Source organism: Microvirga sp. ACRRW, from assembly GCF_022346925.1.
In the GTDB taxonomy this organism is placed as follows: Bacteria; Pseudomonadota; Alphaproteobacteria; order Rhizobiales; family Beijerinckiaceae; genus Microvirga.
Window position 1 is genome coordinate 171251 of sequence record NZ_JAKRNJ010000005.1, and the last position, 56983, is coordinate 228233.

At 62.3% G+C, this 56983-nt stretch carries 55 protein-coding genes (2 of these 55 cut by a window edge); 26 read left to right on the top strand and 29 right to left on the bottom strand.

The features are described from left to right. From MHY87_RS13640 to MHY87_RS13650, 3 genes are all read right to left on the bottom strand, one after another. Positions 1 to 720 carry the 5' portion of a murein L,D-transpeptidase gene (locus MHY87_RS13640; RefSeq protein ID WP_239352486.1) on the bottom strand. Its footprint begins 540 nt before the window's first position, so 720 of the gene's 1260 nt are visible here — the first part of the coding sequence; it begins with the start codon at positions 718 to 720; its stop codon lies off the left edge, out of view. A 285-nt stretch (positions 721 to 1005) separates the two neighbouring features. Continuing rightward, positions 1006 to 1464, bottom strand: a complete 459-nt coding sequence (locus tag MHY87_RS13645; RefSeq protein WP_239352487.1) for a DUF6163 family protein — start codon at positions 1462 to 1464, stop codon at positions 1006 to 1008. Further along, the gene (locus tag MHY87_RS13650; protein WP_239352488.1) at positions 1464 to 2516 is read right to left on the bottom strand and encodes an enoyl-CoA hydratase/isomerase family protein; all 1053 of its coding nucleotides are present in this window, start codon (positions 2514 to 2516) and stop codon (positions 1464 to 1466) included. The genes MHY87_RS13645 and MHY87_RS13650 overlap by 1 nt, the downstream gene beginning before the upstream one ends. Before the next feature lie 193 nt (positions 2517 to 2709). Here MHY87_RS13650 and hemB point away from each other — a divergent pair, with 193 nt between their 5' ends. The 5 genes from hemB to MHY87_RS13675 all read left to right on the top strand — a co-directional run bounded on the left by hemB (position 2710) and on the right by MHY87_RS13675 (position 7746). After that, positions 2710 to 3750, top strand: coding sequence for a porphobilinogen synthase (gene hemB / locus MHY87_RS13655; protein WP_239352489.1), 1041 nt, complete (start codon positions 2710 to 2712; stop codon positions 3748 to 3750). Positions 3751 to 3769: 19 nt separating this feature from the next. Further along, entirely contained in the window at positions 3770 to 5128 is a 1359-nt protein-coding gene (locus MHY87_RS13660) for a branched-chain amino acid ABC transporter permease (RefSeq protein WP_239352491.1), read from the top strand. Positions 5129 to 5156: 28 nt separating this feature from the next. After that, positions 5157 to 6398 (top strand): threonine ammonia-lyase, encoded by a 1242-nt coding sequence (locus MHY87_RS13665; protein ID WP_239352493.1) that lies wholly within the window; start codon positions 5157 to 5159, stop codon positions 6396 to 6398. A 12-nt stretch (positions 6399 to 6410) separates the two neighbouring features. Then, positions 6411 to 6896, top strand: coding sequence for an RDD family protein (locus MHY87_RS13670; RefSeq protein WP_239352495.1), 486 nt, complete (start codon positions 6411 to 6413; stop codon positions 6894 to 6896). A 103-nt stretch (positions 6897 to 6999) separates the two neighbouring features. Beyond that, complete coding sequence (locus MHY87_RS13675) at positions 7000 to 7746, top strand: arginyltransferase (protein WP_239352497.1); 747 nt, start codon at positions 7000 to 7002, stop codon at positions 7744 to 7746. Between the two features lie 86 nt (positions 7747 to 7832). Here MHY87_RS13675 and MHY87_RS13680 read toward each other — a convergent pair whose 3' ends face one another. From MHY87_RS13680 to MHY87_RS13700, 5 genes are all read right to left on the bottom strand, one after another. Beyond that, positions 7833 to 8534: a hypothetical protein gene (locus tag MHY87_RS13680; protein ID WP_239352499.1), complete on the bottom strand. Its 702-nt coding sequence runs from the start codon at positions 8532 to 8534 to the stop codon at positions 7833 to 7835. 259 nt (positions 8535 to 8793) lie between these two features. Then, positions 8794 to 9405 carry a glutathione S-transferase family protein gene (locus MHY87_RS13685; protein WP_239352501.1) on the bottom strand — a complete coding sequence of 204 codons (612 nt, stop codon included), beginning with the start codon at positions 9403 to 9405 and terminating at the stop codon, positions 8794 to 8796. Between the two features lie 2 nt (positions 9406 to 9407). Further along, a complete protein-coding gene (gene parC / locus MHY87_RS13690) occupies positions 9408 to 11654 on the bottom strand; it encodes a DNA topoisomerase IV subunit A (protein WP_239352502.1) in 2247 nt (748 codons plus the stop codon). 67 nt (positions 11655 to 11721) lie between these two features. After that, a complete protein-coding gene (gene recO / locus MHY87_RS13695; protein ID WP_239352503.1) occupies positions 11722 to 12453 on the bottom strand; it encodes a DNA repair protein RecO in 732 nt (243 codons plus the stop codon). A 285-nt stretch (positions 12454 to 12738) separates the two neighbouring features. Further along, positions 12739 to 13389: a hypothetical protein gene (locus MHY87_RS13700; protein WP_239352504.1), complete on the bottom strand. Its 651-nt coding sequence runs from the start codon at positions 13387 to 13389 to the stop codon at positions 12739 to 12741. Positions 13390 to 13526: 137 nt separating this feature from the next. On the opposite strand from MHY87_RS13700, the gene MHY87_RS13705 reads away from it, so the two are divergent. Beyond that, the gene (locus MHY87_RS13705; protein ID WP_239352505.1) at positions 13527 to 14444 is read left to right on the top strand and encodes an OmpA family protein; all 918 of its coding nucleotides are present in this window, start codon (positions 13527 to 13529) and stop codon (positions 14442 to 14444) included. 47 nt (positions 14445 to 14491) lie between these two features. Here the strand turns inward: MHY87_RS13705 and MHY87_RS13710 are convergent, their stop codons facing one another. The 6 genes from MHY87_RS13710 to MHY87_RS13735 all read right to left on the bottom strand — a co-directional run bounded on the left by MHY87_RS13710 (position 14492) and on the right by MHY87_RS13735 (position 18847). Next, the gene (locus MHY87_RS13710) at positions 14492 to 15094 is read right to left on the bottom strand and encodes a hypothetical protein (RefSeq protein WP_239352506.1); all 603 of its coding nucleotides are present in this window, start codon (positions 15092 to 15094) and stop codon (positions 14492 to 14494) included. A gap of 8 nt (positions 15095 to 15102) precedes the next feature. Next, a complete protein-coding gene (era, locus tag MHY87_RS13715; protein WP_239352507.1) occupies positions 15103 to 16017 on the bottom strand; it encodes a GTPase Era in 915 nt (304 codons plus the stop codon). Beyond that, positions 16004 to 16714 (bottom strand): ribonuclease III, encoded by a 711-nt coding sequence (gene rnc / locus MHY87_RS13720; RefSeq protein WP_239352508.1) that lies wholly within the window; start codon positions 16712 to 16714, stop codon positions 16004 to 16006. Before rnc ends, era begins: the two co-directional genes overlap by 14 nt. A 3-nt stretch (positions 16715 to 16717) precedes the next feature. Beyond that, positions 16718 to 17473: a signal peptidase I gene (gene lepB / locus MHY87_RS13725; RefSeq protein WP_239352729.1), complete on the bottom strand. Its 756-nt coding sequence runs from the start codon at positions 17471 to 17473 to the stop codon at positions 16718 to 16720. A gap of 184 nt (positions 17474 to 17657) precedes the next feature. Continuing rightward, positions 17658 to 18092: a holo-ACP synthase gene (gene acpS / locus MHY87_RS13730; RefSeq protein WP_239352509.1), complete on the bottom strand. Its 435-nt coding sequence runs from the start codon at positions 18090 to 18092 to the stop codon at positions 17658 to 17660. Further along, positions 18089 to 18847 carry a pyridoxine 5'-phosphate synthase gene (locus MHY87_RS13735; protein ID WP_239352511.1) on the bottom strand — a complete coding sequence of 253 codons (759 nt, stop codon included), beginning with the start codon at positions 18845 to 18847 and terminating at the stop codon, positions 18089 to 18091. The genes acpS and MHY87_RS13735 overlap by 4 nt, the downstream gene beginning before the upstream one ends. Positions 18848 to 19292: 445 nt before the next feature. On the opposite strand from MHY87_RS13735, the gene MHY87_RS13740 reads away from it, so the two are divergent. From MHY87_RS13740 to MHY87_RS13800, 13 genes are all read left to right on the top strand, one after another. Continuing rightward, positions 19293 to 19646, top strand: a complete 354-nt coding sequence (locus MHY87_RS13740; RefSeq protein ID WP_239352513.1) for a hypothetical protein — start codon at positions 19293 to 19295, stop codon at positions 19644 to 19646. A 546-nt stretch (positions 19647 to 20192) separates the two neighbouring features. Further along, on the top strand, positions 20193 to 20594 hold the full coding sequence (rpsF, locus tag MHY87_RS13745) for a 30S ribosomal protein S6 (RefSeq protein ID WP_239352515.1): 402 nt from the start codon (positions 20193 to 20195) through the stop codon (positions 20592 to 20594). A 2-nt stretch (positions 20595 to 20596) separates the two neighbouring features. Next, the gene (gene rpsR, locus MHY87_RS13750) at positions 20597 to 20857 is read left to right on the top strand and encodes a 30S ribosomal protein S18 (RefSeq protein WP_239352517.1); all 261 of its coding nucleotides are present in this window, start codon (positions 20597 to 20599) and stop codon (positions 20855 to 20857) included. A gap of 123 nt (positions 20858 to 20980) precedes the next feature. Then, a complete protein-coding gene (locus MHY87_RS13755) occupies positions 20981 to 21943 on the top strand; it encodes a DUF2232 domain-containing protein (protein WP_239352519.1) in 963 nt (320 codons plus the stop codon). A 25-nt stretch (positions 21944 to 21968) separates the two neighbouring features. Continuing rightward, positions 21969 to 22532: a 50S ribosomal protein L9 gene (rplI, locus tag MHY87_RS13760; RefSeq protein WP_239352520.1), complete on the top strand. Its 564-nt coding sequence runs from the start codon at positions 21969 to 21971 to the stop codon at positions 22530 to 22532. Positions 22533 to 22796: 264 nt separating this feature from the next. Then, positions 22797 to 24290 carry a replicative DNA helicase gene (locus MHY87_RS13765; RefSeq protein ID WP_239352522.1) on the top strand — a complete coding sequence of 498 codons (1494 nt, stop codon included), beginning with the start codon at positions 22797 to 22799 and terminating at the stop codon, positions 24288 to 24290. A gap of 44 nt (positions 24291 to 24334) precedes the next feature. Beyond that, a complete protein-coding gene (gene alr, locus MHY87_RS13770; RefSeq protein ID WP_239352730.1) occupies positions 24335 to 25450 on the top strand; it encodes an alanine racemase in 1116 nt (371 codons plus the stop codon). Beyond that, on the top strand, positions 25450 to 26850 hold the full coding sequence (gene radA / locus MHY87_RS13775) for a DNA repair protein RadA (RefSeq protein WP_239352524.1): 1401 nt from the start codon (positions 25450 to 25452) through the stop codon (positions 26848 to 26850). Before alr ends, radA begins: the two co-directional genes overlap by 1 nt. A 135-nt stretch (positions 26851 to 26985) precedes the next feature. Further along, complete coding sequence (locus MHY87_RS13780; RefSeq protein WP_239352526.1) at positions 26986 to 27873, top strand: calcium-binding protein; 888 nt, start codon at positions 26986 to 26988, stop codon at positions 27871 to 27873. Positions 27874 to 28068: 195 nt separating this feature from the next. Then, entirely contained in the window at positions 28069 to 28686 is a 618-nt protein-coding gene (locus tag MHY87_RS13785; protein WP_239352528.1) for a CvpA family protein, read from the top strand. Between the two features lie 226 nt (positions 28687 to 28912). Beyond that, positions 28913 to 30400 carry an amidophosphoribosyltransferase gene (gene purF, locus MHY87_RS13790; protein ID WP_239352529.1) on the top strand — a complete coding sequence of 496 codons (1488 nt, stop codon included), beginning with the start codon at positions 28913 to 28915 and terminating at the stop codon, positions 30398 to 30400. A 9-nt stretch (positions 30401 to 30409) separates the two neighbouring features. Continuing rightward, positions 30410 to 31153 carry an SDR family NAD(P)-dependent oxidoreductase gene (locus MHY87_RS13795; protein ID WP_239352530.1) on the top strand — a complete coding sequence of 248 codons (744 nt, stop codon included), beginning with the start codon at positions 30410 to 30412 and terminating at the stop codon, positions 31151 to 31153. A gap of 181 nt (positions 31154 to 31334) precedes the next feature. Then, positions 31335 to 34763, top strand: coding sequence for a DNA methyltransferase (locus MHY87_RS13800; protein ID WP_239352531.1), 3429 nt, complete (start codon positions 31335 to 31337; stop codon positions 34761 to 34763). A gap of 107 nt (positions 34764 to 34870) precedes the next feature. Here the strand turns inward: MHY87_RS13800 and der are convergent, their stop codons facing one another. The 3 genes from der to MHY87_RS13815 form a co-directional block, all read right to left on the bottom strand. Next, positions 34871 to 36217, bottom strand: coding sequence for a ribosome biogenesis GTPase Der (gene der / locus MHY87_RS13805; protein WP_239352532.1), 1347 nt, complete (start codon positions 36215 to 36217; stop codon positions 34871 to 34873). 18 nt (positions 36218 to 36235) lie between these two features. Continuing rightward, entirely contained in the window at positions 36236 to 36913 is a 678-nt protein-coding gene (locus tag MHY87_RS13810; RefSeq protein ID WP_239352534.1) for a tetratricopeptide repeat protein, read from the bottom strand. 81 nt (positions 36914 to 36994) lie between these two features. Then, positions 36995 to 37585 carry an NnrU family protein gene (locus tag MHY87_RS13815; RefSeq protein WP_239352535.1) on the bottom strand — a complete coding sequence of 197 codons (591 nt, stop codon included), beginning with the start codon at positions 37583 to 37585 and terminating at the stop codon, positions 36995 to 36997. Positions 37586 to 37851: 266 nt separating this feature from the next. Here MHY87_RS13815 and MHY87_RS13820 point away from each other — a divergent pair, with 266 nt between their 5' ends. The 3 genes from MHY87_RS13820 to MHY87_RS13830 all read left to right on the top strand — a co-directional run bounded on the left by MHY87_RS13820 (position 37852) and on the right by MHY87_RS13830 (position 40880). Continuing rightward, positions 37852 to 38475, top strand: coding sequence for a TRAP transporter small permease subunit (locus MHY87_RS13820; protein ID WP_239352537.1), 624 nt, complete (start codon positions 37852 to 37854; stop codon positions 38473 to 38475). 41 nt (positions 38476 to 38516) lie between these two features. Next, the gene (locus tag MHY87_RS13825; protein WP_239352541.1) at positions 38517 to 40412 is read left to right on the top strand and encodes a TRAP transporter large permease subunit; all 1896 of its coding nucleotides are present in this window, start codon (positions 38517 to 38519) and stop codon (positions 40410 to 40412) included. A gap of 132 nt (positions 40413 to 40544) precedes the next feature. Then, entirely contained in the window at positions 40545 to 40880 is a 336-nt protein-coding gene (locus MHY87_RS13830) for a hypothetical protein (RefSeq protein WP_239352544.1), read from the top strand. A gap of 42 nt (positions 40881 to 40922) precedes the next feature. Here the strand turns inward: MHY87_RS13830 and MHY87_RS13835 are convergent, their stop codons facing one another. The 4 genes from MHY87_RS13835 to MHY87_RS13850 form a co-directional block, all read right to left on the bottom strand. Continuing rightward, a complete protein-coding gene (locus tag MHY87_RS13835) occupies positions 40923 to 41675 on the bottom strand; it encodes a hypothetical protein (RefSeq protein ID WP_239352547.1) in 753 nt (250 codons plus the stop codon). 36 nt (positions 41676 to 41711) lie between these two features. After that, positions 41712 to 42059 (bottom strand): ArsC family reductase, encoded by a 348-nt coding sequence (locus MHY87_RS13840; RefSeq protein ID WP_239352550.1) that lies wholly within the window; start codon positions 42057 to 42059, stop codon positions 41712 to 41714. Positions 42060 to 42062: 3 nt separating this feature from the next. Then, positions 42063 to 43619, bottom strand: coding sequence for a glutamine-hydrolyzing GMP synthase (guaA, locus tag MHY87_RS13845; RefSeq protein WP_239352553.1), 1557 nt, complete (start codon positions 43617 to 43619; stop codon positions 42063 to 42065). 154 nt (positions 43620 to 43773) lie between these two features. Beyond that, positions 43774 to 45069, bottom strand: a complete 1296-nt coding sequence (locus MHY87_RS13850; protein ID WP_239352556.1) for an RsmB/NOP family class I SAM-dependent RNA methyltransferase — start codon at positions 45067 to 45069, stop codon at positions 43774 to 43776. Positions 45070 to 45192: 123 nt separating this feature from the next. On the opposite strand from MHY87_RS13850, the gene MHY87_RS13855 reads away from it, so the two are divergent. Continuing rightward, positions 45193 to 45336: a hypothetical protein gene (locus MHY87_RS13855; RefSeq protein ID WP_239352559.1), complete on the top strand. Its 144-nt coding sequence runs from the start codon at positions 45193 to 45195 to the stop codon at positions 45334 to 45336. A 60-nt stretch (positions 45337 to 45396) separates the two neighbouring features. On the opposite strand, the gene MHY87_RS13860 is transcribed toward MHY87_RS13855, so the two are convergent. From MHY87_RS13860 to guaB, 3 genes are all read right to left on the bottom strand, one after another. Continuing rightward, positions 45397 to 46701: a hypothetical protein gene (locus MHY87_RS13860; RefSeq protein ID WP_239352562.1), complete on the bottom strand. Its 1305-nt coding sequence runs from the start codon at positions 46699 to 46701 to the stop codon at positions 45397 to 45399. A gap of 300 nt (positions 46702 to 47001) precedes the next feature. Beyond that, positions 47002 to 47433 carry an MAPEG family protein gene (locus MHY87_RS13865; protein WP_239352565.1) on the bottom strand — a complete coding sequence of 144 codons (432 nt, stop codon included), beginning with the start codon at positions 47431 to 47433 and terminating at the stop codon, positions 47002 to 47004. Between the two features lie 21 nt (positions 47434 to 47454). Next, on the bottom strand, positions 47455 to 48948 hold the full coding sequence (guaB, locus tag MHY87_RS13870; protein WP_239352568.1) for an IMP dehydrogenase: 1494 nt from the start codon (positions 48946 to 48948) through the stop codon (positions 47455 to 47457). A gap of 174 nt (positions 48949 to 49122) precedes the next feature. Here guaB and MHY87_RS13875 point away from each other — a divergent pair, with 174 nt between their 5' ends. Both MHY87_RS13875 and MHY87_RS13880 read left to right on the top strand, forming a co-directional pair. Then, entirely contained in the window at positions 49123 to 50580 is a 1458-nt protein-coding gene (locus MHY87_RS13875) for a DHA2 family efflux MFS transporter permease subunit (protein ID WP_239352570.1), read from the top strand. Between the two features lie 39 nt (positions 50581 to 50619). Beyond that, positions 50620 to 51477, top strand: coding sequence for a dienelactone hydrolase family protein (locus MHY87_RS13880; RefSeq protein WP_239352572.1), 858 nt, complete (start codon positions 50620 to 50622; stop codon positions 51475 to 51477). Positions 51478 to 51573: 96 nt separating this feature from the next. Here the strand turns inward: MHY87_RS13880 and MHY87_RS13885 are convergent, their stop codons facing one another. The 5 genes from MHY87_RS13885 to efp all read right to left on the bottom strand — a co-directional run bounded on the left by MHY87_RS13885 (position 51574) and on the right by efp (position 56343). Next, positions 51574 to 52542: a Gfo/Idh/MocA family protein gene (locus MHY87_RS13885; protein ID WP_239352574.1), complete on the bottom strand. Its 969-nt coding sequence runs from the start codon at positions 52540 to 52542 to the stop codon at positions 51574 to 51576. Between the two features lie 48 nt (positions 52543 to 52590). Continuing rightward, positions 52591 to 53286 carry an RlmE family RNA methyltransferase gene (locus tag MHY87_RS13890; RefSeq protein WP_239352575.1) on the bottom strand — a complete coding sequence of 232 codons (696 nt, stop codon included), beginning with the start codon at positions 53284 to 53286 and terminating at the stop codon, positions 52591 to 52593. Continuing rightward, positions 53283 to 54398 (bottom strand): Ppx/GppA phosphatase family protein, encoded by a 1116-nt coding sequence (locus tag MHY87_RS13895; protein ID WP_370644939.1) that lies wholly within the window; start codon positions 54396 to 54398, stop codon positions 53283 to 53285. The genes MHY87_RS13890 and MHY87_RS13895 overlap by 4 nt, the downstream gene beginning before the upstream one ends. A 118-nt stretch (positions 54399 to 54516) precedes the next feature. Beyond that, the gene (locus MHY87_RS13900; protein ID WP_239352577.1) at positions 54517 to 55701 is read right to left on the bottom strand and encodes an aminotransferase; all 1185 of its coding nucleotides are present in this window, start codon (positions 55699 to 55701) and stop codon (positions 54517 to 54519) included. Between the two features lie 120 nt (positions 55702 to 55821). Then, on the bottom strand, positions 55822 to 56343 hold the full coding sequence (efp, locus tag MHY87_RS13905; RefSeq protein ID WP_239352732.1) for an elongation factor P: 522 nt from the start codon (positions 56341 to 56343) through the stop codon (positions 55822 to 55824). Between the two features lie 189 nt (positions 56344 to 56532). Between efp and epmA the strand changes: the two genes are divergently transcribed. Then, positions 56533 to 56983, top strand: partial view of an EF-P lysine aminoacylase EpmA gene (gene epmA, locus MHY87_RS13910; RefSeq protein WP_239352578.1) — the beginning only. It continues 614 nt past the right edge of the window; the window shows 451 of its 1065 coding nt (coding positions 1–451); its start codon is at positions 56533 to 56535; its stop codon lies off the right edge, out of view.

Consider the following 56983-nt stretch of genomic DNA (forward strand, 5'->3'; position numbering starts at 1 on the left):
CATCTTGGGGATGAGGTCCTTCTTCACCACCGAGGCTGGAGCCGTCCAGAACGGATTGAAGTTGACCTCGACGATCTTCGAGTTCAGCAGGGGCGACTGGCGGTCGGCCTTGCCCACGCCGGCGGCGTGGCGGGTATGGACCATGCCACCCTCCACCGTCTCCACGAGAGCGGCGGGGATGTTGGCGACCGCATAGCGGTTGGGAAGCCCGCCGCCGACAAGGCTACGCAGGCGCGCCACATTGATTTCGAGCTGACGGATGCGGATGTCGACCGGCACGTTCATGGCGGCCACGGTCGGGGACGTCACGGTGCCGGTGGAGCTGATGCCATGGCGAGCCTGGAAGCGGCGGACAGCGGCCTCGACATAGGAGTCGAAGATCGGGGACTCGCCGGCATTCTGGTCGAGGTCGCCCGTAATGATGAGGCGTTGGCGCAGGGCGCCGACGGCGGGGCTCTTGGAGCCCACGCGCAGGCCTTGGACGCCCTGCACCATTCCCCAGCCGCCACGAGCGGCGATGTTGCGGTAGTACTCGATCATCCGCTCAGTCGCGGCGAGAGACTCGGCCGAGAGCATAGGGGTCGAGGTCCGCTGCACGCGGGTGCGGGACACAGCCTCGTAATTCTGCGACCACTCGGCCTGGGTCTGAGCCATGGCCATGGTGGCGGGTGTCAGGACAAGGGCAAGCGATCCGGTCAGGAGGGCACGGCGGGACAGCATGAGCGCAGGCTCTTCTTCAGTTAGTTGTGGGTCGGCTTCGGAAACTGCCGGGATTGGATTAACGAAGGGTATCGAAAACGAAGAACATCGGGGCCGTTTTATGGCAAAATGTTCCTCGATTACGTCTTCGGTCTCCGAAACCGGCTCTATCCACGATGTAACGCTGAACTGTGTTCCCAAGGATACACTTATCCGTGAGGAGCTTGGCCTTAAGCGCATGGCTGAGCTGCGCGGGGCATAGCAAGATCGCTCCGCGTGCAAAATCCTATATTTTATAGGCTTAGCTTACTCTTCCTGAGCCGCCAGCCAGGACACGGCGATATAGACCGCGATCAAGGTCAGGAAGAACAGGATCGTCAGGATTCCGCTGGAGACGATACCCGGGAAGAAAGCCGCGAGAATCAGGTGGCTCATGACGGCGAGCAGCCACATGATTCCGCCCCAGGTACTCGCCATCCAGAGGCCTACGGCGGCGATGAGGTCGATCAGAGCGAAATAGATGATCGTGGCCTGATACCCGGTGGAACGGGCCTCGAACTGCCCAACCGGCGTCCAGATGCCGAGGATCACGGCCCACGAACTCAGGCCCTTCATGATCCAGATGAGCGCCAGCACCCGCATGAACCAGGTGAGGATAAAGCTCCAGCGCATGGCGGCGGGGGCTGGCGGGCGTTCCTCGATCCGGTCGGAGAGATAATCCCGCGGGGCCTCATGCGGCGTGCCGTTATTGACGTTGCGCGCCATCAGGCGATCTCCAGTTCCTGCGGCCCGAGGCTCGCGAAATGACGGTCGATGGCCTCACGGGTGACGGCATCGAGCGATGCCGGGTTCCAGCGTGGCTGGTTGTCCTTGTCGATCAGAACGGCGCGCACGCCTTCGAAGAAGTCCTTGTCCTCGCCGATCCGCGAGACGATGCGGAACTCGGTCTTCATGGCCTCCTCGAAATCGAGGGAGGCGCCACGGCGGACCTGCTCGAAGGCGATACTCATGCTCATGGGCGACTTCGTGCGCATGCCCGCCGCCGTCTTGGCGGCGAAGTCCGAGCCCCTGCTTGCCGCTTCATCAAGGCGCTGAAGCACGGCTGCCACGCTCTCGGCGGAGAAACAGGCATCGATCAAGGCCCGATGTTCGGTGAGCGGCGCCGGACCTGGATCGCTTGCAGCCTTCGCAAGCGCTTCCTCCACCGGCACACCGGCAATCAAGTCTTGGCGCAGCGCCTCGACGGCCTCGCTTTTCACGGCGTGGGTCGCAAGGCCAAGCATGAGGGCGTCAGCCTGCTTCACCCGTTCGCCGGTGAGCGCGAGATACATACCGAATGAACCCGGTAGTCGCGGCAGGGCATAGGTTGCGCCCACATCGGGGAAGAAGCCGATGCCGACTTCCGGCATGGCAAACAGGTAGCGCTCACCCGCGACCCGGTGCGACCCGTGCAGAGACACGCCGACGCCGCCGCCCATGACGATGCCGTCGATGAGGGAGATATAGGGTTTAGGATAGCGCTTGATGGCAATGTTGAGCTGGTACTCCTCGCGCCAGAACGCGAGTGCCTCATCGCGCTCTCCAGCTTGAAGGAGTTCGGTGAGGCGGCGGATGTCGCCTCCGGCGCAGAAGGCCTTCTCGCCCGCGCCCTGCACGACGATGCGGGTCACTGCAGGGTCGCGTGCCCAGGCGCCGAGAGCCCGGCGCATCTCGCGCACCATAGTCAGCGTCAAGGCATTGAGGGCGCGCGGACGGTTGAGGGTGATGATTCCAGCCTCACCCTGTTTCTCGCAAATGACTTCCGCGGTCTCGTCCATGGGGCGCTTCCCTTAGCTGTGCCTGTTTTCCGGATTAAGCAGGCACACGATTACCGTCAATGCATGGCTGCCCTGAGCCCGTTTTCCCTCGGGAATGCCCCGGATGCGACCTCGGACCCTTTTTTAGAGCGATTTAAATGTGCTAACCGTCTCCCACGCGCTGGCGCATCGAAGCCGGTGCCGGATGAGGATCATGTCGAAACTGTCGCCGTTCCCCCGCCCCGCAGCACAAGAAGCCGTTTCTTCTCTCAACCTGTCCCACCGCCCGCGACGCAATCGCAAGGCGGAATGGTCCAGGCGGCTGGTGCGCGAGAACGTGCTGACAACGAACGACCTGATCTGGCCGCTCTTCGTGGTGGAAGGCGCAAGTGGCCGCCAGCCGGTCGCCTCCATGCCGGGTGTCGAGCGCCTGACCATCGCCGAGGTTGTGAAGGAGGCCGAGCGCGCCGCCCTGCTGAACATCCCCGCCATCGCTCTCTTTCCCTATACCGACCCTGCCCTTCGCGACCCGACTGGTTCGGAGTCCCTCAACCCGCGCAACCTCGTCAACCGGGCGGTGCGCGAGATCAAGCGAGCGGTGCCGCAGATTGGCGTGATCACCGACATCGCCCTCGATCCCTATACCAGCCACGGCCATGACGGCGTCATGGATGGCGAGCGCATTCTCAACGACGAGACCGTGGCGCTGCTCGCCAAGCAGGCCGTGCTGCAAGCAGAAGCGGGCTCAGACGTCATCGCCCCGTCCGACATGATGGACGGGCGCGTGGCCGCGATCCGCGAGGCGCTCGATGCGGCCGGCTTCCTCGACGTGCAGATCATGGCTTACGCGGCGAAATATGCATCCGCGTTCTACGGCCCGTTCCGCGACGCCATCGGCACCAATGCAACCCTCGTCGGCGACAAGCGCACGTACCAGATGGACCCCGCCAACACGGACGAAGCCTTGCGTGAGGTCGCCCTCGATCTCAAGGAAGGCGCGGACATGATCATGGTCAAGCCGGGGATGCCCTATCTCGATATCGTGCAGCGGGTGAAGGAGACCTTCGCCGTTCCGACCTTCGCCTATCAGGTCTCCGGTGAATATGCGATGATCCAGGCCGCCTCTCAGAACGGCTGGATCGACGGAGACCGCGCCATGATGGAAAGCCTGCTCGCCTTCAAGCGCGCCGGAGCCGACGGTATCCTCACCTATTTCGCGCCGCGTGTGGCGGAAAAGCTGAAGGCTCAAGCCTGACCACCGCTCAAGCCCGCATATGAAGAGGACAGGCCTTCTGAAGACATGGCGACGGATCGCCTGTCTTGTGGGCCTGTTCTTTCTTGCGGCATGCGGCTTGTCCATCGATGCGGATCAGGCGCGGGTGTGCCGATCCACCCTTCCCGCGCTCAATCCCGGTGCCGCGATCACCGTCCAGCGCATCCAGGACGGGCCTGCTCCCCGCAGCCTGAAGGTGCTCTACACGGCGCAAAATCCGGATCGTCCGCCGCTCGACCGCACCATTATCTGCACCTTCGCCGCCGAGGGCCTTTCGCTCAATAAGGCGGAATTGACGGGCCTTGCCACCGAGGAAGGGCCGGTCTCGGGCGCCAGCCTCTACATGCTCAAGCACTACTATCTCGAAACGCCAGAAGGGGTGGCGGCCGATCCCGGCAGCCCCTCCCACGCGGCGGCGGACATCGAGCTTCCCTCCGCCGTCGCCTATTGGCTGCAGCAGATCCTGGTCAGCCTACCGCGCACGGCGATCTATGCCCTTCTTTCCGTTTCCTTCGCCCTGGTGTTCGGCCTGAGCGGACGGGTCAACCTCGCCTTCGGTGAGCTTGCAGCCGTAGGTTCGGCGGCGACGATTGCGGGAACGGCTGTCGTCTTGGCTTCAGGCTTGGACGCCCCGCTTCTCGGCATCGCGGCAGGGCTCGCTGGCGCGCTGTTTGCCGGTGCGATGCACAGTGCCGTCGGCGGCTACTTCACCATCAGCCGCATCACCACCGCTAGTTCCCAACCGAGCCTCATCGCAACGGTCGGGCTGTCGCTCGCCCTGATGGAATACTTGCGCCTCGTGCAAAGCCCCGTGACGATCTGGCTGCCGCCGATCTGGGCTGAGACATGGCCTCTCGCGCGCTCCGATGATTTCGTGGTCAGCCTCACGCCGATCAGCCTGATAACGGCGAGCATCGGCCTGATCGCTGCTTTGGGCCTCCTGTGGTTGATGAAGGCAACGGATTTCGGGCGTGCGTGGCGGGCCTGCGCCGACGATGCGCGTGCGGCGGCCCTGATGGGCGTCAACGGCCCTCGTCTTCTCATCCAAACCCTCGCGCTGGCAGGCGCCATGGCGGGTCTCTCGGGCATGCTGATCGTCGTTCAATATGGGGGCTTGGGTTTTGCAGGAGGTTTCCAATATGGCCTCAAGGCGCTGATCGGCGCGATCATCGGCGGCATCGGCTCCGTGCCCGGCGCCCTGTTAGGAGGTTTCATTATTGGGTTGTTCGAGACCATCTGGTCGGCTTATCTACCGATCGAAGGGCGGGACGTGGCGCTCTATGCCGCGCTCGTCGTGTTTCTGATCTTTAGGCCCGGCGGATTGCTGGGATTTCAAGAGACGACGCCAAGACCCGTTTAAGGGCTATATAAGAATACCGGAGGAACCCGTGGCCGATTATGCCATCACTCTTCAGGACGTGGAACGCGCAGCCAGCACCATCCATGGTCAGGTGCTGCGCACGCCCCTCGTGCCTGCGCCGCGCCTGTCCCAGATCACCGGCGCCACTGTCTGCGTGAAGCACGAGAACATGCAGCCCACCGGCTCCTTCAAGGAGCGCGGCGCGGTGAACAAGCTGGAGAGCCTGACGCCCGAGGAGCGGCAGCGTGGCGTGATCGCCATGTCGGCGGGCAATCATGCGCAGGCCGTGGCCTATCATGCGCGTCGCCTCGGCATTCCTGCCGTCATCGTGATGCCGGAAAGCGCCCCCCTGGTAAAGGCCGAGAACACCCGCTCCTATGGCGCACGCGTGGTGCTGTTCGGCGAGACCCTTTACGAATCCGCAGCCAAGGCGCGGGAGATCGCCGAAGCCGAGGGTCTCGTCTTCGTCCACCCTTACGACGACCCGAAGGTCATGGCGGGCCAGGGCACCATCGCTATGGAAATGCTGGCGGATGCTCCCGATCTCGATCAAATCCTCGTGCCCATCGGCGGCGGCGGCCTGATCTCCGGTATCACAATTGCCGCGAAAGCTCTGAAACCTTCAATCGAAATTATCGGTGTGGAGGCCGCGCTCTATCCGTCCTTCACCAATGCCATCAAAGGCGAGGACCGGCCCATCGGTGGCGCGACTTTGGCCGAGGGCATCGCGGTGAAGACCGTGGGCCAGCTGCCACTTCCTATCGTGCGCGATCTCGTGTCCGACATCATCGCGGTCGAGGAGCCGCTGATCGAGCGCGCGGTCAACGCCTATGCCACCCTGCAGCGGACCATGGCCGAGGGCGCGGGCGCTGCCGGGCTCGCTGCCATGCTCGCCGAGCCGATGCGCTTCGAGGGCAAGCGAGTGGGATTGGTGCTCTGCGGCGGCAATATCGACGCCCGCATCCTCGCCTCCGTCATGGTGCGAGAGCTCGAACGCGACGACCGCATCGCCTCCTTCCGCATCACCTCTCACGACAGGCCTGGACTCCTGGGCCGCGTGGCGACCCTTCTAGGCAGTCTTGGGGCCAATATTCTCGAAGTTTCCCACGGCCGTCTCTTCCTCGACGTGCCCGCCAAAGGCGTTTCCATCGACATCACTATCGAAACCCGCGACAGAGTACATACATTGGAGGTGTTCGACGCCCTGAAGGCGGAGGGGCTCGCGCCGCAGCGGATCGATTCCCGCGGTATGTCCGAGACCGCCTATTGAGGATTTGAGACCATGGTCAACCGGCCCTACCCGCCGACCATCGACTACAACACCTATCCGGTCGATGCCCGCATGACGGAAGGCGTCATCGCCCGCCGGTTCTGGGCCTATCTCATCGACCTCCTGGTGATCGCGCTTTGGGTCGTGCTGATCTCCATCGGCATCTTCTTCTTGGGGCTCATCACCCTCGGCCTCGGCTGGGGCCTGTTCTTCGCCCTGCCGCTGACCGCGCTGATCTTCATCGTCTACAACGCGGTGACCATCGGCGGCAGCAGCCAGGCGACCGTCGGCATGCGCACCATGGGGCTTCGCGTCATCGATCCGTCCACGGGCCGGGGCGCCTCCATGCTGTCAGCCGCCGTGCACGCGCTGTTCTTCTACGTCGCGATCTCGACCTTCCTGCTCTGGGCCTGCGATGTGCTCGTTGGTTTCTTCCGCAACGACGGACGCTTCATCCGCGACCTGCTCACGGGTATGATGGTCGTGCGCGCGGACTGACGAGGCTGCGACATCCGTCACTCTTTCCCTGGACGGAGCGGGCACCAATGTTATCCTTGAGCGTTGATTCAGCGCTCAAGGTTTCTCCACAAGGCTTTCCGGCTTGACGAGTCACTCCCGCGACGCACCGCAGTTCTACCTCACTTCGCCCTCCGCATGCCCCTATCTGCCGGGCAAGGAAGAGCGGAAAGTCTTCACGCATATCATCGGACGGCGCGGACGCGAGCTGAACGAGATTCTCACCCAAGGCGGCTTCCGCCGCTCCCAGACGATTGCCTACCGGCCCGCCTGCGACACCTGCCGCGCCTGCGTGTCCGTGCGCGTCCTTGCCGACGAGTTCAAACCTTCGGAAAACCTGAAGCGCGTTTTGAAGACCAATACCGATCTGATCGGCAATGAGCTTCCGAACCGTCCTACTTCCGAGCAGTACGCGCTCTTCCGCCGTTACGTGGATGCGCGCCACGCCGATGGCGGCATGGCAGATATGTCGGTCCTGGACTACTCCATGATGGTTGAGGACAGCCACGTGGACACGCTGCTGATCGAGTATCGCCGCCGCGGCATCGACAGCGGCATCACCGGGAGGGGCGAAGGCGACCTCATCGCCGTCAGCCTGATGGACGTGATGAGCGACGGGCTGTCGATGGTCTATTCCTTCTTCGATCCGGAGCAGCATGCCAGAAGCCTCGGCACTTATATGATACTCGATCACATCCGCCGCGCGAAGGCGATGGGCCTGCCTTATCTCTATCTCGGCTACTGGGTCGAGGGCTCGAAGAAGATGGGCTACAAGGCCCGTTTCACGCCCCAGGAGCGCCTGGGCGCTCACGGATGGGTCCGCGTGGGATAAATCTCATTCATCGACGCGCAAAAACGAAAGGCCCGGCAAAACGCCGGGCCTTCGCATGAAGACACCTAAAGGTGGCTTGATCGCTTTTAGAAGCGCACGCCGAGGCCGATGGACACCACCGGGAAGATATCGAGATCATCGAGCTTGTTCTCGATGTCACGACGCTCGGCGTCGAGGTCAGCGCCGATCATGGAGCAGGCCGGACCGGTGCAGGTGAGGCTCGTGTTGGCATCACCCTGGAACATCGCGCCTGCCTCAACGGACAGGATGACATTCTTCGAGCCGAAGACCGGACCGCGCCAGCCGAGGCCGAGGTAAGGAGCCACTTCGTTGAAATCGACCTTGCCGTTGAGCTGGCCGATCTGAGCCGGCGTGTAAACGTCGTTGCCGATGGTCACGGGGCCCATGGGGTTCGCCTGAACCTCAACGTTGTTGCCATTGAGGCGCAGACCGCCGCTCAGGAAGAAGCCGTTGCTGAACGGGAAGATGTCGGCCATCAGGCCCACGGACAGGAGCGTGCCGTCACCCTGATAGCGGATGCCGCCAGCGGTGAAATCACGCGACAGCGAGTAGTAGTTCACGCCTGCGCGCAGAGCGAACATGTCCCAGCGGTAACCGGCTTCGACGCCAATACCGAGCGTGCTGATCTGCGGGGTGATGAAGAAGCCCGAGAGGGTGTTCTCGACAACCGGCATGACCGGAGCAACTGAACGGTTCGGCAGATCGGCAGCCATGGCAACGGAGGTCAGGCCCAGCAGAGCGACGGAGGAGAGCAGAATTTTTTTCATTGAGATTCGTTCCGAGAAGAAAACCAAACTGGCTGCCATGTTGCACAAGGGCGTACGAGATAATGTAACATTTTTATCACGAACCCCAACGACATGCTTGTTGCTTTGAGATGACAACAACTCAAGCCTGAGCGCCCCCGCGTCCATGCACGCCCTGAGGTTGCATGGACGTGGGGACCGACGGGACAGACCTCACCTAAGTGATCGCCCATTTGCCTGCAGCGGGCGCGACAACCCCGCTTGGCCTCCCATCGCACGGCTATCCCATCAACACATAAGGATGCGTCCAGCCCGGCACGGCGCGGATACGGTTGAGCCATGCGGTCACGTGGGGCCATTGGCTGTAGTCGAGACCCGCCTGCTCAGGCCAGAAGAGATAACTACAGCAGGCGATATCGGCGATGGAGATCGTCGAGCCGAGCAGGAATGTATCCTTGCCGCGAAATTCCTCATCGAGCCGATCGAGATCGGCACGGGCGCGTGCTTCGAGCCAGGCAATCACGTCGGGCGGCGTATTACGCGTGAAGCGTCGTGCGAAGCGGAGGTTGGAGATGGAGAAGGTGATCCGGTTCGCTTCCCAGAACATCCACTCCATCGTGCGGTCGGGATCACACTCGCCGCGTAACTGCCCGGTGGTTCGCGCGAGATGCATGAGGATCGCGTTCGACTGAACGAGCGCCTCGCCATTCGTGACGAGAACCGGCACCTCGCCGAAACGGCTGACCTCCCGAAAATCGGGAGGCCTGTTGTTGCGTTCGATCGTGAGATCGATGGGGCGATACTCGTGCTCTAATTCTAGAAGCGTGAGAGCCAGTCTTACCTTGTAGGAGTGACCCGACTCCCTGTTCCCGTAGAGCACGAGGCTCGGCATTTTTATTCCCCGAACTTGTTCGACTTCGGGAAGCCCTTCGGCGGCAGACGTCCTGCCTCCGTGCGATCCCCCAGCCAGTCGCGCAGGTCTTCCTTCTCCACCGTCCAGGTACGACCAGAGGTATCCTTCCAGGTCAGGCCTTCCTTCAGCGTGAAGATCTTGGCGTCGGAGACACCGCCATCCTTGTAGCGCTGGAGGCGCACGCCCTTGCCGCGGGTCATCTCCGGCACCTGCTTCACGGGGAAGATCAGGAGCTTGCGGTTCTCGCCGATGATCGCGACGTGATCGCCCGCCGCATCGGTGCTGACGACCATAGTGGCAGGGGCATCGAGATTGAGGATCTGCTTGCCCTTGCGGGTGTTGGCGACGATCTCGTCGGTGGGCACGATGAAGCCGCGTCCGTCGGCGGAAACCACGAGGAGCTTCGCGCCGGCCTTGAACGGGAAGGCCGCGATGAAGTCAGCGCCCTCTTCAAGATCAACCATGAGACGGATCGGATCGCCGAAGCCGCGACCGCCGGGAAGCTTCGAGGCATCGAGGGTGAAGAAGCGCCCGTTCGTCGCCGCCACGATGATCTTGGACGTGGTCTCGGCGAAGAACGCTGCTTTAAGCTTGTCGTCGCCACGAAACTGCAGGGAGGACAAATCCTCCTGATGTCCCTTCATGGCGCGGACCCAGCCCTTCTCGGAGACGATCACCGTGATCGGCTCGCGCTCGATCATGGCCTCCGCGAAGTCGATGTCGGAGGTGTCCGGCGCCTGATCGAAGGTGGTGCGGCGCTTGCCGAGGGCCGTGTCGGGACCGAAGGTCTTGCGGACCTCCTTGATCTCACTGGCAACCGTCTTCCACTGGATCTTCTCGGAATCGAGCAGCTCCTCGATTGTCGCCTTCTCGTCCTGCAGGTTCTTCTGTTCGCGCTTCAGCTCCATCTCTTCGAGCTTGCGAAGCGAGCGCAGGCGCGTGTCAAGAATGGCGTTGGCCTGGACCTCGGTGAGCTTGAAGACGCGCATCAGCTCCTGCTTCGGCTCGTCCTCCTCGCGGATGATTTTGATCACCTTATCGAGGTCGAGATAGACGATGAGCAGGCCGCCCAAGATCTCCAAGCGCTTGTCGATGGCCGACAGGCGGAACTTGGAACGGCGGATCAGCACCTCGCGGCGATGGTCGAGCCATTCGCGCAGGCACTCGGCGAGGCTCAGCACCTTCGGCACCTTGCCGCCGGCGAGTACGTTCACGTTCATCGGAATGCGGCTCTCCAGCTCGGTGAGCTTGAAGAGCGACTCCATGAGGATGATCGGATCGACCGTCTTCGCGCGCGGCTCCAGAACCACGCGGATGTCCTCCGCCGATTCATCGCGAACGTCCGCGAGCAGCGGCAGCTTCTTGTCCTGCAGAAGCTCCGCGATCTTCTCGATCAGGCGGGATTTCGGCACGGAATACGGAATTTCGGTGACGACGATTTGCCAGTTGCCGCGCCCGAGATCTTCCTTGTTCCAGCGCGCACGCACGCGGAAGGAGCCGCGGCCCGTGCTGTAGGTCTCGGCCATGGAAGCAGGCGTGTCGACGATGATGCCGCCGGTCGGAAGATCGGGGCCCTGCACGAACTGCATCAGCTGTTCTGTCGAGGCGTTCGGCTTCGAGATCAGGTGCAGCGCGGCATCGCATAGCTCGGCGGCATTGTGCGGCGGAATGGAGGTCGCCATGCCGACCGCGATGCCCTGCGAGCCGTTGGCGAGCAGGTTCGGGAACGCGGCGGGCAGCACCACCGGCTCCTCGTTCGCCTGATCGTAGGTCTCGCGGAAATCGACGGAATCCTCGTCGATGCCTTCCAGCAGCAGGCGCGCGACTTCTGTCAGCTTCGCCTCGGTGTAACGCATGGCGGCGGCGCCATCGCCATCGATGTTGCCGAAGTTGCCCTGCCCGTCCGCCAGCGGATAACGCTGCGCGAAATCCTGCGCCATGCGCACCAGCGCATCATAGATCGATTGATCGCCGTGCGGATGATACTGACCCATCACGTCGCCGACGATGCGGGCGCATTTCTTTGGAGCCGACTTGGGGTCGAGCTTCAACAGACGCATGGCGTGCAGGATGCGACGGTGGACGGGCTTCAACCCGTCTCGCGCGTCCGGCAGCGCCCGGTGCATGATCGTGGAAAGCGCATATGCGAGATAGCGCTCTTCCAAGGCGTCCTTGAGATTGATGTTCTCGATCTCGCCGCCAGACGGTGGATTGACCGGCTTACCCATTACCTGAATTCCTCAATACCGAATCGCTTCTTTATCACTTGAAATAAGAACATAACAGAAACAAACCTCATTCGTCCCCAGCTGTCGCCAGTGCGACGAAACGCGCCCGCTCCGCCGGAGCCTTCTGCCCCTGTGGATCGAAGACGTTCTGATGCAGGAAGAAGTCCGTGAGTGCAAACCCCGCCTTGATCTCGCTCTCGCTAGGCCGGTTGGCCCGGGTCTGGCCGATCAGGAAGCCGGGGAGCTTCAGGAGGCGGTCCTTGTAAGGCTCGCCCGCTGAAGCGCTGACAGCCCGCCCGCTCCGAGGCGACACGTAGATGAGGTCCCGCTCGCTGCCGGTGGCGGCGCAGGAGGTGAGATCGAGGCCGAAACCGAGTTCAGCCAGCATCGCCAGCTCGAAACGCACAAAGAGCGCAGGCGCGAGGTCCGGATCGTCCAGGTGGTCCACCAGAACGGTCAAGGTTTCGTAGAGGGCAAAATGCGGGTCTCGCTCCGGCACGAAGCGGAGGAGGTTCGCCAGGGCGGCCAGACCATAGAGCGCCATGGACGAACCCATCAGCCGCGAGGCCCTTAGGTTCAAACCCTCGACCTGGAAGTTTCCGAGATGCTCGTCGAGCCGGGCCCGCCAAGTGGCCTGCACCGTATTCCCCGGCTGAAGCACCGCCTGCAACGTCTTGGAGCGGCCGCCATGGATGAGGCCCGAATGGCGACCGTGCTCGCGCGTCATCAATTCGAGGATGACGCTCGTCTCGCCATGTTTGCGAACGCCGAGAACGACGCCTTCATCGGTCCATTGCATCGGGTGTGGTTGCTCTCAAAGGGCTGTCGTCCTGATGTAAGCATCGAGAGGACTTTTTGCCATATTTTCCAACAGCATCGGGCCAAATTGTTAAGATATTTCCAAGCCCTGAACTACCTGAAAAATGGAACCAATGGAGCGGCCTCGTATTCACGAACAGCTTAGTGTGTCTATGTGAACCGAGAGTCATGAAAATTACCAACCTATTTCTTGCAAGCACTGCCATTCCCCTGATGATGCTGTCGGCGAACGCCTCCGCGCTCCAGCCACAGACGCCTGCCCCCATCACCTTGGCCCAAGCAGAACCTGAGCAGCCCCCAAGGGCGCGACAGAGGCCTGGCGGACAGGATGAAGAAGGCGCTCCCGGTCAGCAGCGCCGTCAAGGCCGCCCCGGAGGCGGCGAAGGCGGTCAACGTCCCCAACGCGGTGGCGGTGAACAGGGTGGCGGACCGGAAGCCCCACGCGCGGCGCCTCGCCCGAGCCCTGAGCGAGAAGCACCCGCAGCCCCGCGTCCGGCTCCGGAACAGCGTCAGGAACAGCGCCAACCGACGGAGCGCGCCGCGCCGCCTGCTCCAGCACAGCCAAGTCAAACTCCCGCACAACGACCTCAATCTCAGGAGACCCCTGCGCGTCCCGCACGCCCCGACGCTCAAGAGCGAGAGCGGCCTCAGCGCCCCAATGTTCAGGAGCGCGATCAACGCCCGGCAGAGCGTCCGCGCCAGCAGGCTCCCGATGCGCCCGCCCGCCCTGCGGCACCCCCGGCGGCGCAACCTGCAACGCCGCCTGCACCCGCCCCGCAGAGAACTGCACCTGCCGCGCCGCGCCCGAGCGATGCGCAGCGTCCGGCACAGGAGCAGCCCAGAACGCCTCCCGCACCTCCGGCAGCCCAGCCGCCGCAGAGCGCTCCCGCACCCACCGCTCCGGCACCCAGCGCACAGCCTGCTCCAAGTGCACCTACGCCGGCGCAAACTGCTCCGGCACCGCGTGCCCAGCCGACGCCTCCCCCCGCTTCGGCACCGGCTGCGCCCCAGCAGGCTGCGCCGAGCACGACACAGCCACTGGACGCATCACGCGTGCGGATCGACGATCTGCGCAGCCAACGGCGTGAGCGTCGGGAAGGCGATCGTGTCATCATCGAGGAGCCGGGCAGCCGCACGATCATCCGTGAAGGCAATAACGTCATCATCCGCCATGATGAATCGGAACGCTTCCGCCGAATCTATGGTGCGGACGAAGTGCGCGTGGAGCGCCGTGGTCCCGGCGAGGAAGTCACCATCGTCCGCCGCCCGGACGGTTCGGAGATCGTTTCCGTGCGCGACGAATACGGCAACCTCATCCGCCGCGTGCGCCGCGAGCCCGCGGGCCGTGAGGTGGTGCTGATCGAGAACCGCCGCAGCGGCATCGGGGTGCGCCCTGGCTATGGCTATGTAGAAGAGGAAGTATTGCGCCTTCCGCCGCCGGTCGTGCGCATTCCGCGCGAGGAATACATCGTCGAGACGGAACGTGCGACGGAGGACGACATCGTCGAAGCCTTCACCGCGCCGCCGGTGGAGCGTGTGGCACGCGCCTATACCCTCGACGAAATCCGCCGCTCCCAGCCTCTGAGGGAGCGCATGCGCCGCGTCGATGTGGACACGATCAGGTTCGAGTTCGGTTCTTGGGAGCTGCCGCCCGATCAGGTGGGCTCCCTGCGCCTGATCGCAGATGGCCTGCGTCAGGCGATCTCCCGCAATCCGAATGAGATCTTCCTGGTGGAAGGTCACACGGATGCGGTCGGCTCGGACGAGGACAATCTTACGCTCTCCGACCGTCGCGCGGAAACCATCGCAACGATTCTTACGCAGCAGTTCCAGATCCCCGCCGAAAACCTGACGACGCAGGGCTACGGCGAGCAATACCTGAAGGTGAACTCGCAAGGCCCGGAAGCGGAAAACCGCCGCGTTACGCTCCGCCGCATCACCCCACTGCTGCAGGGGCAGAACCAGCAATAAAACAAAGCCGCGAGGGGAGTTTTCTCCTCGCGGCGTTATCGTTTGCCTTACGGCAAAGTGCCTAGAAATTTCCGTGTCGGACCGTTCTTAGACCAGAAGCCCTTAGGGAATTCGCAATCTGAGATCGGTTGCGCCTTCAGAATGAAAATTTCGTCATCTGTCGAGACTTTCCCGTAGGGCTCATCAGGATCCTTGTCTTCGCGAATAACGCGCCAATCAGCAGCTGCCTGCAGTTCGATCTGACCAGAAGTCGCTTCTCTCACATAGAGGGTTTGCTGAAGCACGTCTGCAAACTGTGTTGGGTAAGGCGTGAAACCGCACAAGAGAGAAGGTGTACGGCTTACCTCCTCAAGGAAGCACGAGCCATGAGCGGTCAACCGCTTGGGAGTATCGCGGAAGCTGACGAGGAGTGTTGCGTAGACATTATCGCTCGACCCTGTTTTCCAAGCGTTCCTCCCCATCAATTGAATGGAGGTGACAAGCTGATGCGGCCTGCTGCGTAGATGCTCTCCATCGTACTTGCGCAGGAAGCAGAAATCGGCCCCGGCCGGGATTGCAGACGAAGAGGTCCGCTCCTTACCCATTGCAGCAAGAGGCACAAGCAACACCGAACCTGTAAACCCGAGGAACGTCCAAAGCCGAAGCCGCATACGCCTCATCAGCCCTTCGGGAATTCCAGCCCCATCTCGCGGTAGCGCTCGGGATCGTCGCTCCAGTTCTCTCGCACCTTCACGAAGATGAAGAGATGTACGGGCGCCTCGGCGATCTCGGAGATTTCCTTGCGCGCGGCTTGTCCGATGGCCTTGATGGTCTGGCCGCCCTTGCCGAGTACGATCTTGCGCTGGCTGTCGCGCTCCACGAACACCGTCTGCTCGATGCGCACGGAGCCGTCCGGGCGCTGCTGCCACTGGTCAGTCTCGACGGTGGATTGATACGGCAGCTCCTCGTGCAGGCGCTCGTATATCTTCTCGCGGGTGATCTCGGCGGCCAACATGCGTAGGGGCGCGTCGGAAACCTGATCCTCGGGGTAAAGCCAGGGGCTTGCCGGCATCATGGAGGCGAGCTGGCTCAGCATCGTCTTGGTGCCGTCGCCCTTGAGCGCCGAGACCATGAAGGTATGCGCGAAAGGCACCTTCTCGTTGAGCTTCGCCGCAAGCTCCAGGAGCTTCGAGCGCTCGATCAGGTCGATCTTGTTGAGGATCAGTACCTTCGGCTGCTTCAGCTCGGGCAGTCTGTCGAGAATGGCTTCCGCCTCCTCATCGATTCCCTTGCGAACATCGAGCAGAAGGGCGACCACATCCGCATCCCCTGCTCCGCCCCAGGCGGATGTCACCATGGCGCGGTCGAGACGGCGCTTCGGCTTGAAGATGCCGGGCGTGTCCACGAAGACGATCTGCGTGTCGCCTTCCATGGCGATGCCGCGAACGAGTGCGCGGGTGGTCTGAACCTTGCGCGAAACGATGGAGACCTTCGAGCCCACCAGCGCATTCAGCAGGGTCGACTTACCCGCGTTGGGTGCGCCGATGAGCGCAACGAAACCGGCTTTGGTGTTGGTCGGCTCAGACTGTTCCATACTCTTCCTCCGTCCAGACACCTTCTCTGAGAAGAAGGCTTCGCGCAGCTGCCTGTTCCGCAATGCGTTTCGATGTGCCGTTCCCGAATTCGGTATCGCGGCCCTTCACCTTCACCATCACGCGGAACTTGGGCGCATGATCGGGGCCCGTCTGCTCGGCGACGGTATAAGTCGGCGGCGGCAAGCCGCGGCCTTGCGCCCATTCCTGCAATGCGCTCTTCGGGTCGCGCAAGGCGCGGCGCGGCGCTTCGATCATCGCCTTGAACGCGCGCTCCACGAGATCCCTCGCGGGCTCGTAGCCTCCGTCGAGAAACACGGCGCCAATGATGGCCTCGCACACATCCGCAAGGATGGTCTGGTTGCGACGCTCGCCCGAATGCGCCTCGCCCGCGCCGAGCTTGAGGAACGGCCCTACATCCCACGCAATGGCAATCTCGGCGCAGCTCTCGCGGCGCACGAGCTCCGCCAAGCGACGGGAGAGTTCGCCTTCCGGCGCACCGGGAAACGTCTTGTAGAGGATCTCGGAAATGGCAAGACCGAGCACGCGGTCCCCGAGGAATTCGAGACGCTGATAGCTTTTTCCGCTCGACCTGGGAGCGCTCACATGGGTGAGGGCCTCGTCGAGGAGTTCGGGCTTCTGAAACCGATAGTCCAGCCGGGTCAGAAGCTCGTCGTAGTTCGGTTTGCGACGGGCCACGGCTTACTTAATCCGCTCGAACATGCGGTTCCAGCGGATGCGCTGCGGCCATTCCCAGAAGCGCCACAGGGAAGCGCCCTCGTCGATGGAGAAGAAGATGATCTCCGCGCGCCCCACGAGGTTCTCAAAGGGAACCTGACCGACATTCGCCTCATCGCGCGAGTCCGTCGAGTTGTCGCGGTTATCGCCCATCATGAAGTAATGACCGGGTTTCACGGTATAGACGTCGGTGTTGTCCCAATAAGCCCGATCCCCCTTCAGCTCGATCACGAAATGGCTCGAACCGTCGGGGAAAGTTTCCTTGTAGCGCGGCACGGCGGTGTTGCGGCCGTACTCGTCCACGGCCTGGTAGTCTTCCACGCGCTCTCGCTGAACCGGCTGGCCGTTGATGTGCAGCACGCCGCCGAGAACCTGAATGCGGTCGCCAGGCAGGCCGACCACGCGCTTGATGTAATCCGTCGAATTGTCCTTCGGCAGCTTGAACACCGCGATGTCGCCGCGCTTCGGCTCGGAGCCGAAGATTCGGCCCGAGAACAGCGGCGGGCTGAACGGCATCGAGTGCTTGGAATAGCCGTAAGCGTATTTGGACACGAACAGGTAGTCGCCGATCAGCAGGGTCGGGATGAGGGATCCCGAGGGGATGTTGAAGGGCTGGAACAGAACGGTGCGGACGACCACCGCGATCAAAAGGGCCTGGATGATGACCTTAATGGTTTCCCAAAGGCCTTCTTCTTCCTTCTTTTTCACGGTGCTACCCATGGTTTGCTTGGCGTTGTCGCTCACGTAATCGACCTAATCCTTGAGGAACGAGCGGCGCGGGCCGCTTTTTCTTACATGGTCGAGAGCGGTTTGCACTTCGATCAACCAAGTGCAAACCGCTCTCGATGATTTTAGCAGAAAGGCAGCCGAAATCCGGCATCCGCCTTCCGCCAGGGGCAATGCTCTAGCCTATGGCGCCCTTGGCCGCAACGCGCCCCTCCTTCATGGGCAGCGCCTCGATGATCACAAAGGCCTGAGCCAGCGGCGGATCATCAGTCAGGGAGATGTGAATGACGGCCTCATGCCCTTCGGGGATCATCGTCCGAAGGCGCTCCAATGCGCCGCCGGACAACCGCATGGTCGGCTTGCCGGTTGGCAGATTCACGACCTCCATGTCCCGCCAGAACACGCCATGGCTCAAACCCGTTCCCAGCGCCTTGGCGCAGGCCTCCTTGGCGGCGAAGCGCCGGGCATAGGACGGGGCACGGGCCGCGCGACGGTCGCTGCGGGCCCGCTCGCCTTCCGTGAAGATGCGGTGGGTGAAACGGTCCCCAAAGCGCTCGATGGACCGCTCGATCCGGCGGATGTCGCAGAGGTCGGAGCCGATCCCGATGATCATGCGCCCACCTGAGCGCGGCCCTCGTCCATGGCGATGCGCATGGCGCGCACGGCCTCGTCGAGCCCCATGAAGATCGCTTCGCCGATGAGCGAATGGCCGATATTCAGCTCCACGATCTGTGGAATGGCGGCAACGGGGCGCACAGAGTTGAGGTCCAAGCCATGCCCCGCATGGATCTCGAGCCCGATTCCCGCCCCATGGGCGGCGGCCCGGCGCAGGCGCTCCAATTCATGAGCGACCTTGGCCTCGTCGCCCTCGGCAACGGCCTCGCAATAGGTCCCGGTATGCAGTTCGACCACGGGCGCGCCGAGGTCGCAAGCGGCATCCATCACCTCGATTTCCGGCTCGACGAAGAGCGACACGCGAATGCCTTGGGACTTCAATTCCTGGATCATCGGACGCAGATGGGAAGCGCCGCCGATAATGTCGAGCCCTCCCTCCGTGGTCCGCTCCTCCCGCTTTTCCGGCACGAGGCAGCAGGCATGAGGGTGAATGCGGGTCGCGATCCCGATCATCTCAGGCGTTGCCGCCATCTCGAAGTTCAGCGGCACGAAAAGCTGGCGCTTCAGGCGCTCCATATCCTCGTCCCGGATATGCCGCCGGTCTTCGCGCAGATGGGCCGTGATGCTGTCCGCCCCCGCCAGCACGGCCATGTGGGCCGCCCGGATCGGATCCGGATTGATGCCTCCACGGGCATTCCGGACGGTGGCAACGTGATCGATATTGACGCCGAGGCGAAGAGGAAGAGGTTTCATGATGCTGTTTGTAGCAGAGGGCGGTTCATTTCCTAGACCTAGATGAAGGCTTGCTGATTGATGAGATATCAAAGCGCGCGCGGGAATATCCTCGCGAGCTGATGGCTCCGAGGTTTTGGGGTCGAGGGAGGCGCGAGGAGGCGTCTGGCTCGATTGTTGAGTGTGTGAAGAACCCGACGGCTCCTCGCGCACGGTTCTTTTAGGCGTACACCGTGTCTTTCAACGATGGGCCTCCCGCCGACAGGTTTGCGAAACCTGACACAGGACCGCCCCCGGCTCCGACAATCACGACGCCTCGCGAGCGCGCCCCTCTCTGAGCCGGGACACACAATCTATAGCCAAGGTTAGGACCAAAGTCAAGAACAAAAGTGGAACATTAATCCTGGGACGTCCTCCCGGACAGCGCAAACAGACCCGGGATCGAGTCTAGAAGAAACACTCACTAATGAGCAACGAGTGGCTGTTCAGGACTCTCGCCGAACAGAAAGAGTTTGCGGCGGATAAACCGACCCCATACAAGCGTTATTCAGTATCACTTTCCATATTCAGGCCCATGCTCCGTACCATCATCTTGATCATTCTCGCCCTTCAGACAGCGGCGTGGATCTGGTTTCTGACCATTCTCTTCCTGTACCGCCCCGATTCCACGGACACGGGATGGACGGTCGTGATTGCGGCAATCCCCATTACGGTCTTTGTTGTCTTTGCCCTGCCTTCCCTTATCCTTGCCCTGAAAGGGAGGCTGTTGTGGCTAGCCCTCGCGCTCGCGCTGCTTTGCCCGGCCTATCTGGTGCTTTAGCAGCGTGAGATTACGCTACGGCATATTCCTTCTATGCGGCCTCGAAGCGCTCGTATGGGCCTTTTCGCTGATCGTGGCTATCCTACCTGCTGTCGACGCCCATGCCGAAGGTGTCACCAATGCCTTTGCCATGCTTATGAGCTTGATTTCGCTTGTCTTCAGCGTACCTGCCCTGGTTCTTGCTCTGAGGGGCAAGCTCTTGAGGCTTGCGCTCGTATTGGCCTTGCTCCCCTTCGTTCTTCCTTTCGCATTGGTCGGCTTAATCGCTTTTGGAAGGCATAGCGGCTTTCTCTAAGCAGTTCCCTTGCCTTCCCGCCCCAAATCGCCTATAGCCCCCGCTTCGCGTTCGCTCCGGCCGGGGGCTGAACGGACGGTGCGGCTTGCCGCATAGGGGTTTCGACCTCGTCGTCCCGTGTCTCCGCCTTCGACAACCGCTCGGGCCTTGCAGGCTCGAAGGGCTTGGCGCCGATCGGACGCGCGAAACCGGCCTGACCACTCCTCAAAGCGGTGCCTCAGGCCAGACACTTAAAACCTGAAAGGCCCAATATGCCTCTCTATGAGCACATCTTCCTGGCTCGCCAGGACGTGACGCCCCAGCAGGTCGAAGCAATGGTCGACCAGTACAAGGGCGTTATCGAGCAGAACGGCGGCAAGGTCGAAAAGACCGAGATGTGGGGCGTGAAGTCCCTCGCCTACCGCATCAAGAAGAACCGCAAGGCGCATTTCACGATGTTCAACCTCGACGCTCCCGCTCCGGCGGTCGCCGAGATGGAGCGTCAGATGCGCATCAACGAAGACATCCTTCGCTTCATGACCATCAAGGTGGAAGAGCTCGAGACCGAGCCGTCCGTCATGATGCAGAAGCGCGACCGCGACGAGCGCAAGGACCGCGAGCGCCGTGAGCGCGACGGCGGCTTTGACGGCGGCAACGAAGGCGAGGAGGCTTAATCATGGCATTTGGTGCTACTGGTGGCGCAGCCGGCGGCGGTCGCCGTCCGTTCTTCCGTCGTCGCAAGACCTGCCCGTTCTCCGGCCCGAACGCGCCGAAGATCGACTACAAGGACACGAAGCTCCTGTCCCGCTACATCTCCGAGCGCGGCAAGATCGTTCCTTCGCGCATCACGGCCGTGTCGGCCAAGAAGCAGCGTGAGCTCGCCCAGGCGATCAAGCGCGCCCGCTTCATGGGCCTCCTGCCCTACGTGATCCGCTAAGAAATACCGGGCGGGCCGCTTTTGCGGCCCGCCTTATCTTCCTTCGCCCAGTGGTGAAAATCCGCCGGGTCAGTTGGGGCACATGCCCCTAACCCTGCCACGAGCAGCGGGACAGCGAGAATCATGAACTTTATCGCAACAGGCATTGGCGCGGGCCTCGTATCGGCCCTTCTGACAGTGGTGGTCGTCAAAGAGACCATGCTGGCTGTCCTGCTTGCCATGCTTGCCCCGCTCCCCATCCTGATCGTCGCCCTCGGCTGGAACCATCGTTCCGGTCTTGTCGCCACGCTTGTCGGCGGCCTCGCGATTGCGATTTTCACGACTTCCCCCGTCAGCGCCATCGGCTTTGTGTTCATTACCGGCCTGCCCGCCTGGTGGCTTGCCTATCTGACCCTGCTCGGCCGCCCGGCTGCCGACGGCACCGTCGAGTGGTATCCTATCGGGCGCCTTTGGGCCTGGGTCGCGGCAACGGCCGCGCTGACCATCGTTGCGACCGGCATCATCTCCTCTGGCGGCGATTACACGGTGTTCCAGGCAAGGTCGCGCCAGATTTCCGAGGCCTTCGTGACCATGTTCCTCGAGGCTCCCCAGGAGGGCACCGAGAATGTGCGCGAGTCCCTGACAACCACGCTGGCGACGATGACGCCGGCCCTCTCCGCCTTCGGCTTCGCCTTCTTCATGGGCCTCTATCTCTGGCTCGCCGCGAAGATCGTCTCCGCTTCGGGACGTCTGCCGCGCCCCTGGTCTCCGGTGCCTGCGCTGTCGATGCCGCGCAATATCCTCTGGGCTCTGCTGCTGGCTTTCTTGCTGGTTCAGATCGAGGGGTTCGTGAGCGCGCTCGGCTATGCTCTCTTCGGCGCGCTCCTGATGGCCTTCACCCTGCAGGGCCTCGCGTTCATTCACGAGCGCACGCAGGGCAAGCCGGGACGCGGTTTCATCCTAGCGGGACTCTATGCGCTGCTGTTCCTGACCCAAGGGATCATGGTCACGGCCCTGTCCCTCTTCGGCCTCGCCGACACGATCTTCGGGCTTCGCAACCGCTTCGGCGGGAACAAGCCGAAACAACCACCAACCCTTTCAACCTGATCACAAACATTCAAGGAGAAAACCGATGCAAGTGATCCTTCTCGAGCGCGTCGCAAAGCTCGGCCAGATGGGCGAAACCGTAAACGTCCGTTCGGGCTACGCCCGCAACTTCCTCCTACCGCGCGGCAAGGCTCTGCGCGCCACCGAGGCCAACAAGAAGCACTTCGAAGCCCAGCGCGCCCAGCTTGAGGCCCGCAACCTCGAGCGCCGCAAGGAAGCCGAGGCCGTCGCCGAGAAGCTGAACGGCCAGAGCTTCATCCTGCTCCGCCAGTCCGGCGAGACGGGCGTGCTCTACGGTTCGGTTTCGACCCGCGACCTCGCCGAGGTGATGACGGAAGGCGGCTTCACGGTCGACCGCAACCAGATCGTCCTCAACGCTCCGATCAAGACCCTCGGCCTGCACAATGTGCCGGTCTCCCTCCACCCGGAGGTCGAGGTGACGGTGACGGCGAACATCGCCCGCAGCCCCGAAGAAGCTGAGCGTCAGGCTCGCGGCGAGGCGGTCACCGCCCGCGAAGAGACCAACCTCGACGACCTCGGCCTCGAAGTCGGCGCTGCCCTGGCCGAAGCCGGCGACGTCGAGCTCTAAGACATTCAAGAACCTGAGCCTTGCCTAGGTTCTTGCTTTGTTCCAGAATAGGCGCTCTCCATCGATTCGATGGGGAGCGCTTTTTCGTGGTTCCCTACCCTGGCGACGAGTCAAGGCGGATGAGCCACGAAATTCTCGGTGTGTGAGTATTGAGGACAGTGAGGACAGATGGGCTGAGTCCCGGATCTGTGTCCGGCAGGCAACCTTTCGGACACGAATGCGGTCTAAGACCTCTGACCCCTTTCCATCGTTTCGGAGCGCCAGATGGCCACCGCCAATGCCCTGATCGCCCGCTTAGAGGCCGCCGAGCCGCAATTCCGCACGCCTCCGAGCAACCTCGAGGCCGAGCAGGCCCTTTTGGGCGCGATCCTGGTCAATAACGACGCTTATTACCGCGTCTCCGACTTCCTCGAAGCCGAGCACTTCGTCGAGGATCTGCACCGCCGCATCTACGAGGTCGCGACCGGCCTCATCAAGGCCGGCAAGGTCGCGACGCCGATCACGATGAAGACCTTTTTGGGCGATCAGGATCTCGGCGGCGTCACCGTCTCGCAATACCTCGCCCGCCTCGCGGCGGAAGCGACGACCGTCATCAACGCCGAGGATTACGGCCGCACGATCTACGACCTCGCAATCCGCCGCAGCCTCATCAATATCGGCGAGGACGTCGTCAACAATGCCTTCGACGCTCCCGTCGACAGCTCTCCGCGCGACCAGATCGAGGAAGCGGAGCGCCGTCTGTACTCGATCGCCGAAACGGGCCGTACCGACGGCGGTTTCCAGCGTTTTTCCGATGCGCTCACCGCCGCCATCGACATGGCGGCTGCCGCCTACAAGCGCGAAGGTGCATTGTCGGGTGTTTCAACGGGCCTCATCGACCTCGACAAGTCCCTCGGCGGCCTTCAGCCTTCCGACCTTGTCATCCTCGCAGGCCGTCCGGCGATGGGTAAGACCTCGCTGGTGACGAACATCGCCTTCAACATCGCCAAGGCCTACCGGGCCGAGAAGCAGCAGGACGGCTCGATGAAGACCGTCAACGGCGGCATCGTCGGCTTCTTCTCGCTGGAAATGTCGGCGGAACAGCTCGCCACCCGTATCATCGCGGAACAATCCGGCGTTCCGTCCTACAAGATCCGCCGCGGCGATATGCGCGAGGACGATTTCTACAAGATCACCGAAGCCGCCCGTGAAATGCAGTCGATCCCTTTCTATATCGACCAGACCGGCGGTATCTCGATTGCACAGCTCACGGCCCGCGCGCGGCGCCTCAAGCGTCAGCGCGGTCTCGATGTTCTGATCGTCGACTACCTTCAGCTTCTCTCAGGCTCGTCGAAGAAGGGCGAGAACCGTGTGCAGGAACTGACCGAGATCACCACCGGCCTCAAGGCGCTCGCCAAGGAACTGTCCGTGCCGCTGATCGCTCTGTCCCAGCTCTCCCGTCAGGTGGAATCGCGCGACGACAAACGGCCGCAGCTCTCCGACCTTCGTGAATCGGGCTCTATCGAGCAGGACGCCGACGTGGTCATGTTCGTTTACCGCGAAGAATACTATCTGAAGAATAAGGAGCCGAAACCCGGCACCGAAGAATACTTCAAGTGGCAGGCAGAGATGGATCAGGTTCACGGCAAGGCCGAGGTGATCATCGGCAAGCAGCGTCACGGTCCCACGGGCACCGTGCAGCTCGCCTTCCAGGCCGACATCACCCGCTTCACGAACCTCGCAGACGAAGACAAGCTACCCGAACGGATCGGCGATTGACCAAGACCGAACAGACCAGCACCGCCAGCCGCATTCCAGCGGACATGGCCGGCGGCCTCCTCCACATTGACCTCGCGGCGCTTCAGCGAAACTGGCGCACACTGCGCGACAACGCGGGGGGCGCGGAAGCCTCCGCCGTGGTCAAGGCGGATGCTTATGGCACCGGCATCGAGCAGGCCGTGCCTGCTCTGCACCAGGCAGGATGCCGCACATTCTTCGTGGCGCATATGAGCGAGGCGATCCGCGTTCGTGCGGCTGCATCCGATGCGACGATCTACGTGCTCAATGGCCTGTTCCCCGGCACTTGCCCCGTCTACGTCGAGCACAATCTGCGTCCCGTTCTCGGCTCCTTTGAAGAGATCGAGGAATGGGCTTCGTTCTGCCGCTCGCAAGGCCAGAAGCGGGAAGCCGCGATCCATGTCGATACCGGCATGAACCGCCTCGGCCTGACAGTCGAACAGGGTCTCAAGCTGAAAGATCGCAATGACCTGAAGGATTTCGAAACAGCGCTTCTCATGAGCCATTTCGTCAGCGCGGAAGAGAGCGACAACCCGCTCAATATCCGCCAGATCGAATCCTTCAACGCCGTTCGCGAAACGCTTCCCGGCGTGCGTGCATCGCTCGCCAATTCCTCCGGCATTTTCCTGAAAGAGAAGCCGCATTTCGATCTCGTGCGTCCGGGTTACGCGCTCTATGGCGGAAACCCGACGCCGGATCGCGACAATCCCATGAGCGCCGTGGTCGGGCTCGAAGCCCGCATCGTGCAGCTGCGCTGGGTCGAGGAAGACGACACGGTCGGTTATAACGGGCGCTGGCTCGCGCTGGGCCGCCGCCGCATCGCGACGCTCTCCATCGGCTATGCGGACGGCTATCCGCGCTCTGCTAGCGCGCGCGGCAAGAGTGGCGAGGAACTGCTCGCAGGAACGGCTTTCGTCGCCGGACGCCCCTGCCCGTTCGCGGGCAATGTCTCGATGGACCTGATCGCCATCGACGTGACTGACATTCCCGAGAGCGAGATCAAGCGCGGCGACACCGTGACGATGATCGGCGGCTCTCTGACGATCGATGAAGTCGGCCGCCGCGCCGGCACTATCGGCTACGAGATCCTCACGAGCCTAGGTCGCCGTTACGCGCGCCGCTACACTGGGACGCAGAGCTGATGGCAAAGCGTCACCCGTCTTTCGTGTGCCAGGAATGCGGCGCCGTCTATAACCGTTGGAAGGGCAAGTGCGAGGCCTGCGGCGGCTGGAACACCATCGCCGAGGAGACCGGTTCCGCGAGCCCCATGGCGGGGCCTGTCGCGACGCGTCCGTCAAGGGCGAAGGGCCGCATCTTCCCGCTCGAAGGCCTCTCCGGAGAAACCAAGGAAGCGCCGCGCACGCCGTCGGGCATCGCGGAACTCGACCGCGTCACTGGCGGCGGTTTCGTGCATGGCTCCATCATCCTGCTCGGCGGCGATCCCGGCATCGGCAAATCGACGCTGCTCATGCAAGCATCTGCTGCTCTCGCCATGCGCGGCGAGCGCGTGGCCTATATCTCGGGCGAAGAAGCGGTGGCGCAGGTGCGCCTGCGCGCGGAGCGTCTCGGCCTCGGCCAGGCCCCCGTTGAACTCGCCTCCGAGACCAATGTGGAAGACATCATCGCGACCTTGAGCCAGGGCCGCCCGCCAGCGCTCGCGATCATCGACTCGATCCAGACTATGTGGACCGAGACGGTGGAATCCGCGCCCGGCACGGTCACTCAGGTGCGCGGCTCGGCGCAGGCGCTCATCCGCTTCGCGAAGACGACGGGTACCGCGGTCATTCTCGTCGGCCACGTCACCAAGGACGGCCAGATCGCAGGCCCGCGCGTCGTCGAGCACATGGTCGATGCGGTCGTGTCGTTCGAAGGCGATACGGGTCACCACTTCCGAATCCTGCGCGCGGTGAAAAACCGCTTCGGCCCCACCGACGAGATCGGCGTGTTCGAGATGTCGGACCAAGGCTTGCGCGAAGTCCCGAATCCTTCCGAGCTGTTCCTCGCGGGGCGCGACCTCGCCACCGCCGGCACAGCTGTCTTCGCCGGCATGGAGGGTACACGCCCACTCCTCGTGGAAATCCAGGCGCTCGTCGCGCCCACATCGCTCGGCACGCCGCGCCGCGCAGTCGTAGGTTGGGATCAGGCTCGCCTTTCCATGGTGCTCGCCGTGCTGGAGGCCCATGGCGGCCTGAAGCTCGGCATGCACGACGTCTACCTCAACGTGGCGGGGGGCCTGCGCATCACCGAACCTGCCGCCGACCTCGCGGCTGCTGCGGCTCTCGTCTCGTCTTTGTCCGGCAATCCGCTGCCGCCCGATACGGTCTATTTCGGCGAAATGGGCCTCTCTGGTGCGATCAGGCCCGTGGCGCAGGAGCAATCCCGCTTGAAGGAAGCCGCCAAGCTCGGCTTCTCCAGCGCGGTTTCTCCGACGCCCCGCATCGAAAAGAACAAGCCGGAGAAGCTGCCGCTCGCCACGTCCTCCATTGGCCACATCACCGATCTCGTGGCCGGTATCGCCGCGCGCAGGCGCAGGGCTTCGTGAGAATCTTCAATCTTCGGCCAGATCTCCTAGACCGTTCAGTCTAATTGAATGCTCGTGCTATTTTGTACCATACGTATCTGAGCAAAACCGTCGCCTTAAAAGCAACGGAATAATTACTGATACGCGGGGGCCCACATGGCTGTGACTATCAAACTCTCCAACACGACTTTTCTCGAGACGGCTCCGGCTGGCACGGTCATCGGTACTCTCAGCCTTGATGGAGCCGCATCGGGCGAGGATACCTCCTACTCTTGGACCCTCAGCGATTTCTTTGACGTCGAGCGTGATCCGGAAACGAAAGAATATCAGCTCGTGACCAAGGTCGAAGGCAAAGAATTCTTCGATTTCGAGAATGCCGCTCTCAAGGAATTCGCGATCAAGATTTCGTATGAGGACTTCGACACCGGCGAGGTCGTCGAGTCGAACTTCGCGCTCTCGGTAACGGACGACGTGAGCGACAACTACAACGTCATTACCGGCAAGTCGAAGAACGACAAGATCACCGGCACGGCCGACGCCGACTCGATCCACGGCGGCGCGGGCAACGACAAGATCAATGGCGGAGCCGGCGACGACATCATCAACGGCGGCACAGGCAAGGACATTCTCACCGGCGGCGCAGGCATGGACACCTTCGTGTTCGACACGCCTGTGAAGAAGGGACACTTCGACCAGATCACCGACTTCAAGTCGGCCGACGACACGATCCAGATCAGCCTCGCCTCGCTGAAGGCTTTCAAGGTCAAGGTCGCCAAGCAGGAGGTCCATGACGACCTCATGGGCACCAAGGCCGGCAAGAAGAAGACTTCCTTCAGCCTCGATAAGGTTTTCGAGAAGGGCAAGCTGGAGAAGAAGTTCTTCAGCATCGGCAAGGCCAAGGATTCCGATGACTTCGTCAACTACGACAAGAAGACCGGCTTCGTTTATCTCGACACCGACGGCTCCGGCAAAGGCCAGGGTATCGCCATCGCCAAGCTGAAGCCCGGCACGAGCGTCACGGTCGACGACTTCGTCTTCATCTAAGCCAAGACAATTTTCATGTCTCTCCCTTAACCCGGCGGTTTCCGCCGGGTTTTTTTGTGGTCGAAGGCTAGCCTTGAACGGTCCATTGACACAGCTTCCAGCCCGAGGGGTGACGAAAGCCTCTCTTGAGGCTATACAGCCTGGCCTCAATCCGCGAATGCGGCCCTTGTCCCTGTTTCTGCGTAGGCTCGGCTCATGCCCTTTTCTGTCCTGGATCTCGTTGTTCTCGGAATCGTCCTGATCTCGGCTCTCCTGGCAGCCGTGCGCGGCTTCACCCGCGAGGTCCTGGCCATCGTGGCCTGGGTCGTCGCGGCTGCCGCTGCATGGTATCTGCATCCCGCAGCCCTGCCGATCGCGCAGCAATACATCAGCAGCGGCACGGTGGCCCTGGTAGCGGCCATCGGCGGCATCTTCGTGATTACCCTGATCATCGTGTCGATCATCACGGTCCAGATCTCGGACCTGATTCTCGATTCCCGCATCGGCGCCATCGACCGGACGCTTGGCCTCGTCTTCGGCGCAGCACGCGGCTTCCTGATCTGCGTGATCGGCTGGGCTTTCCTGGGCTGGCTACTCCAGGGCAAGGAGCCCGAATGGGCTACTGCCTCGCGAACCCGCCCGGCCATGGAGAACACCCGCGACAGCATCATCGCCATGCTGCCGGAAAACGCGGAAGCCCTGATCCAGAAGCTCCGGAAGCCTGAACAGGGCAATGAGCCCGTCGAGCCGGCCGAGCCCGATCCTCAGCGTGGCGGCTCCGCCCCTGCCCCGGCGGCCCCCGCCGCCCCGCAGGCTCCCCCGCGCCGGAGCTGATCGCCCTTCTGTTCACACCTCTAAGCATCGGACCCAAAAGTGGATTTTGCACTTTTGGGATCAATCCGATGCTTTCTTCTTGGATAAGAGCATCGTTTATGCGGAAAACCGGGGCCACTTTTCCGCACGATGCTCTAAGAGCGACAGGAAAACCCATTGGCGTTTTGCCCTCAGACGATTACATAAGGCTCGCGCCGGTGGGGGCGCGGGTCCCAAGGAAATCATGATGTCTTCCAGGTCTGAGACGTGGCAGGTCACCCCCAAGAAGGTGGACCTCGACCTCGACGGCGATACCCTGCGTGAAGAATGCGGTGTCTTCGGTATCTACGGTCATCCGGATGCCGCAGCGATCACCGCCCTGGGGCTTCATGCCCTCCAGCACCGTGGCCAGGAAGCGGCGGGTATCGTCTCCTTCAACGGCGACGTGTTCCATTCCGAGCGCAAGCTGGGCCTTGTGGGCGACAGCTTCTCCGACCGGGCGATCATCGAACGCCTGGAGGGCCTCTCAGCCATCGGCCATGTGCGCTATTCGACCACCGGCGAGACCGTGCTGCGCAACGTGCAGCCTCTCTTCGCCGAGCTCGATGGCGGCGGCTTCGCGGTGGCCCATAACGGCAACCTGACCAACGGCCTCACCCTTCGCCGCAACCTCATTCGCGACGGCGCGATCTGCCAGTCCACCACGGACACGGAGGTGATCGTCCACCTCGTGGCCCGCAGCCGCAAGGACAAGGTTGTCGACCGGTTCGTCGAGGCGATCCAGAAGATCGAAGGCGCCTATGCTCTCGTGGCCCTCACCAACAAGAAGCTGATCGGCGCTCGCGACCCCATGGGCATCCGCCCGCTGGTGCTGGGCGAGCTTGACGGTCGCTACATCCTCACATCCGAGACCTGCGCTCTCGACATCATCGGTGCGCGCTTCATCCGCGACGTCGAGAATGGCGAGTGCGTGGTGATCTCGGACAAGGGCGTGGAATCCTTCCGCTTCGCCGACAAGGTACCGCCCCGCCCCTGCATTTTCGAATACATCTATTTCGCCCGTCCCGATTCCATCGTGAACGGCCGCAGTGTCTATGAAGTCCGCAAGGGCATGGGCCGCGAGCTCGCGGCGGAAGCGCCCGCCAATGCGGATGTGGTGATCCCGGTGCCGGATTCCGGCGTTCCGGCGGCGCTCGGCTTCGCGCAGAGCTGCGGCCTTCCTTACGAACTCGGCATCATCCGTAACCATTACGTGGGCCGCACCTTTATTCAGCCGACGCAATCCGTGCGTGAGCTCGGCGTGCGCATGAAGCATTCCGCGAACCGCTCGGCCATCGAGGGCAAGCGCATCGTGCTCGTGGACGACAGCCTCGTGCGCGGCACGACCTCGGTAAAGATCGTGCGCATGATGCGCGAGGCCGGCGCGAAGGAAGTCCACTTCCGCATCGCGAGCCCCCCGATTACGCATCCCGACTTCTACGGCATCGACACGCCTGAGAAGGAGAAGCTGCTCGCGGCCACCCATAATCTCGAGCAGATGCGTGAGTATATCGGCGCGGATTCGCTGGCCTTCCTGTCCATCGAGGGCATCTATCGCGCCATGGGCGAGAAGGGCCGCAACCCGACCCAGCCGCAATTCACCGACCATTGCTTCACGGGCGATTACCCGACAGCGCTGACGGACCTTTCCGTTGCCACGCCGCGCCGCCTCGCTCTGCTGGCCGAAGCCGACTAAGGACGATCCATGACCAAGCCTCTCGCAAACCGCGTCGCGGTCGTCACCGGCGCATCGCGCGGCATCGGCCGCGCGGCGGCCCTCGCGCTTGCGGAAGCCGGTGCGCACATCATCGCCCTCGCCCGGACCCAAGGCGCGCTCGAGAGCCTCGACGACGAGATCCGCGCCAGGGGTTCTTCCGCAACCCTCGTGCCGGTGAACCTGAAGGATCTCGACGCCATCGACCGCCTGGGCGCGGCGATCTACGAGCGTTGGGGCAAGCTCGACATCCTCCTCGGCAATGCGGGCCAGCTCGGCGAGCTCGCGCCCATCGCCCATATCGACCAGCCAGTCTGGGACGAGGTAATGACCGTGAACGTCACGGCGAATTACCGCCTGCTGCGCTCCTTCGATCCGCTGCTGCGCGCCTCCGACGCCGGACGCGCCATCTTCGTGACCTCGGGCGCAGCCCACAAGCACAAGGCCTATTGGGGAGTCTACTCCGTCTCGAAGGCGGCACTCGAGGCGCTCGTGCGCACCTATGCCGCCGAGACGGTGACGACGCCCATCCGCGCCATGCTCATCAACCCCGGCCCGCTGCGCACTTCCATGCGCAAGGCGGCGATGCCGGGCGAAGACCCGCTGACGCTCAAGACCCCGGATGATCTGGCCCCGCACATCGTGAAGCTTGCCCTGCCCTCATGGGACCAGACAGGCAAGATCTATGATTTCACGCAGGACGGCAAAGTGATCGAGCCGCAGGGCCCAGCATAGGCGCAATCGATAGATTGAGGACTTCCAAAAGGCAGCTTTCAGAGCTGCCTTTTTTATGTCGAGACGAAACACAGGAGTCATGAGAATCAAATGCCCTTGACCCTAGGGCAGTAGAATTTCCCATCGACTCTCTACCGAGAGGTGTATTATTACATTGCGCAACCCTTAGTAGCGCGACGTTATGTTGACTGCCTTTCCGCCCGATCCTCTCATTCCCGATGTCGAGTCCTTCATTGCTTACTGGCAGGGTCGCGAAGGTGGGCAGGAACGCGCGAATTACCAATTGTTCCTGATACGGCTCTGCCGATTGCTGAACCTGCCGGAGCCGGATGCGGCGGATGCCACTCATGAGCGCAACGATTACGTTTTCGAGCGCGCGGTTCAGAAGCAATGGGACGGCGAGAAAGGCCATGGCTGGATCGATTTCTACAGGCGCGGGTCCTTCGTGCTGGAGGCCAAGCAGAGCCGGCTGAAGGGCGGCACGAAGGAAGTGCCGGGCACAGCCGATCTCTTCGGGAGCGAAGTGCCGGACGACAAGCGCGGCAAGCGCGGAGCGGACCGCGCATGGGACGCGTTGATGAAGAACGCCAAGCGGCAGGCGGAGGATTATGCCCGCGCATTGCCCACCTCCCACGGCTGGCCGCCCTTCATCCTCGTTTGCGATGTGGGCCATTGCATCGAGGTCTTTGCCGACTTCTCGGGCCAGGGAAAGAACTACACGCAATTCCCCGACCGTCAGGGCTTCCGCATTTATCTGGAAGACCTGCGCAAGCCCGAGGTGCGCGAGCGCCTGCAGCGCATCTGGCTCGATCCGCATTCCCTTGATCCCACGCGCATCGCTGCCAAAGCGACACGCGAAATCGCGGAACGGCTCGCCGCCGTTTCCAAGGCGCTGGAAGCCAAGAAATATCCGGCGGAGGACGTCGCTCTCTTCCTCATGCGCAGCCTTTTCACCATGTTCGCGGAGGATGTAGGCCTTCTGCCGGAGGAATCCTTCAAGGGGCTGCTTGAGGAGTGCCGCAAGGAGCCGAAGAAATTCATACCGCTGGTGGAGGATCTCTGGCGCAGCATGAACGAGGGCGTGTTCGCGGCCTCGATCCGCGAGCGCGTGCTGCGGTTCAACGGCAACCTCTTCAAGGACGCACGTGCTTTGCCCTTGGAGAAGGAAGATATCGGCGAACTCGCCGAGGCCGCAGCCAAGAACTGGCGCGAGGTGGAGCCCGCCATTTTCGGCACGCTGCTCGAACAGGCTCTCGACAAGGACGAGCGTAAGCGCCTCGGCGCGCATTACACGCCCCGTGCTTATGTGGAACGTCTCGTGGTCGCCACTGTCATTGAGCCCTTGCGCGAAGACTGGCGGCAGGTGCAATCGGTGGCCGAAGCCAAGCGCGAAGCCGGAAACATGAAAGCTGCTGCCGCCGAGGTGCGCGCTTTTCACGACAAGCTCTGCCAGACCCTCGTGCTCGACCCCGCCTGCGGCACCGGCAACTTCCTCTATGTTTCGCTCGAACTGATGAAGCGGCTGGAAGGCGAAGTGCTGGAGGCTCTTGTCGATCTCGGCGGACAGGAGGTGTTGACGGGGCTTGAAGCGCACACCATCGACCCGCACCAGTTCTTAGGGCTCGAGCTGAACCCGCGCGCTGCGGCGATTGCCGAACTTGTTCTCTGGATTGGCTATCTGCAATGGCACTTCCGCACAAAAGGCGGCGTGCCCTCCGAACCGATCCTGAAAGCCTTCAAGAATATCGAGGTGAAGAACGCCGTTCTCGCGTGGGACGGCTATCCGCACCCCGTCATGCGCGACGGCGTAGAGACCTATCCGAACGCACGCCGCCCTGATTGGCCGGCGGCGGATTTCATCGTGGGCAACCCGCCGTTCATCGGCGGAAAAGACCTTCGCGCCAGGCTCGGCGACGCCCCGACGGAAGCCTTATGGGCGGCTCACCGGCACATCAACGAGAGTGCGGATTTCGTGATGTACTGGTGGGACCGCGCGGCTGAGCTGCTCACCATCAAAGGCACCCGCCTGCGTCGCTTTGGCTTCGTCACAACCAATTCGATCACCCAGGAATTTTCCCGCCGCGTCATCAAGAAACGCATGGAAGCCAGGACGCCGATCTCGCTGCTGATGGCAATTGCGGATCATCCTTGGACGAAAGCGACAAGGGACGCCGCGGCAGTTCGCATCGCCATGACCGTGGCGGCGAAAGGCAAGCATGACGGGGTATTGCGGGAGGTGGTAAAGGAGGAGGCGCTCGATACGGATGCACCGGAGGTGAAATTCGAAGAGCTTCCGGGACAAATAAACACAGATTTGTCGGTGGGGGTGGACGTCACCTCTACTGTATCGTTACGCAGCAATACAGGCATAGCCTCTCGAGGCGTGACTTTATGTGGATCTGGCTTCCTAGTCTCTAAGTTCGCAACCGCCAATTTAGGCTTAGGCTATCGAGAAGGACTCGAAGAATATTTAAGACCATTCCTGAATGGGAGAGATCTCACGCAGAAGTCGAGAGGAGCATTCGTCATTGATCTATTTGGTCTTTCAGCTGATGAAGTTAGAAGGCGATATCCAGAAATATACTCGCACCTCCTCGAACACGTAAAAGGCGAGCGAGATAAGAATTCGCGCGCATCTTATCGGGATCAGTGGTGGATTTTCTGTGAGCCTAGAGCTGATATTCGTCCAGCCCTATTAGGGCTAGATCGCTATATTGCATCCACTCGAACAGCTAAGCATCGCGTTTTTAGCTATGTCGATGGAGGAATAATAGCGGAAAGCGAGGTTATCGTTTTCGCGTTTCAGGATGCATTTTCACTCGGCATCCTATCTTCTCAAATTCATGTAATTTGGTCTTACGCAACAGGTGGGTGGCTCGGCGCCGGAAACGACTCGCGTTACACTAACTCCCGCTGCTTCGACCCCTTCCCCTTCCCACTCTGCGACAACGCCCTGAAAATGCGCATTCGCACCGTGGCGGAAGAGCTGGACGCGTTCCGCAAGACGCGACAGGAGGAGCATCCAAACCTCACGCTGACGCAGATGTACAATGTGTTGGAGAAGCTGAAAGCCGGTGCAACGCTCACACCTGACGATGAGCGCATCAAGGACGAGGGTCTCATCCTTATCCTGAAGGAGCTGCACGAAAAGCTCGATACGCTCGTGTTCGAGGCCTATGGCTGGCCGAAGGATCTTTCAGACGAGGAGATCCTCACCCGTCTCGTGGCGCTGAACGCGGAGCGTGCGGCGGAGGAGAAACGCGGGATCGTGCATTGGCTACGGCCCGATTATCAAATTCCGCGCTTCGCGAAGACGGCGGACAAACAGGCGGTTGCGGAGGAAGGCACGCAGGAACTTGCGCAGCTCGTCGTGCTTGAACGGGAGCAGAAACGCTCCTTCCCCACGAGCGCTATCGAGCAGGCGGCGGAAGTTTTCTCGGCGCTCGCCGCCGCGCGCGGACCGCTGGATGCCGCGATGATTGCCTCCAACTACAAACAGGGCAAGAAGGCCGAGCCCAAGATCGCTGCCATCCTCGTTGCAGCATCCCGTATCGGCGAAGTTGCTACCCTGGACGGCGGCAGAACCTTCGCGTTCAGGCGCGTGGCGTAGGATCCGCTCTCATCCTGTACAGTTCTCATCCTGATGACGGGCAGTTTGAAACGAAAAATGGCCGGGGCGAGCCCGGCCATGATGCGAAAGACAGAGACTGAGGTGCCCTACCCGCGCTTGTCCTTGTCGAACGGGTTCGTGCCCATGCGCAACGACACGCGGATCGGAACGCCGGGGAGCTTGAACGCCTCGCGGATGTTGTTGACGAGGTAGCGCGTGTAGCTCTTCGGCAGCGCGTCGAGCTGGTTGCCGAAAATGGCGAAAGTCGGCGGGCGCGATTTCACCTGAGTCATGTAGCGGATCTTGATGCGGCGGCCCGAGACGGCGGGTGGCGGGTTGGCGTCGATCGCGTCCTGGAGCCACTGATTGAGCTTCGCGGTCGAGATGCGCCGGTTCCAGGTCTCGTAGACCTCATACACCGCCTTCATGAGCGGATCGATGCCGCTGCCCGCAAGACCTGAGAGCGGCACCACGGGCGCGCCCTTCACTTGCGGCAAAAGCCGCGCGGCCTTTTCCTTCAGATCGGCCAGCAGGCCCTTCTGGTCGGCCACGAGATCCCACTTGTTGAGGCCGATCACGAGGGCGCGGCCCTCCTGCTCCACCAGATCGACGATGGAGAGATCCTGCTTCTCGAACGGGATCGTGGCATCGAGCAGCACCACCACGACTTCCGCAAAGCGTACGGCGCGCAAAGCATCGGCCACGGAGAGCTTTTCGAGCTTGTCCTCGACGCGGGCGCGCTTGCGCAGGCCCGCCGTGTCGAAGAGCTTGACGTTCTTTCCGCGCCATTCCCAATCGAGCGAGATGGAATCGCGGGTGATGCCCGCCTCAGGCCCCGTGAGCAGGCGGTCCTCGCCCACCATGCGATTGATCAGCGTGGACTTGCCCGCGTTCGGGCGGCCGACGATGGCGACTTGCAGCGGCTTGTTGGGGTCTTCCTCATCTTCCTCGTCGCCGGGCTCGGGGAAGAAAGGCATCAGAGCCTCGAAGAGATCGGCCATGCCTTCGCCGTGCTCGGCGGAGAGCGGAACCGGATCGCCGAGGCCCAGCGAAAAGGCGTCATAGGCGCCGGCCATGCCGGCCCCGCCCTCTGCCTTGTTGGCGATGAGGATCACGGGCTTGCCGGAGCGGCGAACCATCTCGGCGAAGGGACGGTCGGCGGGGAGAATGCCGGCGCGCGCATCGATCACGAAAAGGATGATGTCGGCGTCCTCGATGGCGGCTTCGGTCTGCGCGCGCATGCGGCCAAGCAACGACTCTTCCGTCGCTTCCTCCAGGCCCGCGGTGTCGATGATGCGGAAGTCCAAGTCGCCGAGACGCGCCTCGCCCTCGCGCCGGTCGCGGGTCACGCCCGGACGGTCGTCCACGAGCGCGAGCTTCTTGCCCACGAGACGGTTGAAGAGAGTCGACTTGCCGACATTCGGCCGCCCGACAATGGTGACGGTAGGCGTCATGTCTTTGGTGCTCCGCCTTTACTGAGTGACTTGAACAGGCCCGCCCGCCACGAGAGCGGTGTAGATGGCAAGCCGCTGCCGCAGGGCGGGAGGCGTTTCACGGTCAGCCGCGATCTGGTCGAACCAGCGTCCGGCATAATCCATGTCGCCTGCCTTAAGGCCGGAAAGGCCGAGGAGTTCCCGAGCCGAGTGGCGCCATGCATTGGCGGGCACAGCCATGGGCTCAAGGGTCTGCCGGATCTTGGCGGGCTCGGCGGTGTCGAGGCGCAGCCATGCGGCGCGAAGTTTGGCGAGATCGCGCCAAAGCGGGGCAACGCCGGAATCGTTCGCGAGAGCGTCGTAGGCCGTAGCGCCCTGCTCTGCATTCTGCTGGCCGCGCTCGGCGGCAAGGCGGAAGCGGGCGAGCAGGCTGTAGCCAGTATCGCCTTCCTTCGCGAGGGTTTCGAGGGCAGCATCCGCCTCCTGGGCCTTGTTGTCGGTCGAGAGCTTCAGGGCGTCCTCGAAGCGCACGGCGGCGGCCTGTGCGCGGGTCTCCTGCGTATGCTCCCAGTAGCGCCAGCCACCGACGCCGACCACGACAAGGGTGATGACGCCGATGATGAGACCGCTATGGCGCTGCCAAACCTTCGCCAGCTGATCGCGGCGGTATTCCTCATCGACTTCGCGAATGAACTCGTCGTTCTGGTTCGTGGCCATCGTCCCTCATGCGGCCCAAGGACCGCCTCCTTCAATAGAAGTGGGTCGCGTAGCATACCCCCCCGCGCAAGGCGAGAGGTTTCACGCACTTGTGGGCAGCACGGGCACCCCGATCAGCAGGGGATGGAGCCAAATCACGAATGCCACGTAGACGGCGGTGCCGATGGCAACGGCCAGAAGGTCGTTGCGCCAGCCTGCCGGGGCGGCAGTGCCGCCATGCTGGGCCGCGACGTCCCGACGCTTGGCACTGATACGGGCCATCACTGCCCAAGCCAGGATCGAGCCGAAGAGCAGGATGGAGCCCAGATCCCCATTGGCGAGAAGATGCGCAAGGGCCCAGATCTTCACGCCCGCCAGCATGGGATGCTTCAGGCGGCGCTTGATATGCCCGGGAAGATAAGCCGCCGCGAAGCAGATGAAGGCGATAAGGACTAGCAGAAGCGCCAGATGCCGCGTCCAGACCGGCGGATCCCATACGGGAATATAGCCGCTCGCCCGATACTCCCCGTAACCGATGGCGATCAATACGATTCCGGCAAGCGACAGGAGAGAATAAATCCCCTTAAACGGCCCCTCGCCGATCCGGTCGATCAGGGCGGAACGGCTCCTGCGCGCCATGCTGAAGGCATGCGTGCCGAGGAACAGGATCAGGCCAAAAACAAGCAGCGTCACAAGAATCTCCTAAGAGAATAGGAAATTATAGTCTTAGCTGGGCGCTTGGCTACGCTGGAAGCCCCATGCGGCAAGTTTCCGATTGTCTGCAATGCCCTGAACTGCCTAAACTTTTAACAAGCCCGTCTCTTGCAGCCCGAAAATTTCCCGGGTACTGACCCCGGCAAACCTCGCTATAGACTATAGGCGGCATGGTGAAACAGGTGGAAACCCTGTAGCTACGCCGTCAATTCAACCATAATGTTCATCAAAGGGGGAGGCATAAGGTGACCGCGCTCATCAAGCTTTCTCGTGTCATCGACGCGATCAACGAACGCATCGGCAAGGTCGCGGCATGGGCCATCGTGGTGGCCATCCTCGTCTCCGCCATCAACGCCATCATCCGCCGCGTCTTCGGTGTTTCCTCCAATGCCTGGCTTGAGTTGCAATGGTACCTGTTCGGTGCCGTCTTCATGCTCTGCGCTGCCTGGACGCTGAAGGCGAACGAGCATATCCGCATCGATATCGTGTCCAGCAGGCTCTCGAAGCGGGGCCGCGACAGCATCGACGTGTTCGGGCACATCTTCTTCCTGATGCCCTTCGTGATGCTGATGCTCTGGCTGTGCATCCCCTACTTCACGAAGTCCTTCGAGTCCGGCGAGGTTTCATCCAATGCCGGCGGCCTGCTGATCTGGCCTGCCAAGGGTCTCATCCTTCTGGGCTTTATCTCCATGACATTCCAATGGCTCAGCGAGCTGATCAAGCGCGTAGCCATTATGAACGGCCAGTTGGCAGATGAAGAAGCCGCCGGACACAGCGCTGAAGCGGAAGCAGAGCGCCTCATTCACGAAATCGGCACCGTCAACACCCCTGGCGCGGGCGGCACGCCCCCCGGCGACGGCATTAGCTGATCGTCTCGGCGTCCGTTACAAGTTTTCCGGAGTTCTCATCGATGGCTGCATTGATTGCCCAGAACCTCGCGCCGATCATGTTCGCGGCGCTGGTGGTCTTCCTTCTCCTAGGCTACCCGGTCGCTTTCGCCCTGGCGGCGAACGGCCTCCTCTTCTTCTTCATCGCCGTGGAGCTGGCGCCGCTTGCTCCAGACACCATCACCCTCTCCTGGCCTCTGCTGCAGGCCCTGCCAGACCGTATCTTCGGCACCATGTCGAACGAGGTGCTTCTGGCGATCCCGTTCTTCACCTTCATGGGACTGGTGCTCGAGCGCTCGGGCATGGCGGAAGATCTGCTCGACACCATCGGCCAGCTCTTCGGCCCCGTGCGCGGCGGTCTTGCCTACGCTGTGATCTTCGTGGGCGCCCTGCTCGCCGCCACCACCGGCGTCGTCGCAGCCTCCGTGATCTCCATGGGCCTGATCTCGCTGCCGATCATGCTGCGCTACGGCTATGACCGCCGCCTCGCCTCCGGCGTGATCGCGGCCTCCGGTACCCTCGCCCAGATCATCCCGCCCTCCCTCGTTCTCATCGTCATGGCCGACCAGCTCGGCCGCTCGGTGGGCGACATGTACGAAGGCGCGTTCCTGCCCGGCCTGATCCTAACCGGCCTCTACGCCGGCTACATCATGCTGATGTCGATCTTCTTCCCGAAGTCGGCCCCGGGCCTTCCGCCGGAAGCCATCGGCTACCGCGAGCCCAGCGGTGCGCGTGGCGTCTGGCAACTTGGCATCCTGGTCGTGTTCTCGGGCTTAGTCGGCTACTACGTGCTGTCGCAGACCAATACCAAGGCCGGTGCCGATTTCGTCATCCTGACGATCTGCGTCGCCACGGTCGTGGCGCTGATTTGCGCCCTCATGAACAAGATGCTCGGCGCAAAGCGCATCGCGATCTCGGCGGTTCTCGTCGCCCTGTTCGTGGGTGCCTATTACGTACTCCATACCCAGAACCATGAGGGTCTCGCGCTCGCCATGGAGATGGTGCTCGCAGGTGCAATCTACGCTTTGATCGTCGGCCTCGTGGAGCGTTTCACGGGCCTTCGCCTCATGTCGAACATGGCGCAGCAGGTCACCTTCGTGATGGTGCCCCCGCTTCTGCTCATCTTCCTCGTGCTTGGCACTATCTTCATCGGTCTGGCCACCCCGACCGAAGGCGGCGCCATGGGCGCGCTCGGTTCGGTGATCCTCGCGGCCATCAAGCGTAAGCTCGACAACAACCCTGCGCGCTTCAACTGGAACCTGGTCCGCCAAGCCACGGAAGCGACCGCGAAGCTCTCGGCCTTCGTGCTGTTCATCCTGATCGGCGCCCGCGTGTTTTCGCTCACCTTCTACGGCGTGAACGGCCACATCTGGGTCGAGCATCTGCTCACCTCGCTGCCCGGTGGACAGACCGGCTTCCTGGTCTTCGTGAACGTGCTGGTGTTCTTCCTGGCCTTCTTCCTCGATTACTTCGAGCTGGCCTTCATCATCATCCCGCTCCTCGGGCCCGCCGCCGACAAGCTCGGCATCGACCTGATCTGGTTCGGCGTGATCCTGGCCGTGAACATGCAGACCTCGTTCATGCACCCGCCCTTCGGCTTCGCCCTGTTCTTCCTGCGCTCGGTGGCTCCCAAGGTGCCGTATATCGACCGCGTGACGGGCAAGAAGATGGACCCGGTCACCACCGGCCAGATCTACTGGGGCGCCGTTCCCTTCGTGGTCATCCAGCTCATCATGGTCGGCATCGTGATCCTGTTCCCGAACATCGTGATGCACTACAAGGCGGCCGGCCCAGCCGTGGACCCGGCGGCGGTGCAGAAGAAGCTCGACGAGCTTCTGGTCCCCGGCCTCGGCGGCCCTGGCAGCGAGCCGGGCGGACTCCCCGGCCTGAACTTCGACGAACCGCCGAAGATTCAGTAAGGCGAGCAAAAGCGACACGATGAAGGCGAGCCTCACGGCTCGCCTTTTCATTTGGCTCTTGAAACTGAGTAGGAATGATTGCTTCGGGACCTGCTGCGCTTTAATCGTAATTTTGTAACACAGGATTATCTGATGATTCAGCGCTTCAAAACCCGATGGAACAATGCTTCCCGCAAAGAGCGGATTGCCCTTGTCGGCGCACCGATCTTCGTTGCGGTTGTGACCCTTATTCACGCAGAATTCACGGAGCAAAATCAGCCCCTGAACAGGGAGGCATTCGTGAAGGGATGCCTCAGCTCGACCTCCGGTCTCTCGGAGAAGGCTGTCAAAAGCTATTGCGAATGCACCGCGGATGGCATGACACCCGACATGTGGGCGTCAGCCCGAAAAGGAACGCCACAGCTCACACCCGAAATCTCGCAACTGGCTCAAACCTGCAGCCGCAAGCTAGTTGACGCTGGTAATTAATGAGGAGCCGCACAAGTCTCGTTCCAAGAGATTTGTGCGGTTTTACTTCACGCGCCGGTAGACGGATGTGAACGACACGTTCAACCCGCCGCACATCCTGTTGTCCTTGACCAGAAGATACGGCCCGAGGCGTTGCATTTGCACCTTGCAATCCACCTCGTCCGCTTGGTCGTAGGGAAGCGTGCCGTTCTCGCCCATGCCGAACGAGAGCACGGCGCCTTCAGGCTTCATCTCGCCTTCCAACGATCCGACATGAACGGCGCCGCGCTTGACCCGCTCGGGATCGCCTGCACCCCAGCTCGCATCGCCCTTGATAGACAGAACACCGGCCTTATCGATCTGTTCGATGACGATGCTCTGCTCCGAACCGCTCTGCCAGCGCCCGATCCAGTCCTTCGTGTTGACGGGCGGCAGATCCGGCACGACGGAGATAGCGGAACGCGGCAGCCAACTATCAATGACGCGCCCCTGCTTGGTGGCGTAACTCGCGCAGATGAAGTCACCCTTCGTGCCGATGATGACGACTTCGTCTCCCGGAACGAGATAAGCCTTTTCCTGACAGGCCGCGCTCATGTTCGGACACGCCGCGTCGGCTTTCAGAATTGGATTTTTCAGAAAATGGACACGTGCTGAGAGGTTGTTGACCCGGCCGAGAGCGATGGGTCCGTTGACGGTGCGGCCCGGATCTTCGTAGCCGTAGGACAGACACAAGGTTCCTTCCGCGAAGGATGAGCTTGTCCAAAGCGCCCCCAGGGCAACAAGAACGACAGCTTTTCCCTTGTGAGCTCGAACCATGATTTTCTCCGCTACGTATAAGCGGAGGATAGCCGATTAGCGAAACACCGTCTCGTACTGCTCAGGCTTGAAGCCGACGACGAGACGACCGCCCAAGTCGAGCACAGGACGCTTGATCATCGAAGGCTGGTCGAGCATGAGCGCCAGCGCCTTGCGCTCATCGATACCAGCCTTGTCCGCATCCGGCAGCTTGCGGAACGTAGTTCCGGCACGGTTGAGCAACGTCTCCCAGCCCACATTTCGCACCCAGCCTTCGAGCCGCGCACGGTCGATACCCGCGACCTTGTAGTCATGAAAGGCGTAAGGCACGCCCTTGGCATCGAGCCAGGTGCGTGCCTTCTTCATCGTGTCGCAATTCTTGATGCCGTAGAGCGTCGCGGCCATCGCTTATTCCCACTCAATCGTCCCAGGCGGCTTCGAGGTGATGTCGTAGGTGACGCGGTTGATGCCCTTGACCTCGTTGATGATGCGGGTCGCGACGCGGCCGAGGAAGCCCATGTCGAAGGGATAGAAATCCGCCGTCATGCCGTCGACCGAGGTCACGGCGCGCAATGCGCACACATGGTCGTAGGTGCGCCCATCGCCCATCACGCCAACGGTCTTCACCGGCAGCAGCACGGCAAAGGCCTGCCAAATTTCATCGTAGAGGCCGGCGTTGCGGATCTCTTCGAGATAGACCGCATCGGCCTTGCGCAGGATGTCGAGCTTCTCGCGGGTGATCGTGCCGGGAACGCGGATGGCGAGACCCGGACCGGGGAACGGGTGACGGCCAACGAAGGCATCCGGCAGACCGAGCTCGCGACCGAGCACGCGCACCTCGTCCTTGAACAGCTCGCGCAGCGGCTCCACGAGCTTCATCTTCATGCGCTCGGGTAGACCGCCCACATTGTGGTGGCTCTTGATGGTGACGGAAGGACCGCCGGTGAAGGACACGCTCTCGATCACGTCGGGATAGAGCGTTCCTTGCGCCAGGAAGTCCGCGCCGCCGATCTTCTTCGCTTCCTCATCGAACACGTCGATGAAGAGCTTGCCGATGGTCTTGCGCTTCACTTCCGGATCGGACACGCCTTCCAGCGCGCCGATGAAAAGATCCTGCGCCTGCACGTGCACGAGCGGGATATTGTAGTGGTCGCGGAACAAGCTCACCACCTGCTCGGCCTCGGATGCGCGCAGCAGGCCGTGATCCACGAACACGCAGGTGAGCTGATCGCCGATGGCCTCATGAATGAGAACCGCGGCCACGGCAGAGTCGACGCCGCCCGAAAGGCCGCAGATCACCTTGCCCTTGCCGACCTGGGCGCGGATGCGCTCGATGGCTTCCTCGCGGAAGGCCTTCATGGTCCAGTCGCCCTTACAGCCCGCGATGTCGCGCACGAAGTTGCGGATCAGCTGCGCGCCTTGCGGGGTGTGCACCACCTCCGGGTGGAACTGCACGCCGTAGAACTTGTGCTTCTCGTTCGCCACGACCGCGAAAGGCGCATTCTCGGACGCCGCCAGGACCTCGAAGCCCTCGGGGAGCTTGGTGACGCGGTCGCCATGGCTCATCCACACGGGATATTTCTTGCCCACCTGCCACACGCCCTGGAAGAGCGGGCTCTCGGAGAAAACCTCGATCTCGGCGCGGCCGAATTCCGAATGGTGCCCGCCCTCGACCTGACCGCCGAGCTGGGCCGCCATGGTCTGCTGGCCGTAGCAGATGCCGAAGACCGGAAGGCCCGTCTCAAACAGCTCCTGAGGCGCGCGGGGCGAAGCATCGGTCGTGACCGATTCAGGACCGCCGGAGAGGATCACGCCCTTGGGCTTCATGGTGCGGATGGCTTCGGCCGCCTTCTGGAAAGGCACAACCTCCGAGTAGACTCCATCCTCACGCACGCGGCGGGCGATGAGCTGGGTTACCTGGGAGCCGAAATCGACGATGAGAATCTTGTCGTGGGTCTGGGTCATGATCTATCGCTGAGCCTGAGCGCGGGGGATGCCCCGTGCTTTACCCTCATATCTGTTGGCCTGTCATGCCTTTTGAGGCCCCAAGGTGCGAGCCTTCGCGTTTTTAACGCCTTTCTTCGCCTTTGGGCTTCCGTTGGCTCGGCGCGGCGGGGCTTTATCCCCGCACCATGACAGCCACGTAGAAGCCGTCCGTGCCGGTCTTGAGCGGGGTCATCTGAAGCCCGTAGGTGGTAGGCCGGATGGCCTTATCCAGATGGCCAAAGCCTGCCGAGGACAGCACCTCTGTCACCGGGAGCGGCTTGAAGCCGGCATTCCGCTCCATGAACTGCCTTAGAGCCTCGTCATTCTCCTCCGGCAGGACCGAACAGGTGATGTAGACGATCCGTCCGCCGGGCTTCACGAGCGCCGCCGCGCGATCGAGTACGGTCGCCTGCTCCTTCACGCGCACATCGAGGCTGCCGGGCCGAAGGCGCCATTTCGCATCCGGGTTACGTCGCCACGTGCCGACGCCGGTGCAGGGTGCGTCCACCAGCACGCAATCGATCTTCCCGTTCAGGTCGGTGACCGCGTCCGCTCCACCTCGAGGCGTGCGGACCTGGACGTTGCGAACGCCCGCGCGGGTCAGGCGGTCGTGGATGGGGGCCAGGCGGCGGGCATCGCCATCGGTGGCATAGAGCTGCCCGTGGTTCTCCATCATGGCGGCGAGAGCCAGCGTCTTGCCGCCGCCCCCTGCGCACAGATCGACCACCTGATCGCCGGGCTTCACGGCGGAGAGCAGAGCAGCCAGCTGCGAGCCCTCGTCCTGGATCTCGATCCAGCCCTTGATGAACTCAGGCTCGGATTGCACGGCGGGACCGCGCCCATCCTCGCTCGGGGCGATGCGCAGGCCCAAAGGAGACAGCGGCGTCTCGACCGCACCGAGATGCGGAAGAGCATCGTGCGCCTCCTCGCGGGATGCGACCTTCAGGGTATTCGCGCGAAGATCCAGTGGAGCGCGGGCGGTGAGCGCCTGCATCTCGGATACGAGATCGCCACCGAAAAGGCGCTGAAGCGAAGGCTCGATCCATTCGGGGAAGTCACCTGCCACATAGGCGGGAGCCCCTTCCAGGCTGCCGTTTTCAAGCTTCTCGCGCTCGGATGCGGACAGCGGCTCCGGCGCGAACCGCTCGCCCGAGCAAAGGCCTGCAATGGCGTCAGGCGTCATGCCCCGCTGCAGCTTCAGCATAGCGAGCACTAAGGCGCGCGGCGTGTTCTCACCCATGATCCAGGCTGCGGAGGCTTTGCGGCGCAAGGTGTCGTAGACGAGGCTCGCAATCGCGGCCCTGTCCTTGGAACCTGCGAAACGGTGCGAAAGCCCCCAATCCTTGAGCGCGTCCGTAGCCGGACGGCGGCGGGCTTCGATGTCACCGAGGACTTCGATGGCGGCGGAGATGCGGGCTGCTGGTGTCATCGAAAAAGCACACTTAACCTTGGCCGCAGAAGCGACACATTGTTTCCTATTTTCCGACGCGTTCAAAAGTGGATTCAAGAGGGCGTGCGCTCAGCACGATTCTCTCTTGGAGCCTTAAGAACAATGTCGATCCTCTCCCGCCTCGTGGCCCTCGGCCTCACCCTCGCCATCGCTGCATGCGCCACAGCTCCGGCTGCCGACCTCACCCCGCCCCCGCGCAAGATGACGGACGCCAAGACCCAGCTCGAAAGCGGCAAGCGCTACTGATAAACACAAATACGGGCAGAGCGACACCACCCTGCCCGTATTTTCGTTGCGATAATCCCGTCAGGGCTTGCCGGGCGCGATGTTCGCCGGCACCGCATCGACCGGAATATCGAGACCCTGCTTGAGGTTCGTGAAGCTATATTCCCGGATCCGTTTGTTCACGGGATCGCTGACGAAGGCATTATCGCCGATGACAGCCAGCGAAGGCGTTGGCGTCCGCGCACCGTAGGCGCAATCGAACGCAGGCACCGCATCGAAGGACGCGACTTCCTTCCAAGCCGGTGCAATCTCAAAGACCCGCAGCTTGCCGTCGGCGGTGAGGCTCGCCACGTGCCTGCCGCTTTGCGACAGCTCGAATTTGCAGACCGCCTGTCCGCCCGGCAGCGGAAGCACATCTGCAGAGGTGAGTGCATTCTTCTTCGGATCGATCCTCACCAGCGCGTCGTAAGGCGACTTGGAACCGTAATTGCCCACCATGAAGGAGCCTTCGTCCCGCCCCTTGATGGTGCTGGTGCGGCGCTCATCCGCATAAGCAATCCTGCGGGCCTGCCACGCGTTCTTACCCTGCTTGACTAAGGCCAGCATGCCGCCGGATTTCGGATCGTCCTTCACGCCTTCCGCGCAGCCGAACACGTGAACGCCGTTCGACGATCCATGCCCGTGATAGGCCTTGCACGAGCGCGCGGCATCGGAGAGATCGTTGAACGAGGCCGTCACCTTCCAGCTTTTGCCGTCGAGAATCTCGAAGCCGTTGGAACGGGAACTCGCTGATTGATCACCCTTGGCGTAGGCCTCGTTCGGTGTCGAGACGAGAAAGCGGTCGCCACCGAGCGGAACGGCAATGCCGTGCTGCGGTGCCGGGCTCTTCCAGGTCTTCGTCACCGGCTTTGCCTTGCTGAGGCTGTCCAGTTTGATGAACACGGCCTTCGGATCGCTCGCGCGCTCCCAAGGCTTCACGCCATCGAAGGCAACAGCGACCCAGCCGTTTTCAGACACGACATGCGATGGCTTGTCGCCTGACAGGGTAAAGTCGAGCATCCGCACCTTGCCCTTGTCGATATCCATGTGGTCGTCATGGGATTCGAAGCTCAGGCCCGTATCGAGAAACTTGACGATTCCAGGCTCACCCGTCGTGATCACCACGTAGCGCCCATTCTCCGTGGCGGAGAAGGACGGATTGGCACGCGGCACGTCGAAGCTGTCCGTCACCTCTCCGCTATCCAGATCGAGCACATACACCTTGGGCTGTGCGTGATCGGCAAAGACGAGCCGCCCGCGCGAAGTTTGGTGATCGTGCGCCAGTACCGGTGACGACAAAGCGGCGATAGCTGCGCCGCAGGCGAGCGAATGCTTGAGGAACTGCATGCTTATGCATCCTTTTCAGGTCTGATGTTTGAAGATGTTCGGGCCGGAGGTCGGCTTATCCGATTCGAGCCCGATGGGGTCGCATCAAGCGCGCTGAGCGCTTCTCGATGGATCAGGCGGCTCCGTAGCCGAGCGCGCTCCGGTCGTGCCGGATGACAAGATGATGCCGAACAACATGGAGGCGCTCCGCTGGGGCGTACAATGTACGGAGACGCGTAGCGTATAGTATACTATACGTCAACTGGCCGGGAACGAATTCCCCTGCCCGGGCCGGGCATGGGGAAAACTATCCGGATTTGCTTAAATGCCAGCCTCCGCGCCGGCGACGCGGATGGCGAAGATGATCCACATGGCGATGAGGATCAGCACTCCGACCAAGAAGGCTTGGAAGCGCCAAACCATCCGGTTGGATGTCGTGTGGATGGCCGCATGGACCAAGCGGCTTGCCACGAACATCCATGACATCACCACGAAGAGCATGTCGGCCTTGCGGGTGATGAGCGCCAGAACCACCAGCACATAGAACAGTACCGGCACCTCGAACTGGCTGTGATACGAGTTCTGGATCTGCAGCAGGCGCTTGGGCCAATTGCGCTCGCCCAGAGCGATGTCGCCCATCTTCACCTCCCCGGCTTTCAGGGCCAGGACGCGGGAGCGCCCCAGCCAGACAAGCAGAACGAAGGTCAGCCCGACCAAGACATAGATGGGCAGGAGAACGGCGGTGATGCTCATGGGCAAGAACTCGTGTGAACCTTAGCTACGGGTCGGGTAGTTAGGGCTCTCACGGGTGATCGTCACGTCATGAACGTGACTTTCGCGCAGGCCCGCGCTGGTGATGCGGATGAACTGGGCCTTTTCGCGGAATTCCGGCAGGGTCGCCGCGCCCACATAGCCCATGGAGGCGCGAAGGCCGCCGGTAAGCTGGTGGAGGACACCCGAGACCGGGCCCTTATAGGCCACCTGCCCCTCGATGCCTTCCGGCACGAGCTTGAGAGTGTCGCGCACTTCCGCCTGGAAATAGCGGTCAGCAGAGCCGCGGGCCATGGCGCCCACCGAGCCCATGCCGCGATAGGCTTTGTAGGAACGGCCCTGGTAAAGGAACACCTCGCCGGGGGTCTCGTCCGTGCCCGCAAGCAACGAGCCGACCATGGCGCAGTTCGCGCCCGCAGCCAAAGCCTTCGCCAGATCGCCCGAGAACTTGATGCCGCCATCCGCAATCACCGGCACACCGGCCTTGGACGCGGACTCGACAGCTTCCATGATGGCGGTGAGCTGGGGCACGCCGACACCCGCCACGATACGCGTTGTACAGATCGAGCCAGGGCCGATGCCGACCTTGATCGCGTCTGCACCCGCATCGATGAGCGCCTGGGCGCCTTCGCGGGTCGCCACGTTGCCGGCGATCACCTGGACGGCGTTCGAGAGCTTCTTCACGCGGGTGACGCTCTCCAGAACCTTCACGGAATGGCCGTGAGCGGTATCGACCACGACCACGTCGCAGCCCGCATCGATGAGGCGCTCGGCGCGCTCGAAGCCCTGCTCGCCCGTGGTGGTGGCGGCGGCGACGAGAAGGCGCCCTTGCGCATCCTTGGCCGCATTCGGATAGGCCACCTGCTTCTCGATGTCCTTCACGGTGATGAGGCCGATGCAGCGGTAATGGTCGTCAACCACCAAAAGCTTCTCGATGCGGAATTGGTGCAGGAGACGGCGGGCCTCATCCTGTGTGACGCCCTCGCGGACGGTGATGAGCCGGTCCTTGGTCATCAGCTCGGAGACCGGCTGGCCAGGGTTGCTGGCGAAGCGCACATCACGGTTGGTCAGGATGCCGACGAGCTTGCCCTTGGTGCTGTTGGGACCGCGCTCAACCACTGGAATGCCGGAAATGCCGTGATGCTTCATGGTGGCCAGCGCATCGGCCAGCGTCTCGTCCGGATAGCTGGTGATGGGGTTCATCACCATGCCGGATTCATACCGCTTCACGAGGCGCACCTGCTCGGCCTGAGCTTCCGGCTCGAGGTTGCGGTGGATCACGCCGAGGCCGCCATTCTGGGCCATGGCGATGGCCATGCGCGCTTCCGTCACCGTATCCATGGCGGAGGCGATGATCGGCATGTTGAGATGAATGGTGCGGGTCAGCTGGGTCGCGACGTTCACGTCGCCGGGCATGACTTCCGAGCGGCCGGGCCTGAGTAACACGTCATCGAAGGTCAGTCCTTCGATGATCTTATCCGTAACGATTGAGGCCATGACCAACTCCTTCAGGTGCGCGCGGCGGCTAGCGGTTTCGCTCTATCGAGTTGGCACGGGTCCGTAGCACGGTGTTTTGCTTTCGCAAAGGGCTAAGGCGACCTTGGCCCGAAGACCTGTCGTGCACGAAAAGGCCTATGCAACGCGGTTGCGGAAGGGTAAGTGCCAGAGGTCATGCGCAAAGTCCGCCTCCTCCCCCTGATCATCGCCACCGCGCTTTTCATGGAAAACATGGACTCGACGGTCATTTCGACCTCACTGCCCATGATCGCGCAGGACCTGGGCACCGACCCCATCGCGCTCAAGCTGGCGCTGACATCCTATCTCATCAGCCTCGCCATCTTTATCCCGATTTCCGGATGGGTGGCGGACAAGTATGGCTCGCGCACCATCTTCACCATCGCCATCGGTGTGTTCATGGCGGGTTCGCTCGCAAGCGCGGCGGCGAACTCGCTGGAGGGCTTCGTCATCGCCCGCTTCGTCCAGGGCATGGGCGGAGCCATGATGGTGCCGGTGGGGCGCCTCGTTCTGCTGCGCAGCGTTCCCCGCAACGAAGTGGTGCAGGCATTGGCCACGCTCACCATCCCTGCCCTCATCGGCCCCGTGGTCGGCCCGCCGCTGGGCGGCTTCATCACCACCTATTTCCACTGGCGCTGGATCTTCTTCATCAACATCCCCATCGGTATCCTCGGCATCGTGCTCGCCACGATCTACATCCCGAACATCCGGGAAGAGGACACGCCGCCTCTCGACCTGGCCGGTTTCCTGCTCTCCGGAATTGGGCTGGCCCTCCTCATGCTGGGCCTGGCCTCCGGTGGCCGCCATCTCGTCCCGGAGGAAGTCTCCCTGGCCTGCGTCATCATCGGCACGATCTGCGTCGTGGCCTATATCTGGCACGCCAAGCGCACGCCTCACCCGGTGCTGCAGCTCAAACTTTTGAAGGTGCCGACCTTCCGCATCAGCGTTCTCGGCGGCTCGCTGTTCCGGGTCGGCGTCGGCGCGATTCCGTTTCTCCTGCCGCTGATGCTGCAGATCGGTTTCGGCCTCAGCCCGGTAGCCTCCGGTTCGCTCACTTTCGTCGCGGCGGTGGGCGCGCTGTTCATGAAGACCATGGCCAAGCGCATCCTGGAGCGGTTCGGCTTCCGCCGGGTGCTGGTGGTCAATGCCTTCATCGGCGCGGCTTTCGTAGCCTTCAACGGGTTCTTCACGCCTTCGACGCCCCATTGGCTGATCATGGCCATCCTGCTGGTCGGCGGCTGCTTCCGCTCGCTGCAGTTCACGAGCCTCAACGCCATCGGTTATGCGGAAATCTCGAAGCGCGACATGAGCTATGCCACAAGCCTGTCGAGCGCGGCGCAACAAGTGGCGCTCAGCATGGGCGTGGCCTTCGGTGCCTATGTGGTGGAAGCAGCCGCCCACTGGAACGGCAGAACCGCCCTGACCGCAGAGGATTTCGGCCCTGCCTTCTGGGCCGTGGCTGCCGTATCGGCCCTCGCGGGCTTCGTCTTCGCGAAGCTCGAACCGTCAGCGGGCGCGGAAATGTCCGGTCACCGTGCCGTGGAGAGAAAGCCGCCCGCAACGGGCCTTGGCGACGGCACTACAAATCTCAGTGAAGAGGTAGAACGTCGATAGGATTGCATTACCATGCGCCTTCAGGACCAGGAGGCCTCCATGGATCAGAAAATCATCGACCTCTATGACGACTTCACCCATGGCGGCATGAGTCGCCGCAATTTCCTCGACAAGCTGGCGGCGCTCGCTGGCAGTTCGGCCGCCGCAACGGCCCTGCTCCCGATCCTGCAGAACAACTATGCCATGGCGCAGACGGTCCAGGAGAGCGACCCGCGCATCACGACGGAAATGGTCGACATTCCCGGCGCACAGGGCCTCAAGGGCTATCTGGTGAAGCCCAAGGACGCGTCCGGCAAATTGCCGACCGTGATCGTCATTCACGAGAACCGGGGCCTCAATCCGCATATCAAGGACGTCACCCGACGCATGGCGACGGAGGGCTTCATCGCGCTAGGCCTCGACTACCTCTCCCCCATGGGCGGCACGCCTGCGGACGAGGAGAAAGGCCGTGAGATGATCGGCCAGTTGAAGCAGCCGGACGTGATTGCCTATGGCAAAGCGGCGGTGGCTTATCTGAAAGGACGCCCCGACAGCAACGGCAAGGTCGGCGCCATCGGCTTCTGCTGGGGCGGTGGTGCTGTGAACAATCTCGCCGTCAACGAGCCGAACCTGAATGCAGGCGTCGCCTATTACGGCGGACAGCCGAAGGCCGAGGACGTGCCGAAGATCAACGCAGCCATGATGCTGCACTATGGCGGACTCGACGAGCGCATCAATGCAGGCATCCCGGCTTATGAGGCCGCGCTGAAGCAGGCTGGAAAGACCTACGAGATATACGTCTATGAAGGCGCCAATCACGCTTTCAACAACGACACCAATGCTGCGCGCTACGACAAGGCAACTGCCGATCTCGCCTGGGGCCGGACTGTGGGTTTCCTGAAGAAAAACTTGGCGTAAAGCCGCCTCCCAACAAACGTCATCCCGGGGCCGCGGAGCGGAACCCGGGATCGCATGACGAGACTAGCGCCTATTCTGAAACCGATCCCGGATCGGCTACGCCGTCCGGGATGACGCCGCTGGTCCTGCCTCATCCTCGAACGCCTCCACCTGCACACGCTTGCCGATCATGAAGGCATCGGCCACGAGGCGGAACGGCGCATCGTCGACTTCGGAACGGCCGAGGGTGAGAAGGGCGTCGAAGCGCCGATAGATGCCCTGGTACTCGGCGGGCTCCTCCTTCACCACGAGACGACCGTCGATTTCGAGGCAGCAGCCGCCGTTGGAGAGCTTGAGGGTAAATCCCGCGTCCGTCTCGACCTCGATGTCCCAGCTCTGCGGACCGGTCTGCCGCCAATCGAACACGGCCTGGAGATTGCCGTCTGTATGCCCGGTCTGGAATTCGAGATTGGCCGCAATCGGCGCATCCCTGTTGGATGGGAACTCCAAGGTGGACGACTTGATGAAGACCGGCTCCGGCATGATCCGGGTGACGATGGAGAGCGCGTTGATGCCCGGATCGAACACGCCGAAGCCACCAGCAGCCCAAATCCATTGCTGCCCGGGGTGCCAATGGCGCACGTCCTCTTTCCAGGTCACCTGAAGGCGCTTGATGGACCAGCCGGCGAGCGCCTTCTTCGCTTCGTCGACGCCCTTGTTGTATTGAGCATGCCAGGTGGTGAAGACGGTCTTTCCCACCTTCTCACCAAGCAGCCGCAAATCCTCCAGCTCGCTCAAGGTCGCGGCAGGCGGCTTCTCCAGAAGCACGCTCTTTCCGGCAAGCAATGCCTCGCGGGCGATCTGATGGCGCACCTGCGGCGGGGTGCAGATGGCGACCGCCTCCACATCCTTGAGCTTCAGGAGCTCGCGATAATCCTGAAACGCATACTTGGCGTCCTCATGGGTCAGGCCGCGCGTGCTCGACACGGCCAGAAGCTCGAAATCCGGATTGGCCTTGATCGAAGGCAGGTGTTGATCCTGCGCGATCTTGCCGAGGCCGATGATGCCGATCTTGTGCGGTGTCATATGCGTGGTCCTTCCATCCATGGCGGCCACGCAAAAGCCCCTCGGGGCTTAAGGCGTCCGGTCTGCCGCACCTCGAAAACCGGTCGCCAGCACGTAGAGTTCCGCTGAATCGGCACGGCTTGCCGCAGGCTTCACGTGGCGAACCACGGCGAAGTCGCGCTTGAGATCGTTGAGAAGCTGGTTTTCCGTGCCGCCCTGGAACACCTTGGCGACGAAAGCCCCACCGGGCGCCAGGATCTCGCGGGCGAAGTAGATCGCCGCTTCCGCAAGGCCGATGATGCGCAGGTGATCGGTTTTCTTGTGGCCGGTGGTGTTGGCCGCCATGTCGGACATGACCACATCCGCAGGCCCTCCCAGCATCTCGATGAGCTTGCCCGGGGCGCTGTCGTCCAAAAAGTCGAGCTCGATGAACTCGACGCCCGCCATGGGATCGATGGGCAGAAGGTCGATGCCGACCACCTTTCCCTTCGCGCCCACCTTCTTGGCCGCGATCTGCGACCAGCCGCCGGGAGCGGCTCCCAGATCCACGATGCGCTGGCCGGGTTTCAGGATGTGGTACTTCTCGTCGATCTCGATGAGCTTGAAGGCCGCGCGGGAGCGGTAGCCTTCGCGCTTGGCGCGGGCCACGTAAGGATCGTTGAGCTGGCGCTCAAGCCATTTCTGCGAAGAGAGGGTCCGCTTGTGCGCCGTTTTCACGCGCTGCTTGAGATTGCGGGTGCCCGAGCCGGTCTTGGTGGTGCTCACCTTTGGCTGCCCTCCCGCCACACGCTGTCCTCTCTCATCATGTTCATCAGAATTCCTTCGCGCAGACCCCGGTCCGCGATACGCAGGCGATCCGAGGGAAAAGCCCGGCGGATCGCTTCGAGAATGGCGCAGCCGGCCAGAACCAGGTCGGCCCTGTCCTTGCCGATGCAAGGATTCTCGGCCCGCTGCTGAAAATTGGAATGCAGCAGGCGGTTGATCACTGTCGAGATCTCCCGGTTGCGCATCCACATCCCATCGACCTTGCGCCGGTCATAACGCGCGAGGCCCAAATGAATGCCGCCGACGGTCGTCACGGTTCCCGAGGTGCCCAGCAGATGGAAGTTCTTGGCCCTACCCGCCTCGGCTGCGGCGAGCGCGAAGCCGGAGAGCAGATCGGACACTTCCTCGACCATGAGCTCGAAGCTCTGCCGCGTGACGTCGATGCCGCCATGACGCTCGGCCAGGGTCACGACGCCGACGGGCAGCGAATCCCAGGCGCGGATGCGCTTGCAAGGGTCGGCGAAGGCATGTGGGGCCTGACCGTCGAGCCAGGCGATCTCCGTGGAGCCGCCGCCGATATCGAAGATGATGACCGACTGGGCCTTGGGATCGGCAAGCGCCGCGCAGCCCGTCACGGCGAGATAGGCCTCCGTCTTGCGGTCCACGACCTCGAGTTCGAGATCGAGGTCGCTGCGCACGCGCTCGATGAAGGACAAGCCATTATCGGCAAGGCGGCAGGCCTCCGTCGCCACGAGGCGCGCGCGGATCACTTCCTTCGCGATCATCTTGTCGCGGCAGACACGGAGCGCATCGATGGTGCGCTCGATGGCATCCTCGCTCAGGGAATTGCCGAGCCCAAGCCCTTCGCCGAGCCGTACGATTCGCGAAAAGGCATCGGTGACCCGAAACCCAAAATGCGCGGGCTCCGCGATGAGGAGACGGCAATTGTTGGTGCCGAGATCGAGCGCGGCATAGCTTCGCGAATTGCGCCGCTTCGCATCGCGCCCGAGCGCTGGTGCAGGATTGCCGGAAAGCCACGACGAGCCGCCGTCAGACCCGGGCGATGGGTCTGCGCGTCGATCTCTTACATCGGTCGTCGCATCGTCTTTCACAGCCAAACTAGAATCCCTGGGCGTTCCCGCATAACGCCGGTGTCCTTTTAGAGTAACAACCGCTGCCTGCATCTGCCAAGGGTTGCAGCGCAGATTATGGCCGCAGCTCGCAGAAGCATCAGAGGGTGAGCCCCTTCAAGCGCTCGGTCAGCGTGGCCAGGACATCGGCTCCCACATTGGCGACCGCGATGCGCAAATGCTCTTCCTGGCCAGGGCCGAAATAGCTGCCCGGCAGGCATAAAACGCCGCGCTCGGTGGCCAGCTTCTCCGCGACGGCTTGAGCTTTTGCTCCTTTGAAAGGATGCCGCAGATAAGCGAAATAGGCCCCGACCGATTCGATCTTCCACTCCGGAAGAGGGGCGAGCGCATCCCGAAAAACCTGTGCACGCTTATTGATCTCGGTCCGGTTCTCCTCCCGCCAATCGCGCAGAGCCGGAATCGCCCAGGGCAGAACGGCCTGGGCGGTGCGCGGGGCGCAGATCTGGATGCAGTCGAGAATCTTGGCGATCTGCTCGATGAGTCCCGCATCCGCCGTCATTGCGCCCATGCGGTGGCCGGGGATCGCGTAGGATTTCGAGAAGGAATAGAGCTGGATCACGTTCTTGCGCCACACATCAGTCGTGAAGAGGCCATGCGCGCGGTTCATGCCTTGAGGCAGAAAGTCCCGGTAAGTCTCGTCGATCACGAGATAAATGCCACGCTTGGCGCACAGCTCGGCAAAGCCTTCGATGACATGGGCGGGATAGACGGCGCCGGTCGGATTGTTCGGCGTCACCAGCACGATGGCGCGCACCTTCTCGTCGATCAGCGCTTCCGCATCCTCGATGCGCGGCACGAAGCCGTTCTCGGGCTTGCACGGCAGAGGACGCGGCTCGATTCCCAGCATGTCGAGGCTCATCTGGTGATTGAAGTACCAGGGCGTCGGCAGCAGCACCGCTTCGCCGCGATGGGCGAGCAGCATCATGGCAGCGAAGAAAGCCATGTTGCATCCGGCGGTGATCGCCGTGTCGGCGGCCTCGACCCGGCCCTCGTAGAGGCGCGACATCTCCTCCGCATAGGCCTGCCTCAAACCTGTATCGCCGTTGATCGGACCATACTGAGAGGTCGAAGCCTCGCCCGCGATGGAACCGAGGCGTTCCAGGAAGCTCGCATGCGGCGCGTTACCCGGAACGGCCTGAGAGAGATTGATCAGCGGCCCGTAAGACCCGTCATACCGCCTGGTCCAGCTCTGCGCCTCCGGGATTGGAGGGCTGCCTACATCCGCAACGAGGGAATTGATGGGGGCAAAAGGACCGCTGGCCATAGGGGAATCGAACTCCGGATATGGAAAAGGCAGGAAACCCGGTGAGCCTTCACCGAAATTCCCTGCCCTTCAAGGCTTATCGAACTAGGCCTGCACAGGCCTGACTTGCTGTGAAGGACATTAGTCCTTCGCGCGCTCCACGTAGGAGCCGTCTTCCGTCATGATCACGACGCGGGTGCCGGCCTGGATGTGTGGGGGCACCAGGGTGCGCACGCCGTTGGAGAGCATGGCGGGCTTGTAGGAGGAGGACGCCGTCTGGCCCTTCACGACCGGCTCGGTCTCGGTGATCTCGAGGGTCACACGAGCGGGCAGCTCGAGGGCAATGGCGATGCCGTTATGGGTCGAGAGCATCACGGCCATGTTTTCCTGAAGGTATGGCTTCTGATCGCCGACGATGTCCTCAGGAACGACGAGCTGCTCGTAGGTCTCGGGGTTCATGAAGTGGAAGCCTTCGCCGTCCTCGTAGAGGAAGGTGTGCTCGCGGTCTTCCACGAAGGCGCGCTCCACCTGCTCGGTGGTGCGGTAGCGCTCGGAGACCTTCACGCCGTCCGAAATGCGGCGCATGTCGAGCTGGGTGACCGGGGTGCCCTTGCCGGGGTGGATGTTCTGGGCGGTGAGCACGACATAGAGTTTGCCGTCCATATCGACGACATTGCCTTTGCGGAGCGTAGAGGCGATGACCTTCACGAGAAGCGTTCCTTGTGACAGATAGGGCGCATCGCAGGGCCAAGGCTGCCTTAGGCCCCGGCGACGCCGAAAATCGGTTTCGCTGCCGCAACTAGCCTATCTTGGCGCAAATCGCCAGCCTGACGTGTTAGGAAGTTCTCCGCCATGGAAAACGCCACGCCTGCCCCCTCGCCCTGGTGGACGCCGCATGTCCATGCGGATCGCCGCCCTTTTCTGCTGGGCAGGAACAAAATCCAGGCCGCCTTCAGGGGCTTTTTCGCAGGCCGTGACTTCATGGAGGTGGATACCGCTACGCTCCAGATTTCTCCCGGCAACGAGGCTCACCTCCACGCCTTCGCCACGGAAGCTGTCGGGCTTGGTGGCTCGCGGACGCCCCTTTACCTCCACACCTCTCCGGAATTCGCCTGCAAGAAGCTGCTGGCGGCGGGCGAAACGCGGATTTCGTGCTTCGCCCATGTCTATCGCAACCGAGAGCGCGGCCCCCTGCACCACCCCGAATTCACCATGCTCGAATGGTATCGGGCCGGTGAGGACTATGAGATTCTGATGCAGGATTGCGCCACCCTGCTCGCTCTTGCCGCCGAGACGGCGGGAA

Bases quoted from the DNA above. Each gene is read 5' to 3' on its own strand.
- MHY87_RS13795 (WP_239352530.1), top strand. From the start codon at position 30,410: ATGACCAAGCCTCTCGCAAACCGCGTCGCGGTCGTCACCGGCGCATCG.
- acpS (WP_239352509.1), bottom strand. From the start codon at position 18,092: ATGATCATCGGGATCGGCTCCGACCTCTGCGACATCCGCCGGATCGAG.
- MHY87_RS13855 (WP_239352559.1), top strand. From the start codon at position 45,193: ATGTCGATCCTCTCCCGCCTCGTGGCCCTCGGCCTCACCCTCGCCATC.
- MHY87_RS13755 (WP_239352519.1), top strand. From the start codon at position 20,981: ATGAACTTTATCGCAACAGGCATTGGCGCGGGCCTCGTATCGGCCCTT.
- lepB (WP_239352729.1), bottom strand. From the start codon at position 17,473: ATGGGTAGCACCGTGAAAAAGAAGGAAGAAGAAGGCCTTTGGGAAACC.
- MHY87_RS13780 (WP_239352526.1), top strand. From the start codon at position 26,986: ATGGCTGTGACTATCAAACTCTCCAACACGACTTTTCTCGAGACGGCT.
- MHY87_RS13645 (WP_239352487.1), bottom strand. From the start codon at position 1,464: ATGGCGCGCAACGTCAATAACGGCACGCCGCATGAGGCCCCGCGGGAT.
- MHY87_RS13880 (WP_239352572.1), top strand. From the start codon at position 50,620: ATGGATCAGAAAATCATCGACCTCTATGACGACTTCACCCATGGCGGC.
- MHY87_RS13735 (WP_239352511.1), bottom strand. From the start codon at position 18,847: ATGAAACCTCTTCCTCTTCGCCTCGGCGTCAATATCGATCACGTTGCC.
- rplI (WP_239352520.1), top strand. From the start codon at position 21,969: ATGCAAGTGATCCTTCTCGAGCGCGTCGCAAAGCTCGGCCAGATGGGC.
- MHY87_RS13850 (WP_239352556.1), bottom strand. From the start codon at position 45,069: ATGACACCAGCAGCCCGCATCTCCGCCGCCATCGAAGTCCTCGGTGAC.
- MHY87_RS13710 (WP_239352506.1), bottom strand. From the start codon at position 15,094: ATGCGGCTTCGGCTTTGGACGTTCCTCGGGTTTACAGGTTCGGTGTTG.
- parC (WP_239352502.1), bottom strand. From the start codon at position 11,654: ATGGGTAAGCCGGTCAATCCACCGTCTGGCGGCGAGATCGAGAACATC.
- MHY87_RS13680 (WP_239352499.1), bottom strand. From the start codon at position 8,534: ATGAAAAAAATTCTGCTCTCCTCCGTCGCTCTGCTGGGCCTGACCTCC.
- MHY87_RS13785 (WP_239352528.1), top strand. From the start codon at position 28,069: ATGCCCTTTTCTGTCCTGGATCTCGTTGTTCTCGGAATCGTCCTGATC.
- MHY87_RS13860 (WP_239352562.1), bottom strand. From the start codon at position 46,701: ATGCAGTTCCTCAAGCATTCGCTCGCCTGCGGCGCAGCTATCGCCGCT.
- MHY87_RS13740 (WP_239352513.1), top strand. From the start codon at position 19,293: ATGAGCAACGAGTGGCTGTTCAGGACTCTCGCCGAACAGAAAGAGTTT.
- MHY87_RS13865 (WP_239352565.1), bottom strand. From the start codon at position 47,433: ATGAGCATCACCGCCGTTCTCCTGCCCATCTATGTCTTGGTCGGGCTG.
- der (WP_239352532.1), bottom strand. From the start codon at position 36,217: ATGACGCCTACCGTCACCATTGTCGGGCGGCCGAATGTCGGCAAGTCG.
- rpsR (WP_239352517.1), top strand. From the start codon at position 20,597: ATGGCATTTGGTGCTACTGGTGGCGCAGCCGGCGGCGGTCGCCGTCCG.
- guaB (WP_239352568.1), bottom strand. From the start codon at position 48,948: ATGGCCTCAATCGTTACGGATAAGATCATCGAAGGACTGACCTTCGAT.
- hemB (WP_239352489.1), top strand. From the start codon at position 2,710: ATGTCGAAACTGTCGCCGTTCCCCCGCCCCGCAGCACAAGAAGCCGTT.
- MHY87_RS13650 (WP_239352488.1), bottom strand. From the start codon at position 2,516: ATGGACGAGACCGCGGAAGTCATTTGCGAGAAACAGGGTGAGGCTGGA.
- MHY87_RS13670 (WP_239352495.1), top strand. From the start codon at position 6,411: ATGGTCAACCGGCCCTACCCGCCGACCATCGACTACAACACCTATCCG.
- MHY87_RS13840 (WP_239352550.1), bottom strand. From the start codon at position 42,059: ATGGCCGCGACGCTCTACGGCATCAAGAATTGCGACACGATGAAGAAG.
- MHY87_RS13685 (WP_239352501.1), bottom strand. From the start codon at position 9,405: ATGCCGAGCCTCGTGCTCTACGGGAACAGGGAGTCGGGTCACTCCTAC.
- MHY87_RS13875 (WP_239352570.1), top strand. From the start codon at position 49,123: ATGCGCAAAGTCCGCCTCCTCCCCCTGATCATCGCCACCGCGCTTTTC.
- era (WP_239352507.1), bottom strand. From the start codon at position 16,017: ATGGAACAGTCTGAGCCGACCAACACCAAAGCCGGTTTCGTTGCGCTC.
- MHY87_RS13830 (WP_239352544.1), top strand. From the start codon at position 40,545: ATGATTCAGCGCTTCAAAACCCGATGGAACAATGCTTCCCGCAAAGAG.
- MHY87_RS13900 (WP_239352577.1), bottom strand. From the start codon at position 55,701: ATGGCCAGCGGTCCTTTTGCCCCCATCAATTCCCTCGTTGCGGATGTA.
- MHY87_RS13835 (WP_239352547.1), bottom strand. From the start codon at position 41,675: ATGGTTCGAGCTCACAAGGGAAAAGCTGTCGTTCTTGTTGCCCTGGGG.
- MHY87_RS13885 (WP_239352574.1), bottom strand. From the start codon at position 52,542: ATGACACCGCACAAGATCGGCATCATCGGCCTCGGCAAGATCGCGCAG.
- MHY87_RS13765 (WP_239352522.1), top strand. From the start codon at position 22,797: ATGGCCACCGCCAATGCCCTGATCGCCCGCTTAGAGGCCGCCGAGCCG.
- MHY87_RS13800 (WP_239352531.1), top strand. From the start codon at position 31,335: ATGTTGACTGCCTTTCCGCCCGATCCTCTCATTCCCGATGTCGAGTCC.
- rpsF (WP_239352515.1), top strand. From the start codon at position 20,193: ATGCCTCTCTATGAGCACATCTTCCTGGCTCGCCAGGACGTGACGCCC.
- purF (WP_239352529.1), top strand. From the start codon at position 28,913: ATGTCTTCCAGGTCTGAGACGTGGCAGGTCACCCCCAAGAAGGTGGAC.
- radA (WP_239352524.1), top strand. From the start codon at position 25,450: ATGGCAAAGCGTCACCCGTCTTTCGTGTGCCAGGAATGCGGCGCCGTC.
- recO (WP_239352503.1), bottom strand. From the start codon at position 12,453: ATGCAATGGACCGATGAAGGCGTCGTTCTCGGCGTTCGCAAACATGGC.
- alr (WP_239352730.1), top strand. From the start codon at position 24,335: ATGGCCGGCGGCCTCCTCCACATTGACCTCGCGGCGCTTCAGCGAAAC.
- guaA (WP_239352553.1), bottom strand. From the start codon at position 43,619: ATGACCCAGACCCACGACAAGATTCTCATCGTCGATTTCGGCTCCCAG.
- efp (WP_239352732.1), bottom strand. From the start codon at position 56,343: ATGGACGGCAAACTCTATGTCGTGCTCACCGCCCAGAACATCCACCCC.
- MHY87_RS13660 (WP_239352491.1), top strand. From the start codon at position 3,770: ATGAAGAGGACAGGCCTTCTGAAGACATGGCGACGGATCGCCTGTCTT.
- MHY87_RS13825 (WP_239352541.1), top strand. From the start codon at position 38,517: ATGGCTGCATTGATTGCCCAGAACCTCGCGCCGATCATGTTCGCGGCG.
- MHY87_RS13810 (WP_239352534.1), bottom strand. From the start codon at position 36,913: ATGGCCACGAACCAGAACGACGAGTTCATTCGCGAAGTCGATGAGGAA.